Consider the following 55,683-nt stretch of genomic DNA (forward strand, 5'->3'; position numbering starts at 1 on the left):
GCGAGGTGCCGAGTGGTGGGGCAAGAGCCTTTTTGGTTACTTTTGGGGCTCTTTTCCAAAAGTGACCCGCTGTAAAAGCGGAACCCATAGCAGCCGTTACCGCAGAAACGGATATGTACTCGATCTGATCCAACATCCTGGTCGGCCCAGAGGCCGCCATCGGGGGCAAGCCCCCTCCCACAGGGGGCCGCATTTCAATTTACAGTTTGGCGAGGTCCGGGAGGTCGCCGGTCAGGCCCAAGGCCTGGCGTACAAACAGTGCCTTGGCTTCGGGCATCTGGTCGACCAGTTTCAAGCCGGCATTGCGCAACCAGCGCAATGGCAGTTGATCCGCCTGAAACAGACGCTCGAAGCCCTCCATCGCGGCCATCAGCGCCAGGTTATGCGGCATGCGCCGACGCTCGTAGCGGCTCAACACCTTTACATCCGCCAGACGTTCGCCACGTTCGCTGCCCGCCAGCAGCACTTCGGCCAGCACCGCAGCATCGAGAAAGCCCAGGTTCACGCCCTGCCCGGCCAATGGATGGATGACATGGGCCGCGTCGCCAATCAACGCCAGGCCCTCGGCCACATAGCGCTTGGCGTGACGCTGACGCAACGGTACGCAGACGCGCGGGTCGGCGCTGATCACATTGCCGAGACGCCCCTCAAAGGCCCGCTCCAGCTCACGGCAGAAGCGCTCATCGTCCAGGGCCATCAGGCGCTCGGACTCCGCCGGCGTGGTCGACCAGACAATCGAGCACCAATCCTCCTGCCCATCACGCACCAGCGGCAAGAATGCCAGCGGGCCCGTGTCGGTGAAGCGTTGCCACGCCGTGCGCTGGTGCGGCTGGCTGCCGCGCACGCTGGTCACGATGGCGTTGTGCAGGTAGTCCCACTCACGGGTGGGGGTGCCGGTCAGGCGGCGCACTGCGGAGTTGGCGCCGTCGGCGGCGACCACCAGCGGCGCGCGCAGCTTGCGCCCATCGGCCAGGGTCAGCAGCCACTCATCGCCGGAACGGCGCATCTGCTCCAGGCGCGCGTTGGCCAGCAGCCCCAGGTCACAATCATGCAGGCGGTCCAGCAAGGCATCCTGGATCACGCGGTTCTCGACAATATGCCCCAGCACCTCGGCATGCACGCTGGCCGCCGAAAAGTGGATCTGCCCGGTGCCGCTGCCGTCCCACACTTGCATCTCGCCATAGGGGCTGGCGCGGCGCTCGACGATGCCGTCCCACACGCCAAGCCGCTCGAGAATGCGCTGGCTGGCGGCGGACAGTGCACTGACCCGCGGTTCAAACGCCGCCGCCGGTTCGAACGGCTTGACGCTCAGCGGGCTGCCGTCAAGCAGCAATACCTGCAGGCCACTGCCCTGCAACGCCAGCGCCAGGGCGCTTCCGACCATTCCGGCCCCGACAATCAGCACATCTGCGCGCATGTCCATAGTCAAGCCTGTCTCGCTGGCGGCTTGCGCCGCACGTAAAGGGTTTTGTCGACCCGCGCCACCAGGGTGCCGGAGCCGTCATGAATCTGGACCTTGAGGCGAGGCAAATATTTCTCGCCATCGGCGGTCTGTCGACGCACCTCATCGAGCAAGGCGTCGTCGATGGAAAACTCGGCATACACCGGGCCTTTGCCCGGCGAGATGAAGTCGATGCTGGCGGCCTTGTCCCACACAATGTAATCGCGGCCCAGGTTCTCCATCAGCATCAGCATGTAGAACGGGTCGACCATCGAATACAGGCTGCCGCCGAACTGAGTGCCCACATAGTTGCGGTTATACCAGCCCAGGCCCATGCGCACCTTGACGTGACGAAAGTCGGCGCTCATCCGCTGCACGCTGATCCCGGCGCCCAGGTACGGCGGATAGAGCGTCATCACCCAGCGCAGCAGCCGGGCCTTGCCCAGGCGCTGGATCAGCCACTTACGCATCGGAGCGCGTGCCCAGGCCCATGGCCTGACGGGCGAACCAGCGCTTGGCCGGCGGCAGCAGATCCAGGCCGAGCAGGCCCATGTTGCGCCCCAACGCAACCAACGGTTGCCCGCTGCCGAACAGGCGCGTGACCTGGTCGGAGAAACCCACGGTCAGTTGCTGGTCCAGGCGCTGGCGCTCGCGGTAGCGCTGCAGTGTCGCCAGGTCGCCCGGCACGGCAGGCCCGGCCAGCAAGGCTTCGGCGAGGGCGTTGGCATCGCGCAACGACAGGTTGAAGCCCTGCCCGGCGATCGGGTGCAGGCTGTGCGCTGCATTGCCGAGGACTACCAGGTGCGAGCGGACCTGTTCTTGCGCTTCCACCAGGGTCAGCGGGTACAGATGCCGTGCGCCTACCTGCTTCAGGGTGCCCAGGCGATAGCCGAACACGCCCTGCAATTCACTCAGGAAACTGCGCTCGTCCAGATTGGCCAGACGCTGGGCGTCCATGCCCATGCGGGTCCAGACCAGCGCGCAGCGGTTGTCGGGCAGCGGCAGCAAGGCCATCGGCCCTTCATCGGTAAAGCGCTCGAACGCTTCGCCGTTGTGGGCTTCGCTCGGGGTGATGTTGGCGATCAGCGCGCTCTGGTTATACGGGCGCGTCTTCACGCCGATGCCCAGTTGTTCGCGCAGGCCCGAGCGGCCGCCGTCGGCCAGTACCGCGAGGTCGCACTCCAGCACCGTTTCGTCGTTGAGGGTCAGGCGGTAGCCATCAGGCAGCGGCTCCATGCGCGTGACTTCCGCCGGGCAGCGCCAACTGACCACGTCCTTATCCAGGCCTTGCCACAGGCATTGGCCCAGCCAGGCGTTTTCCACCACGTAACCCAGGGCCGGCACGCCCTCCTCCATGGCTGACAGACGCGCGGTGGAGAAACGTCCACGGTCGGACACATGGATTTGCTTGATCGGCTCGGCGCGACGGGAGATGTCCTGCCACAGGCCCAGGCGCTGATAGATCTGCCGGGCACCAAAGGACAGCGCCGAAGAACGCGCATCGTAGCTCGGCTGATAACTGTCACCCGGCGCAAAGGGTTCGATCAGTGCGATTTTCCACCCTCGCGCCTTGGCCCCGGCCTGCAACGCCAGCGCCAGGCTGGCGCCCACCAGGCCACCGCCGATGATCGCCAGGTTGACCCGGCTCATCGGGCAGCCGCCATCAGCGCTTCGATCTCGGCCACCGTCTTGGGCACCGCACCGGTCAGAATTTCACAGCCTTGCTTGGTCACTATCACGTCGTCCTCGATGCGTACGCCAATGCCACGCCACTTCTTCGCTACGTTCTGGTTGTCCGGTGAAATATAGATCCCCGGTTCCACGGTCAAGGCCATGCCGACTTCCAGCACACGCCATTCACCGCCCACTTTGTACTCGCCCACATCATGCACATCCATGCCCAGCCAATGGCCGGCGCGGTGCATGTAAAAGGCGCGGTAGGCTTCGCTGGCGATCAGTTCGTCAACGTCGCCTTGCAACAACCCCAGCTTGACCAGCCCGGCCGTGATGACCTGCACGGTCGCCTCATGCGCCTGGTTCCAATGCTTGTTCGGCGCGATCTGCGCGAAGGCGGCTTCCTGGGAGGCCAGCACAATCTCGTAGATCGCCTTTTGCTCGGGCGAAAACCTGCCGTTGACCGGCCAGGTGCGGGTGATGTCACTGGCGTAGCAGTCGATCTCGCAACCGGCGTCGATCAATACCAGGTCACCGTCCTTGAGCAGCGCGTCATTCTGCTGGTAATGCAGGATGCAGCTGTTACGCCCGGCGGCCACAATGGAGCCATAAGCCGGCATTTTCGCGCCGCCCTTGCGAAACTCGTAATCCAGCTCGGCCTCCAGGCTGAACTCATGCAGGCCGGCACGGCTGGCTTGCATCGCGCGCACATGGGCGGCGCAGGAAATCCGCGCCGCCTCGCGCATCACCTTCACTTCCGCCGCCGATTTATACAGGCGCATGTCGTGCAGCAAGTGATCCAGGGCAACGAATTCGTTTGGCGGCTGGGCGCCCAGGTGCGCTTTGGAGCGGATCACGTTGATCCACTCCATCACATGCCGGTCGAATTCGGCATTGCTGCCCATGGCCGAGTACACCCGGTCGCGGCCTTCAATCAGGCCGGGCAGGATGTCATCGATATCGGTGATGGGAAACGCGTCGTCGGCGCCAAAATCGCGGATCGCGCCTTCAGTACCCGCGCGCAGGCCGTCCCACAATTCGCGTTCGGCGTTGCGCTCGCGACAGAACAGCACGTACTCGCCATGCTGGCGACCAGGCATCAGCACGATCACCGCCTGCGGTTCAGGGAAGCCGCTCAGGTATTGGAAGTCGCTGTCCTGGCGGTAGACATGCTCCACATCACGGTTACGGATCGCCACGGCGGCGGCCGGCAGGATCGCGATGCTGTTGGGTTCCATCTGCGCCATGAGCGCCTTGCGGCGACGGGTGTATTCCGCTTTGGGGATATGGATCATGGGCAGATGGGCTTCCTTTTAATGCAGGGACGGCTTGGGGGCTGCCGGCTCAGCGGACTTCCTGGTCTCGGTGAACAGCAGCAACGGTGCGACGCGCAGGTATTCCATGACCTCCATGTAGTCACCCTCGCCGTCTTCGGATTCTTCCAGGGCGTCCTGCACCTGGGAGATGGCCGCCAGGTCCTGCAACACTTCCTTGGCGTCGGTGCTCAGTTCCAGGCCGCCGGCGTTCACGCCGAAACCGTGGAGGAAACCCTGGCACCATTGACCCAGGGCAGCGGCACGCTCGGCGAGCGGTGCGTCGTCGGTCGGCAGCAGCAGGACCACGGTGACGTCATCACCGGTCAGTTCGCCCTTGACCATCTCTTGCAGGCCGATCAGCGCGTTACGCACGTTCTCGGTCGGTTCGGTTTCCAGCAGCTCGGCCACATCGGCCAGCCAGTTGTCGGCATCGAAGCCCACGCCGGTGCAGCTGCGGCCCAACAGCACGCCGTGCAGTTCGGCAGGCGAGCAAGGATGACCGCTGGTGCTCAGCAGTTTTGAAAAAGCGTCGTACGGGGAGTTCTGAATGGGCATGGTGAGCTAGGCGCCAGACGGCGCAATGTCTAGAATGGAGCGCTGTATCCTAGCACCGGCAGACGCACCAAGACTATCGAGGGCGTCAGATCGTTTATCCTGAAGTTGCCATTCATCAGACAAAATCCAGTGGAACCCAATGGAAGACACCGACCTGCAAGCGCTGATGGCCAGACTCGAACTGCTAATTGATCGGGTCGAGCAACTTAAGAGTCAAAACGGACTCCTATTAGCTCAGGAAAAGACCTGGCGCGAGGAACGCGCTCACCTCATTGAAAAAAACGAAATCGCCCGGCGTAAGGTCGAATCGATGATTTCGCGCCTGAAGGCCCTGGAGCAAGACTCATGAGTTCAAGCAATAGCGTTACCGTGCAGATCCTCGACAAAGAGTATTCGATCATCTGCCCCCAGGAAGAGCGCAGCAACCTGGTGAGCGCTGCCCGCTACCTGGACGGCAAGATGCGTGAAATCCGCAGCAGCGGCAAAGTGATCGGCGCCGACCGCATCGCCGTGATGGCTGCACTGAACATTACCCACGACCTGCTGCACAAGCAGGAGCGGCCTGACGTGCAGGCCAGCGGCTCGACCCGCGAGCAAGTGCGTGACCTGCTCGAACGCGTCGACCTGGTGCTTTCCACCGATTCGGACGCACCCAAGGGCTGATTGCCGAGTCTGTTTAAGGTATACTCGCCTCACTCCCTGGCGTGTTTGCCAGTCGGCGATGTCCCGGAGCCGATTCGCACTACCCTGGAAGTTGCACGTTGGGCTGGTGTGCATGTCCGCTAGACGGAAAGCCTTAAAGCCTACTGCTTCTTCCACCTTGAACTTTCGGGTTCAAGGGCTTAGTCGACAGCGGCTCTGCCGGGGAGCCTGAATTCCCAAACTCAATGCCAGTCCCCGGACTGGCATTGTTTTATGAGCCAAAAAGCCATGACCGAACCTGCGCCGCTTTCCCGTCCGCACCTTCGACGCATGTTGCGCAACGCCCGCCGCGCCCTCACGCCCCGCGAGCAGCGCGAGGCCGCCCTTGGCCTGTATCGGCAACTGGCACAGCACCCGCTGTTTCGCCGGGCCAAACATATTTCCCTGTATCTACCGACGGACGGTGAAATCGATCCGCGCTTGCTGCTGCGCGCTGCCCAGCGCCGGGGCAAGGCGACCTACCTGCCGGTACTGAGTGCGTGGCCGCGTACCAAAATGGTGTTCCAGCGCGTGCGGCCCGGGGATAAGTTGCGGCCCAACCGCTTTCGCATTCTCGAACCTCGGGCCGTCGCCCAACGCCAACGCAAGGTGTGGGCGCTCGACCTGGTGCTGCTGCCGCTGGTGGGGTTCGATAATGAGGGTGGGCGCTTGGGCATGGGCGGCGGATTCTATGACCGCAGCCTGGCTTACCTCGCCAGGCGCAACACATGGCGCAAGCCGACGCTGTTGGGGTTGGCCCATGAATGTCAGCAGGTCGATCGCTTGGCGCAGGCGAGTTGGGACGTGCCGCTGGCGGGCACTGTCACCGATAAGCACTGGTATGTCGCAGAAACGTCGCTGGAGCCAGCGACGCTTTAAAGTCGTGTTAACGCTTGAATTGCTGCTGCACAGGCGAGAGTTCAACCGGTGCATCGGTCTTGTTCGACCACAGGCTCTGGGCATAACCGGTGGTCACGACACCCAGACCAAACAAAATAACCAATATCCATAGTAAATCCGGTTTACGTTGCATCGATTGCCCCCCTTCAGGCATCTCGTACACGATGACAACAACGTTCCAAAGTAGTCCGTTGCAGCTGCGCCAAGCTTGAAGCCCGGCATTCTGCGGTAACGTGAACCAACACGCAAACCTTGGCGCCAACCGACTGTCGGTTTGTCATGCAATTGCCCGACAACTTGCCCAATACCTGTTTCAGGAGCCCAAAATGGCCTATTGGCTGATGAAATCCGAACCTGACGAGCTGTCCATCGTAGACCTGGAAAAGCTCGGCAAAGCCCGCTGGGACGGGGTGCGCAATTACCAGGCGCGTAACTTCCTGCGCACCATGGCGGCCGGCGATGAGTTTCTCTTCTACCACTCCAGTTGCCCGGAGCCGGGCATCGCCGGCATCGGCAAAATCATCCAGGCCGCCTACCCCGACCCGACCGCACTGGAGCCAGACAGCCACTATTTCGACGCCAAGGCCAGTGCGGAGAAAAACCCTTGGAGCGCAATTGACGTTGCGCATGTGCAGACCTTTCCCAAAGTACTGGGCCTTGGCTACCTGAAACAGCAGGCCGCGTTGGCAGAGATGCCTTTGGTGCACAAAGGCAGTCGGCTTTCGGTGATGGCCGTGACGACTGACCAGATGACTACGATCATCAAGCTTGCCTGCAGCGGGAGTCCTGGCTTTAACGCAGACAGTTAAAATCTGTCGCTATAAAAAACATTTGAACATTAGAAAAACATATAAAAACCTGTCATTTCTGACAGTAGCAAACGCTTCAATTTCAAAGTTTACTGGCGCTTTCAACATTGACTACGCAAAGCGACCTGGGCAGCTTTACATGCTCATAAAACTATTGGAGAGTCACCGTGACAGAACTACTCATTGACGGCATCCTCGTAACAACCCTTGATACTGCCCCCCCACCAACCAGCACACCGATTAAATTGGCGTATTCAGCAGAGGTTCCTGAATGGGGATACCTCGGCGCCATACAGTTCGAATATTCTCTTAGTACGCCTCAGACGGTTTTAATAAGAACCCTACAATACTATCTCCGAAGCTCGTCACTGCCGGAGCGTACGGTATTTACCGTCCGAGCGCCTGACCACGCAACATTATCTATAAACCCAACAGCGTTGAACCAGTGGACAAGATGGGACTCAAGCTTGATAACGCCCCGGCTCAGCAACATGTTCTGCGAACTGGAGTTCTTATTCCAGGCGATGCCGACTGGCAGCACTCAAGTAAAAAAAAGAACCGCAGCATTGCCTTTCAATTAACACACATACTTGCCTGCGACTGAGAAACCAGTCGCAGGCTTCGTTTATCTGCCCTTATTGAATAATCAAGTTATTGAACAACAAATCCTCGACCATCGGCTTACCCGTTTCATCGTTCATTACTTGCTGCGTCTGTTTCAACGCTTCCTGGCGCAGTTTCTCCTTGCCCTCAACAGTGCTCATTGCCTCATTAGTCTGCTGGGTAAACAGCGCCACCAGTTGGTTGCGAATCAACGCATCGTTGGCTTTAACCGCCGCGGCGGCTTCGGTGCCGGTCACGCGCAGGGCGATGTCGGCCTTGAATACCTTGAGTTTTGCCGTGCCATCCAGGCCGTAGTTGCCCACAAACGGCGGGGAAAGGCTGATATAGCTGACCTTCGGCGCCTCGCCCTCTTTGGCTTCTTCGGCCTGGGCGGCCATCGGCAAGGTCAGGGCCAGCATCAACAGGATCCACGCTTTCACAGTTCATTCCTCGAATTCGGTTGCCGGGTAGCATAACGCTAGCAAGGCTGAGTACAAGCTTATGGGGGCTTATCAGGCGCGGGCATGCTCGTTGACCCACGGGCGTACCCTCCTACACTTATCGGCCACGACGCCAAAAGGAATAGTCCGATGAAAGCTGTGCTGTGCAAAGCCTTCGGCCCCGCCGAAACCCTGGTGCTGGAAGAAATCGCCAGCCCCGCGATCAAGAAGAACGAAATCCTGCTGGACGTGCACGCCGCCGGGGTGAATTTCCCGGACACCCTGATCATCGAGGGCAAATACCAGTTCAAGCCGCCCTTCCCGTTTTCGCCGGGTGGCGAAGCGGCAGGTGTGGTGAGTGAGGTCGGCGAAAAGGTCAGCCACCTGAAGGTCGGTGATCGCGTGATGGCCCTGACCGGCTGGGGCAGTTTTGCCGAGCAGGTGGCGGTGCCGGGCTATAACGTGCTGCCGATCCCGCCCAGCATGGATTTCAACACCGCCGCAGCCTTCAGCATGACCTACGGCACCTCGATGCACGCGCTCAAACAGCGAGCCAACCTGCAACCCGGCGAAACCCTGCTGGTGCTCGGCGCTTCCGGTGGTGTGGGCCTGGCCGCCGTGGAAATCGGCAAGGCCATGGGCGCGCGGGTGATCGCCGCCGCCAGCAGCGCCGACAAACTCGCGGTGGCCAAGGCGGCCGGCGCCGATGAGTTGATCAATTACAGCGAAGCCAGCCTCAAGGATGAGGTCAAGCGCCTCACCGATGGTAACGGCGCCGATGTGATCTACGACCCGGTGGGCGGCGATCTGTTTGACCAGGCGATCCGCTCGATCGCCTGGAACGGCCGTTTGTTGGTGGTGGGTTTTGCCAGCGGGCGCATCCCCGAATTGCCGGTGAACCTGGCGCTGCTCAAGGGCGCGGCGGTGGTGGGCGTATTCTGGGGCTCGTTCGCCCAGCGTCAGCCGCAGGACAATGCGGCCAATTTTCAGCAACTGTTCACCTGGTATGGCGAGGGCAGGTTGAAGCCGTTGGTGTCGCAGGTGTACCCGCTGGAACAGGCGGCCCAGGCGATCAATGATCTGGGGCAGCGCAAGGCTGTGGGTAAGGTTGTCGTCCAAACCCGTTGACGGAAGTGGAGCGCGGTCAGTGTGGGAGGGGCTTGCCCCCGATAGCAGTGGGTCAGCCAGGAATGACTAACCTGATACACCGCCATCGGGGGCAAGCCCCCTCCCACACTTGATCCTCAACGACCCACGCTTACCTATTAGCGACATGTTCATAAAAGAACATGCCATTGCTCCCATTTCCTGTGTTTGCAGATAAGAGGCGATGCTATTTTCGGTAACGAAACTGTAACATTCGCATCCGCAGTCAAAACAAGAAATTTGGAGCTCTTGAATGTTTGCTTTCTTTCGACCTGCCGCACACCAGGCGCCCCTGCCTGAAGAAAAAATAGACAGTACCTACCGACGTCTGCGCTGGCAGATCTTCGCCGGTATTTTCTTCGGTTACGCCGGCTATTACCTGCTACGAAAAAACTTCTCCCTGGCCATGCCCTACCTGATCGAGGACGGCTACACCCGCGGTGAGCTGGGCCTGGCGATGTCGGCCATCGCGATTGCCTACGGCCTGTCCAAGTTCCTCATGGGCCTGGTGTCCGACCGCTCCAACCCGCGTTACTTCCTGCCCTTCGGCCTGCTGGTGTCAGCGGGGGTGATGTTCATTTTCGGTTTCGCGCCCTGGGCGACGTCCAGCGTGACCATGATGTTCATTTTGCTGTTCATCAACGGTTGGGCCCAAGGCATGGGCTGGCCGCCAAGTGGGCGGACCATGGTGCACTGGTGGTCGCAGAAAGAACGCGGCGGCGTAGTCTCGGTGTGGAACGTGGCGCACAACGTCGGCGGCGGCCTGATAGGTCCGCTGTTCCTGCTGGGCATGGCCTGGTTCAATGACTGGCATGCGGCGTTCTACGTGCCGGCCACGGTGGCGCTGGCTGTGGCGGCGTTTGCCTTCATCACCATGCGCGACACCCCGCAATCGGTTGGCCTGCCGCCGATCGAGCAGTACAAGAACGACTACCCGGAAGGCTACGACGCCAGCCACGAAGACGAATTCAGCGCAAAGGAAATTTTCGTCAAATACGTGCTGCGCAACAAAATGCTGTGGTACATCGCGTTCGCCAACGTGTTCGTCTACCTGCTGCGCTACGGCGTACTGGACTGGGCACCGACCTACCTGAAAGAAGCCAAGCATTTCACGGTCGACAAGTCGTCGTGGGCGTATTTCTTTTACGAGTGGGCAGGTATCCCAGGCACGCTGCTGTGCGGCTGGATGTCGGACAAGATCTTCCGTGGCAATCGCGGCCTGACCGGCATCGTGTTCATGGCGCTGGTGACCGTGGCGACCCTGGTTTACTGGCTCAACCCGCCGGGTAACCCGATGGTCGACATGATCGCGCTGGTCTCCATCGGCTTTTTGATCTACGGCCCGGTGATGCTGATTGGCCTGCAGGCGCTGGAACTGGCACCGAAGAAAGCCGCCGGCACCGCTGCGGGCTTCACTGGCCTGTTCGGCTACCTGGGTGGTTCGGTGGCGGCGAGCGCGGCAATGGGCTACACCGTGGACCACTTCGGTTGGGACGGTGGTTTCGTGCTGCTGATTGGCGCGTGCGTATTGGCGATCGCCTTCCTGATCCCGACGCTGTGGCACACCAACAGCGTCAGCTCGGCGCGCTAGCTACCCGAGCAATCCTTTGCACAACGCTTGAGCCGCGCCTCCAGGTTTTTATCTGGCATGGCGTGGCTACGCAGGGCGTTCACGGTCTGCTCGACATAATCGCGAGTGGTGCCGTAACGCCCGCAAGCGCTTTGCAGCACGTGATTGAGTACGATATCGGGCAAGTTGCCGGCGTAGCTGGGCAAATGCCGCTCCAGCACAAATCCCAACGCCTGTACCTGACTGCCATCTTCCAAGCGGCAACTGAGCCAGTGCGGCTTGTAGGAGGGGTAAGGCATTTCGCGCTGCCACAGTGCATACAGCGAAGCCTCCAACTGATCTTCCGGCAAGCGGTAGGCAAACCCGCTGCACGAACCGCCCCGATCCAGTCCGAAGACCAGGCCCGGCAGCTCCGGCGTCCCCCGGTGCTCGTGGGACCACAGGTACAGGCCACGGTGATAACCGTGAACCCGCGCGCGCACCCGTTCGCTCGACGAACATTCAGGACGCCAGATCAGCGAACCATAGGCAAACAGCCAGACCGGCCCACCCTTGTGCCGGGCCATGGTGGCCTGCATCGAGCTCATTAATTGTTCGTGAGTGAGTTGCGGCCCAAGATCGAGCCGCGGAGGGTAAGCCAACTGCAAAAGATCGGTTTCAATGGCGGTCATGGCGAAAAGCGTTGCGCCTCCTGTGTGCTACCAGTTGTAAGCGACTTTACCGTAATAAAACGCGCCGCTGTAACCGTACGGCGAAAAAGTGCTGTAGGCCAGGTTGCCGCCGCTGCTGGCGTAGGCATTGACCTTCTCGGGGTATTTATCGGTGACGTTGTCGCCGCCCAGGGTGAAGGTCCAGTTCTTCAACTTGTAGTCCGCCGACAAATCCAGCACCCAGGCTGCCTTGAAGGTCTGGTCGTTGACCTTGTCCGCCTGGTAGCTGGTGAACTCACCATAGCGCACCAGGTTGCTGTGCAGCGCCCAATTGCCGAAGGTGAAGTCGTTGCCCAGGCTCAGCTTGTGCTGGGGTGTGGTGTCGCCGAGCAAGCCGATGCGCTCGCGACGGTCCACCCGCACCAGGTTGGCGCCCAGGCTGTCGAGGACGGCCGGGTTGGCCTTCACGTCGGTGACTTTGGTGTGGTTGTAGTTGTAACCCACAGTGCTGTTCCAGCGGATGCCGTTATCGAACTGATAGCGATAGTTGGCCACCAGGTCGACACCGTCGGTGCTGGTGTCGGTGGCGTTGGTGAAATAGCGCGCCGTGGTGTAATTGATATTGCCGACGCCGTTGGCTTGCAGGTAGGCCACCGTCGCCGGATTGAGCGTGAGGTTGGACGACAGGCTGATACGGTCACGTATGTCGATGCGATACACATCCAGCGTCACCGTCAGGTCGTCGGCAGGCTCCAGTACCAGGCCAAGGCTGTAGTTACGCGACTTTTCAGCCTTGAGGTCTTCGGCACCGAGCAGGCGCGCCACTTGGCTGTTGGCCGGGAACGTGCCGGCCTCCTGAAGGGTGCTGCCGATCAACTGCGAAGAGGTGTAGGCGAAGTTCTGCTGGGCCAGGGACGGCGCGCGAAAGCCATTGGAAATGCTGCCGCGCAACGCCACTTGCGGGGTGAAGTCGTAACGCGCCGACAACGAACCGCTGACGTTGGAGCCAAAATCGCTGTAGTCCTCATGGCGCACCGCGGCCGAGGCGCTGAGTTGTTCGGTGAAGTTGGTTTCCAGGTCCAGGTATTGCGCCCAGCTATGCCGGGTACTGGTGCCGGCATCCGCATCGCGGAAGCCGCCGAGGCCCGAGCTGCCGGTCTGGTAGTAGGACGCGGGCTCCCCAGCTTCGATTTCATAGCCCTGGTGCAGGTATTCCCCACCCAGCGCCACGGAAACCGGGTACGGCAGCAAGCTCAGGTCAAACTCACGGGACAGGTCCAGGCTGACTTGCTTCTGCTCGTTGCTCAGGGTGCCGTTGTTGAATTTGCGCGGCGTAGCCAGGCCCAGAGAGGTGTTGATGGTTTCGGTGCCGAGCTCGTACTGATTCTTGCCGTAGTTGGCCGACAGGTCGTAATGCCAATCGTAGGCGAGCAGCCCGCGCAGACCCGCCACCAGTGAGGTGTCTTCCAGGTTGCCTTTGATCAGTGGCAGGTAGCCGTTGGGGTTGAGTGCCGGGATATTGTTGGAAGCGTTGCTCGCGCGGTAGAACGCTGCCGTCTCGCCACGGCGCTTGCTGTAGCCACCGAAGCTGTAGAACTCGGCGGCATCATTGAAGGAATATTCCGAGTTGAACTGGAATTTGCCTTCATTGGTGGCAGGCTCGCCTTGACGGAACACTCGCTGGCCGTAGGTGGTGGAACCGATGCTGCCTGGGCGGTAATCCTTGCCGGCGCGGTTGGTGTAATCGTTGTCGGCACCTTCGGCTGACAGATTGATAAAACCGTTTTCGCCCAATGCCAGGCCCGTATTGCCGCTGACATTACGCTGGATGCCGTCACCCTTTTTGTACCCGCCGAACCGGGTCGAGATCGAACCGCCCTGGTCGTCGTGCTTGAGGATCACGTTGATCACGCCGGCGATCGCGTCAGAGCCGTAACGTGCCGAAGCACCATCGCGCAGCACTTCGATGTGGTCCACCGCCGACAGCGGGATTGCATTCAGGTCCGCCGGTGCCGAACCGCGACCGACCGCACCGCCGAGGTTGACGAAAGCACTGGTATGCCGGCGCTTGCCATTGACCAGCACCAACACCTGGTCCGGCGACAAGCCGCGCAACTGCGCCGGGCGCACCAGCTCAGCGCCATCCACCAGGCTTGGCCGTGGAAAGTTGATCGATGGGATCAGTCGCGCCAGCACCGCGCCCAGCTCGTCAGAGCCGGTACTGCGCAGGGTTTCGCCGGAGATCACATCGATTGGCGACAGCGACGCACTGGCGGTGCGCTCCTGGGCGCGGGTGCCGGTCACGATGACCGTATCGAGTTTGGGCGCATCGACGACGGACGTTTCACCCGCCAGAACTGGATTGAATCCCACGACGGTCAGCAAATTGGCCGACAAAATCGCCGTGTATAACGCGTGTTTCCTGTAGCTCCCCATACCGCTCCCTATGAATCAATAAATAGAACTTCAACGCTCTGAGTTCGTACGATCGATCCGGCTGGCGGGCGGTAGCGGTCAGTGATTGGTGACTGTGGATTAAGTCGGTAGTCCGTTGGCATATAGCCTAAAGATATTCATCGAAGAAAATAAATACCTTAAAAGAATAAGCGAAGGTATAAGCACCCTTCCCCGCTCATCAGCCACCGCGACGGCAATCCGAACGCTTTCAGCCCAGGTTCAGCCTGAGCAGCGGGCAATCCGCCAAAATGCCGCACACATCACGACTCACTTAGCCGCTCATCCAATCGACTATCGGGGCCGCCCATGCACAAAATCCGCTTGCCTGGCCTGCTGTTCCTGGCCCAGGCCACCACTGCACTGGCAGCTGAAACCCCAGCGGCAAACGACGACAAAGGCTTCTGGTACGCGCAGACCAGCGTCTACACCCGGCATTTCGCGCCCGACCCCGAGCACAACAACCAGCAAAACCTGCTGGGACTGGAGCGCAACGAAGCGTCGGGCCTGGTCTATGGCGCGGCGACCTTTCGCAACTCGTTCAGGCAACGCGCCTACTACGCGTACGCCGGCAAGCGCTATGACATGGCCGAATACCCGGTGTACCTGAAGGTCACGGGCGGGGCGATCCAGGGTTATCGCGGCAAGTACCGTGACAAGATCCCCCTGAACCGTTATGGCGTGGCGCCCGTCATCATTCCGTCCGTGGGCACGCATCACGGGCCGATGGCGGCAGAACTGGTGTTGCTGGGGTTCAATGCAGCGATGGTGACGACTGGACTAAGATTCTGAACGGGCGCAAATCAATGTGGGAGGGTGCAAGCCCTGTCTGTAGGAGCGAGCTTGCTCGCGAAAAACGTCAACGATAACGCGTGCTTTCTGAATGAACGCGGTGCCTGTGAGTTTTCGCGAGCAAGCTCGCTCCTACAGAGGGCGGCATTAGGGCAAGCCCCCTCCCACCTTTCGATCACTTCAGGGACGCGGGGCGTAGGCAAATACGTCAGCGCGCATCTGGTGCGCATCCATACCGGCGTCGACCAACGCATCCAGCGTGCCGTAGATCATCGCCGGTGATCCGCTGGCGTACACGTGCACGGCCTTGAGGTCGGCAATGTCTTCGCACACGGCCTCGTGCAGCAATCCGCAGCGTCCTTCCCAACCGCACAGGTCACTGACGACTTTGTGCAGGAACAGGTTGGGCAGTTGCTGCCACTGATCCCAGTGCTCGATCGCGTAGAAATCCTCCGGGCGACGCACGCCCCAATACAGGTGCACAGGGTGCTTGAAGCCGGACGCCCGGCAATGCTCGATCAGGCTGTGCATCTGGGCCATGCCGGTGCCGGCGGCGATCAGCACCAGCGGCCCGTCCGGCAACTGGGCCAGGTGGGTGTCACCGAAAGGCAGTTCAATACGCGCCATGCGGTTGCGCCGTAGCTGGTCCAACAGGTTGCGTGCGCTGTCCTCACGGGCCAGCACGTGCAGTTCCAGCTCGCGGCCGCAGTGAGGTGCCGACGCCAGGGAAAACGCCGACTTCTCGCCGTTCTCGCGCTCGATCATCAGGTATTGCCCGGCGTGGTAACGCACCGCCTTGCCAGCCGGCGCGCGCAGGCGCACGCGCCACACATCGCCGCCGACGTCCACGCATTCGCTCAACTGGCACGACAATTTGCGCAACGGCAACTCCCCCGGCGCCAGCACGCCATCCCACAACACAATGCAATCCTCCAGCGGCTCGGCGATGCAGGTGTAGAACTCACCATGATCGCGCACTTCGCCGCTCTGCTGCACACGGCCCTCCACCAACAGCGCCGCACACACGTGGCATACGCCGTTGCGACACGCCTGCGGGCATTCGTAGCCCAGGCGGCGCGCGCCGTCGAGGATGCGTTCGCCAGGGTTCAGCTCCAGTACCGCACCGGAAGGTTGCAGGGTTACACGCATCAATCTATTCCCAAGTCTTTCCAGATGGCATCGACGCGAGCCGTCACGGCGTCATCCTTGACGATTACCCGGCCCCACTCGCGGGTGGTTTCACCCGGCCATTTGTGGGTGGCATCCAGGCCCATTTTCGAACCCAGGCCCGACACCGGCGAAGCGAAGTCGAGGTAATCGATCGGCGTATTGTCGATCATTACCGTGTCGCGCTTGGGGTCCATGCGCGTGGTAATGGCCCAGATCACGTCGTTCCAGTCGCGGGCATTGATATCGTCGTCGGTGACGATAACGAACTTGGTGTACATGAACTGTCGTAAAAACGACCACACACCCAGCATTACCCGCTTGGCATGGCCTGGGTACGACTTCTTCATGGTGACGATGGCCATGCGGTACGAGCAACCTTCCGGCGGCAGGTAGAAGTCGGTGATTTCCGGGAATTGCTTTTGCAGGATCGGCACGAACACTTCGTTCAGCGCCACGCCGAGAATGGCCGGCTCATCCGGCGGGCGGCCGGTGTAGGTACTGTGATAGATCGGCTTGATCCGATGGGTGATGCGCTCAACGGTGAACACCGGAAAACTGTCGACTTCGTTGTAATAACCGGTGTGGTCGCCGTAAGGCCCTTCATCGGCCATTTCGCCCGGATGAATCACACCTTCCAGGATGACTTCGGCGGTGGCCGGCACTTGCAGGTCGTTGCCGCGGCACTTCACCAGTTCGGTGCGGTTACCGCGCAGCAGGCCGGCGAAGGCGTATTCGGACAGGCTGTCCGGCACCGGCGTCACAGCGCCCAGGATGGTGGCCGGGTCGGCGCCCAGTGCCACGGACACCGGGAATGGCTGACCCGGGTGTTTTTCGCACCATTCGCGAAAATCCAGGGCGCCGCCACGGTGGCTCAGCCAACGCATGATCACCTTGTTGCGGCCGATCACTTGCTGGCGGTAGATGCCGAGGTTCTGGCGGTCCTTGTTCGGACCTTTGGTGACGGTCAGGCCCCAAGTGATCAGCGGGCCGACGTCGCCGGGCCAGCAGGTCTGCACGGGGAGCATGGCCAGGTCGACGTCATCGCCTTCGATGACCACTTCCTGGCATACCGCGTCCTTGACCACCTTGGGCGCCATGGCAATGATCTTGCGGAAGATCGGCAGCTTCGACCAGGCGTCCTTCAAGCCTTTGGGCGGCTCGGGCTCCTTGAGGAAGGCCAGCAGCTTGCCGATCTCGCGCAGCTCGCTGACCGACTCCGCCCCCATGCCGAAGGCGACGCGCTCGGGGGTGCCGAACAGGTTGCCGAGCACCGGGATGTCGTAGCCGGTCGGGTTCTCGAACAACAGCGCCGGGCCCTTGTTACGCAAGGTACGGTCGCAAATCTCAGTCATTTCCAGTACCGGTGAAATCGGCATCTGGATACGTTTCAACTCTCCGCGCTGCTCAAGTTGCTGCACGAAATCCCGAAGATCCTTGAATTTCATTAACCATGCCACTCGTAAAATAGGCGTACATCCTACCTGCTCTCGAGGCGGCTGGCAGCTTAATTGGCCGTCAGCCCCCGCGACTGCAACGAACTGAACAGCGGCTCCAGAAAGGCCTCGATATGCCGCGCGCCCACTTCAGACAGGTGGTTATCGTCGGTGTACAGCGCGCGCCCGTTGAGTTCGACCCGGCACAAGCCATCGGTGCCGCACAGCAAGGGCGCCGGGTCCAGCACCGCTACGCCGCTGTCGGCGGCCGCCAGCTCGTCGAACAACTGGCTGATGAACGCCTGGCGCTTTGTATGCTTGGCTACGTCGAGACCTTCGCCGTTAAACGGTCGGTGCATCATTGCCAGGCGACTGAGACGGTAAGGCACGATGATTTCCTGCAGCGGCACCTCCTTGACCAGCCAGACCTTGTGCCCCGCGGCGCGCAGCGCCTGGATGCGCTCGCGCATCCCCTGGGCAAAGCGCTGCTCAGCCACAGCCTGCACGTACTCGCCGGTGCTGGGGTCTTTGAGCGCATGTTCTTTGTCACCCGACATTTGCCCGTACACATACAGGCTCCAGCGCGCCGCCAACACCACATCGCTGATTTTCTTCTCGGCCATCGCCTTCTCGACGCGATGGTTGAAATGCGCACAGCGGGCAATATTCTCAAGGCCATCCAAGGGGATACAGCCGGCAAAGCTGGCTTCAATCACGCTGATATCATGGCGATCAGCGCCCTCTTTGAGCGCCGGAATCAGCGCGGTGGCGTGACTGTCGCCCCACACCAGCGCCGAGACCGACTGACTTTTCGGACCGAAATGGCAGAACAACCGCTCATCGGGCGTGTCCTTGTCAGCCATGCACGCCATCAGCTCCGGGCTCCACTTCTTCGCCTTCGCGAAAATCAACGCGTGCTCAGACAAGCGCGACGGCACACCGTCGAATTCGCGGATCGCCAAGCCAGTGAAACCAAGCCCCAGAATACCGGCCACGGCTGAGGCAAGAATCGCCTTACGCGAGGCCAGCAAGCGTTTTTCCCGGAACGGGGTTTCCACAAAGCGCCAGGACAGATAGCCCAGCACCAACGAGAGCAGCATCAAGCCGGCCAGTTCCAGGGCGCTCAAGCCATCCACCGCGGCATAGTTGGCGTACACGAACACCGGCCAGTGCCACAGGTACCAGGAATAGGAAATCAGCCCGATACCGACCATCACCCGCGTACTCAGCAGGCGCCCCACCCAGGTGTATTGCTGCCCGTTGGCCCAGATCAACCCGACCACACCCAGCACCGGCAAGAGCGCGGCCGGGCCGGGGAACGGGGTTTTCGCGTCGTAACCGAATACGGCGATCAGGATCAGTGCCATGGAGGCCAGGCTGACCCCTTGGGCCAGGGCGGGCGAAGCGCGCCATTGATATTTGGGCAACACCGCCAGCATCGCCCCGGCCAGTAATTCCCAGGCGCGCAGGTGCAGCAGGAAGAAGGCTTTTTGCGGCTCATGCTCAACCGCCCAGACGCTCATGCCAAACGAGCCCAGCAACACTGCGAACAGCGCCAGGCGCCAGTGTTTCAGGCGACTTGAGAGCAACGTGAGCAGCAGCGGGAAGAAAATGTAGAACTGCTCTTCTACCGCCAGTGACCAGGTGTGCAGCAGGGGCTTGATGTCAGAAGACGCATCAAAGTAGCCATGCTGGCGCGAGAACAACAGGTTGGAGGTAAAGGTCACCTGATAGTGCGCGGACCGCCCCAACTCTTCGTAGTCCTTGGGCGCCAGCAGAAACCAACCCACAACGAGTGTGGCCGCAATCATGACGAACAGCGCCGGCAGGATGCGCCGTGCGCGCCGGGCCCAGAAGTCGACGAAACTGAAGCGCCCGGCCTGACGCTCACGCCAGATAATGGAGGTGATCAGAAAGCCGGAAATGACGAAGAATACATCGACGCCAACGAAACCGCCGGTGAGGCCAGGAACGCCGAAGTGAAACAACACGACTGCGAGGACAGCGATGGCACGCAGGCCGTCAATGTCCCTGCGGTAAGCAAGAGTGGTCATAAGAATTGTGGTCAGTCTGTGACGAAAGGAGTGAGCGTAGTCGCGGGTACAATTTTTGTTACTTAACGGACACTTATGCCATAAAAACCGATGAATCTCGACGCAAAAAAAAATGGCGCCCCGTCGGGACGCCATTTTTCGGACCTGAAACGCCGTATTACTTGCGTTTCATCGACAGGAAGAACTCGTCGTTGGTCTTGGTGGTTTTCAGCTTGTCGATCAGGAACTCGATAGCGGCCACTTCGTCCATCGGGTGCAGCAGCTTGCGCAGGATCCACATGCGCTGCAGTTCGTCGTCGGCGGTCAGCAACTCTTCGCGGCGCGTACCGGAACGGTTGATGTTGATGGCCGGGAACACACGCTTTTCAGCGATACGACGGTCCAGGGGCAGTTCCATGTTGCCGGTACCCTTGAACTCTTCGTAGATCACTTCGTCCATCTTCGAGCCGGTTTCAACCAGCGCGGTGGCGATAATGGTCAGCGAGCCGCCTTCTTCGATGTTTCGCGCGGCGCCGAAGAAACGCTTTGGCTTCTCCAGGGCGTGGGCATCGACACCACCGGTCAGCACCTTGCCGGAACTCGGGATCACGGTGTTGTAGGCACGGGCCAGACGGGTGATGGAGTCGAGCAGGATCACCACGTCTTTCTTGTGTTCGACCAGGCGCTTGGCCTTCTCGATCACCATTTCGGCAACCTGCACGTGGCGGGTTGGCGGTTCATCGAACGTCGAGGCAACCACTTCGCCACGCACGGTGCGCTGCATTTCGGTCACTTCTTCCGGACGCTCATCGATCAACAGCACGATCAGGTGAACTTCAGGATTGTTGCGCGCGATGTTCGCTGCAATGTTTTGCAGCATGATCGTCTTACCGGCTTTCGGCGGTGCGACGATCAGGCCACGCTGGCCCTTGCCGATCGGCGCGCACAGGTCGATCACACGACCGGTCAAGTCTTCGGTGGAACCGTTGCCGGCCTCCATCTTCATGCGCACGGTCGGGAACAGCGGGGTCAGGTTCTCGAAGAGAATCTTGTTTTTCGCGTTCTCGGGACGATCGAAGTTGATCGTGTCGACCTTGAGCAGGGCGAAATAACGCTCGCCTTCCTTTGGTGGTCGGATCTTGCCAACGATGGTGTCGCCGGTGCGCAAGTTGAAGCGACGGATCTGGCTCGGCGAGACGTAGATATCGTCAGGGCCGGCGAGATAGGAAGCGTCTGCAGAGCGGAGGAAGCCGAAGCCGTCCTGGAGAATCTCCAGCACGCCATCACCGGAGATTTCCTCGCCGCTTTTCGCGTGCTTCTTGAGCAGGGAGAAAATCACGTCCTGCTTGCGCGAACGGGCCATATTTTCTATGCCCATTTCTTCGGCCAGTTGGAGCAGGTCGGTAATCGGCTTTTGCTTGAGTTCAGTCAGATTCATATAGGAATGACGTAATCATTTATGGAGGGGGGAAATTAAGCTTTTGGCTTAATGAGGCCGCGCCGCAGAGAAGGCGACAGGATCGCGTACTAATCGAAAAGGAATGCGTCGGCGACGGCTTGCAGGGGGCAGTGGAGAAACCAGTGCGGGGCCGAATGTAACACCTGAATTTCGGAGCGTCTAGCCCTGTTCTACGAAAAAGCCCCGAGATTTTCGGGGCTTTTTCTGGCGACGCTTAGATGTTGGCGTCGAGGAAAGCTTGCAGCTGGGACTTCGACAGCGCGCCCACTTTAGTGGCTTCGACGTTGCCGTTCTTGAACAGCATCAGCGTTGGAATACCACGCACGCCGTGCTTGGCCGGGGTTTCCTGGTTTTCATCGATGTTCAGCTTGGCAATGGTCAGCTTGCCTTCGTAAGTGGTTGCAATGTCGTCCAGGACCGGAGCGATCATTTTGCAAGGGCCGCACCATTCAGCCCAGTAGTCAACCAGCACCGGGCCTTGAGCCTTGAGTACTTGTTCCTCAAAGGTCGCGTCGGTGACGTGCTTGATAAGATCGTTGCTCATGGATGTCTCCGGATTGTAAGCAAAAAAAACGTTGCCCATCATAGCCGCCCTTCCCCCGTTCAGGAAGCCGCCTCTGATTGAGTGTTGCTATGGCCGAGCATGACTTTGAGTATCGCCTGCTCACGGCAAGCCAGGTGTGACGAAGGCAATGCCCGTGCGCAACGCCGCATTACGTACATGTTCCTGCATGGTTTTCTGCGCTGCCGCGCTGGTGCGCCGGGCCAGGGCGCGCAGAATCTTGCGATGTTCCTGCCAGGTTTCCATGGCGCGTTCCGGCCGGATGAACGGTAGTTTCTGGCTTTCCAGGAAGACCTCGGCGCTGGCGCTCAGAATACTCACCATCGCCTGGTTGCCGCTGGCCAGCAGGATGCGCCGGTGGAACTCGAAGTCCAGCCGGGCGGCGGTTTCAAAGTCACCGGCTTTGAGCACCCTGCGCATTGCTTCGACATTGTCCTGGAGGCTGTCGAGTTCGTCGGTGGTCAATGTGACCGCCGCCAAACCGGCTGCGAACCCTTCAAGGGCGTAACGCAGCTGGAAGATATCCAGCGGCGTGGCCTGCGCCGCAAACGGCCAGGCGAGTTCGGACGGCGGCGCCGGCGCCTGCACGAACACGCCCTTGCCCGGCTGCACACTGACCACCCCCAGGGCACTCAAGGACGATAACGCCTCCCGCAACGACGCCCGGCTCACGCCCAGACGCACCGCTAAATCGCGTTGAGAAGGTAATGCATCGCCCGGCCCGAAGCCCTGCTCCTTGATCAGTTTGCGGATGGCCTGCAGGGCCGCCTCCGGTACGGCTTGGGCGATGGAATTCATGGAAAACTCAAGGTTGCAGTCAACTGAGTGGCTAGTTGTAAAGCTATTCACGTCTGTCGGCAAGCCACGCCCCAAAGGGGCTCGCGCGCTTTTTACGGCGCTCGAAAAGGGTGCGAAAAGCGCAACCACTGTTCAGACCAGTAAGACCATCACACCTCAACGGCAGCGTGCCTTGCAGCCTCTTCCAGGGGGGCTGGCATGGGCTGTGCACTGGGCAAACTCAGAAAATTCCTTCGCCCTTCTCGGAGAGTTGCCATGACCAAGCGCTACAGCGCCCTGCTCACTGCCCTGTTTGCCAGCCTGATGCTGAGCCAGGCACCCGCCCAGGCCAACGGTCTGGACGATATCGTCGCCCGTGGCACCCTCAAGGTGGCTGTGCCGCAGGACTTCCCGCCATTCGGTTCGGTGGGCCCCGACATGAAACCCCGCGGCCTGGACATCGACACCGCCAAGCTGCTGGCCGACCAACTCAAGGTCAAGCTGGAGTTGACCCCGGTCAACAGCACCAACCGCATCCCATTCCTCACCACCGGCAAGGTGGACCTGGTGATCTCCAGCCTGGGCAAGAACCCCGAGCGCGAAAAAGTCATCGACTTCTCCAAGGCCTACGCACCGTTCTACCTCGCCGTATTTGGCCCGCCCGACGCCGCGGTCAGCAGCACCGACGACCTCAAGGGCAAGACCATCAGCGTAACCCGTGGCGCCATCGAGGACATCGAGCTGACGGCTGTCGCGCCCAAAGAGGCGACCATCAAGCGCTTTGAAGACAACAACTCGACCATCGCCGCCTATCTCGCCGGCCAGGTCGACCTGATCGCCAGCGGCAACGTGGTGATGGTGGCGATCAGTGAGCGCAACCCCAAGCGCGTACCGGCGCTGAAAGTGAAGCTCAAGGACTCGCCGGTGTACGTGGGCGTGAACAAGAACGAGCCGGCGTTGCTGGAGAAGGTCAACCAGATCCTGGTCGCGGCCAAGGCCGACGGCAGCCTGGAAAAAAACGCGCTGCAATGGCTCAAAGAACCCTTGCCTGCCGACCTCTAAGCCGGAGTTGATCCATGGCGTATCAATTTGACTTTGTACCGGTGCTGGCCAACACCGACCTGCTGTTGCGCGGCGCGCTGTTCACCCTTGAGCTGACGGCCATCGGCGCCATCCTCGGCGTAGCCCTGGGCACGCTCGGCGCCGTAGTGCGGGCGTGGAAGGTCCAGCCGTTCGCCTGGTTTTTCGGGGTGTATGTCGAGTTGATCCGCAACACGCCGTTCCTGGTGCAGTTGTTCTTCATATTTTTCGGCCTGCCCTCCCTGGGGCTGAAGATCACGGAGTGGCAAGCCGCCGTGCTGGCGATGGTGATCAACCTGGGCGCCTATTCCACCGAGATCATCCGCGCCGGCATCCAGGCTGTCCCGAAAGGACAACTGGAAGCCGCCGCCGCGCTGGCGATGACGCGTTTCGAAGCGTTCCGTCATGTGGTGCTGCTGCCGGCACTGGGCAAGGTGTGGCCGGCCTTGAGCAGCCAGATCATCATCGTGATGCTCGGCTCGGCGGTGTGTTCGCAGATCGCCACCGAAGAGCTGAGCTTTGCCGCCAACTTCATTCAGTCGCGCAATTTCCGCGCCTTTGAAACCTATGCCCTGACCACCCTGGTGTACCTGTGCATGGCGTTGATGATTCGCCAACTGCTCAACTGGATCGGCCGCCGTTATGTGATGAGGAACAGCCGATGAGCGATTTTTCCTTCTGGGACATCGTGCGCAACCTGCTCACCGGCCTGCAATGGACGCTGTTGCTGTCGCTGGTGGCGTTCATCGGCGGGGGCCTGATCGGGTTGCTGGTGCTGATCCTGCGCATCAGCAAAAAGGCATTCGCACGCAATGTTGCGCGCACCTATATCGAGCTGTTCCAGGGCACGCCGCTGCTGATGCAGCTGTTTCTGGTGTTCTTCGGCGTTGCCCTGCTCGGTGTGGATATCTCGCCGTGGCTGGCGGCAGCCATCGCCCTGACGCTGTTTACCAGCGCCTACCTCGCCGAGATCTGGCGCGGCTGCGTTGAGTCCATTGCCCATGGGCAGTGGGAGGCGTCGGCCAGCCTGGCGCTCAACCCCCTTGAACAACTGCGCTACGTGATCCTGCCCCAGGCCCTGCGTATTGCCGTGGCGCCGACCGTAGGGTTTTCGGTGCAGGTGGTCAAAGGCACCGCCGTGACCTCCATCATCGGTTTTACCGAGCTGACCAAGACCGGCGGCATGCTCGCCAACGCCACCTTCGAACCCTTCATGGTCTACGGCCTCGTGGCCCTCGGTTACTTCCTGCTCTGCTACCCCTTGTCCCTCAGTGCGCGCTACCTGGAAAGGAGACTGCATGCCTCTGCTTAGAATTTCTGCCCTGCACAAATATTACGGCGATCACCACGTGCTCAAGGGCATTGACCTGACCGTTGAAGAAGGCCAGGTGGTGGCGATCATCGGCCGCAGTGGCTCGGGTAAATCCACCTTGCTGCGTACCCTCAATGGCCTGGAGTCGATCAACGACGGCGTGATCGAAGTCGATGGCGAATACCTCGACGCCGCCCGCGCCGACCTGCGCAGCCTGCGGCAGAAGGTCGGTATGGTGTTCCAGCAGTTCAACTTGTTCCCGCATCTGACGGTAGGCGAGAACGTCATGCTCGCGCCGCAAGTGGTGCAAAAAGTACCCAAAGCCAAGGCAGCGCAGTTGGCCAAACAGATGCTGGAACGCGTTGGCCTGGGGGAGAAGTTCGATGCCTTCCCCGACCGTCTGTCTGGCGGCCAGCAGCAACGTGTGGCGATTGCCCGCGCGCTGGCCATGTCGCCCAAGGTGCTGTTATGCGACGAAATCACCTCGGCCCTGGACCCGGAACTGGTCAATGAAGTGCTCAGCGTGGTGCGCCAATTGGCCAGGGACGGCATGACGCTGATCATGGTGACCCACGAAATGCGCTTTGCCCGCGAAGTCGGTGACAAGCTGGTGTTCATGCACCAGGGCAAGGTGCATGAAGTGGGCGACCCCAAGCAACTCTTCGCCCACCCGCAAACCGCCGAACTGGCCAACTTCATTGGTTCTACGGAACAGCCGCACTGACCAGTTCGAATTGACCACGGCCCTCCAATCGCCTCTCCCGGCGCATTGAGAGGGCATCGGCGGGCAGATGAACCTCAATCTCTACCTGGGCCGTCAGTCGACGGCCCGTCATTGGCACACCGGCAGCGCTGGCAACCACTGTGCGGCCGGGCAAGAGCCGCCCGCCGGCCGTTGCATCGGTCTGCCACGTCACCGGTATGCCGTCGACGTGAGCCTGCATCAGGTTCAGGACGAAACGCCCTTGCCGGCCAAACTGAAAACCCTGGGCATCGGCGGGAACGCCATTAAAGCGCAGCGCCATTGCCGTCGGGTTGGCGCAAAGCACGCTCAGGTGCAGCGTACGCTGCGTATCCAGCCTCGCTGTCACGCTGCCCGACGACGCTTGCGAGGGCCGAATTTCGCCGTAGTCAACCCGTGGCTCGCTCAAGATCATCTGGCAGTCTTGCGCACGCGCCTGGTTTACCGACAAGGCGACCAACAGCAGGCACAAACCTGCGGCACGCGGGCCGTTTATCCGTTCAGCGAACATGGCATACCACCGGTGCAGTGTCGTAGAGTTGGTCATCATCAGGCTCTTGCTCCAGGTTGACGTGCAGCAGGCAGGATTGCGAATCCGGCAGTGAAACTTTCAGGGTTTGTGGGCCATCGATATTGCTGAGGAAAATCATGCCGTCAGCCACCACGTTGGTGACAAAGCTGTTGTCCTGGCCGAACACTGCGGCCCCTTGAGGCAAGGGCCGGCCCTGTTCGTCCCGGGCCTCAAGCAACAGGCGCCGGACTTTCACCACATCAAAGTCGAGCCTGTTGACTGAACCCCGACCGGCGGCGAGTACCTTGGTCCCGTTCTTCAAGTCGACCCGCTTGGGCAGCGACTGGGTCACTACTTGCAGATGGTTTTCGCTGTAGGCCTGCAGTCCGGGGATCACCGCCTGGCCGGTGAAATCGGTCCATACCGGCCCTTGGGGCGTCGAGACCTTGGCCACGCCGATATCGCCCACCGAGACAATGCCAAAGGTGTCCTGCACGGCATATGGCGAGAAGGTCACCCCGTGCTCGTGGGCCACAATGCCGCCTTGCAACTGACCGGTATAGTTGGTGTTCGACGGATCACGGCTGGCGCCCACGCTCAAGCGGGTATACAGCGGTAAGACGTCCAAACGGCCGTGCACGCTTTGTTCTCGTTCTTTCACATCCCGATCAACACCGACCTCGTAACTCACATAATCGTTGACTCGCTCGTTGAGGGCGGTGCCGGCATCCAGCCGATCACCTCGACGACTGACGTAAGAACTCACACTCCGATCAGCCCCGAGGGGCATCGTGACTTGCAGCCTGATAGACGTGCCCTCGTCCAGCCGTTCGTCGCGGCGGCCGCCCCTCACCGGGTCCAGGCGCCGAGGCTCGGTCGCTCCGACCTGAGCGTCGGCGATCAGGGCTACACCCACGCCGTAGAACGTGTTGTTCCACGAGGCAGAGAGGTGGTCGCTGGATCGCCCGTCAAATTGCGAGTTACGGGTAAAACCGAGGGAGAAACCACCCAGGGCCGGGTCAGCCCAGCTTAAACCTGCCGTGTACTGGCGCTTGAAACGTGCATCGAGGTCGTACCCCCGCGACGCCTGGCCGGCGTCCAGTACCTCGCGGTAACCGCGGCTCTGTGCCGAGGCGCTCAGGTTGATATCAAGGTTGGCGAATAACGGTGTACCCAAAGACAGCGTGCTACGCGCGCCGGCCACCTTGTCTTGGGCATCACGGGACAGGTTATGGCGCACGCCCACGTTCATCTGCTGGAAAAACACACTGCTCAGGGAGCCCCCCGCCGACTGATACTCCTCGGTACTCAGCAGACCGAAACCCAGCGACGAGCGCTGGCCCAGCCCCCAGGTACCGCTGCCCATGGCGACCACAGGGGACTCCTGCCCGTCGATGGAGGTGTCCCGCACCTTACCGAGGGAAAAGTAATAGCCCGGCGTGATCGGAGTTCCACCCCGAAAGGACGCGGCGGGCACCACGAAACTGCGCCTTGCCCCTCGCAGGTCAATCACGCTCACATCCAAGTCGCTGGTGCTGTTCAGCAACGGTAAACCGGTCAGCCTGAACGGACCTTCCGGCACCAGGGTGGAGTGGATCAATGCGCCCGACTGACGAACTTCGACCCGTGACTGGCTTTGAGCCAGCCCTTCAACCACGACGTTGTTGTCGCCAGCACCGGTGCGTTGCTGGCCGTCTGGAAAGAACTGCAAGCCCGTCAGTTGCACACCGCCAAAGATCGGGTTGTTGCTGGAAAGCTGCCCCACCTGGAAGGTCGACTGCAACGCCGCGATATCACGCTGGGCATAGGCATTGACCTGTTCGGTGTGCGTCTTGCCGTTGTCGGAAACATAAAACTGACGACTGCGAACAATCCAATTGCCCAGGTTGAATCCCGCCTCGGTATAGGCCGATACGAAGCGACTTGTTGGCCCACCGCGCGATTGGGTATCGAAACCCAATACGTCGTAGTTGAAGATGGCTGCCGCACCACCCTCGGAAAAATTCCCGACCTCCCACTCGGGCTCACGCAGGGACTGGGTCGGCACCACCAGGCTGACCTCGTCGCTGCTGGGGCGCAGCCGCACCGTGGTCGTCGGGTATTCCCCAACAAAATCGTGGCAGGCCTGGTCAGGGGTGATGCCCTCGCGCAAGAGCCTGGGCGGGGTAACCAGACCGGCCTTTGCCAACAACGCGGGGGTGAAGCACAGCTGCCCCTGGTAATCGAAACGGGCGTCAACCAGCCCCAGCGGCGTGCCATTGACTCGCAGCCCGACCACATGCACACCCTCGCGAAAGCGCGCTGCGCTGCGAAAGTATTCAGACACCTTCGGATCAATTCCAAGGGAGTTCAACGCGGCCAGGTCAAAACCCTCCCCCAGCCCAACCGCTGCGCTGGTACCTGGCAGACTCCACAGCGTCGCGAGCCCCAGCAGGACCCTCGCGCGCGCCTGGGAGGAACCGCTGCCCGACACGCGTTTGGCGGAACGACCTGATTGCCTGATTTTTTTCATAGGCCAGTCAATCCGCTCCTGCCGTAACGGGTGCGCGGTAGCTGTCCACCGTAAACCCATAGACCGTGGCCGGTTGAATGCCCACGGCCGCCACCCCCGCCACTGAGCCTGCCGACGCGAGCGTCAGTACTTCGCCCGGCAGGATGTAGGTTCGCGGCAACGTTGCCACGCCTGCCTGCGGATGCAGTTGGACTTCCATCCCAAGGCGCACGACGTAAGCGCTGTTGTTGTGGACCCTCAACTGACCCCCTTCACGCGTCCATGTCAGCAGTTGCCAGGGCGCGTCATGCCTGGGCAAGCCCTTGGGGTGCAGGATCAATGGAAGGCTCTGGCGCAAGGTGATACCAATGGTCGCACCGCCGGGTGCACGGGCTTCGGGGATACCTTCAAAGGAAACTCGCTTCAGGCGCTGGGTCTTGAGCGGCTTCTTCGTGGTACTGATGAAGCGGACAAGCTGGGTGTCGCCCGCTTCGACACGAGTAATCGGGGGCGTTACGATCAACAAGGGTTCAAGGTCTTCAGGTACGTTTTGTATGACCGAATGAAGCAAGGCAGGGCCGGGGTCCGTATTTTTAATGTTCAGCGTCGCCTCACCCTCTTCTTCATTCAGAATGACAACGGTTGTCTCGGGCTGCATTCCGTCCGCTACCGCCATACCACACAAAAAGAGGCACAAGCTTATATAGCGCAGCAACGACATCACGATCATTGTAAGAGCCCTCACCGGATTTTCCCCACAGCCATAAAGTCAAACATTAACTAAGGCGCACGTTAAAACAGCCGACACTTAACAAAGGGAGATAAGCACCCTGAGTCAATGTCGGCCGTTAATGACGTACTTAGATGTAATCCACTGAAATATTGGTGCGACCATCCAGCGTGATATCGCGGTTAATGTCCAAATCCTGCGTGCGGTTGATAACGGCTTTCACTTCAAGCGTGCCCGTAAGGGTGGTGATGGATGCAGGTACCGCAGCGGAGCCGCTACGCCAAGAATACTGGGCAGGCGATTGGGCGACTTTGCCATCACTGTTCTGCCAGGCCCCCGTATCTGCGCTGCGCGTGATCGGGCTCAGAGTCCCGCCGGACGATCTAAGGTCCTTGAGGGTAACGGAGTACCCACCGGTACGCTTGCCACCTTCCATGCCCAGGCCGTAGTTCTGCGCCTCGGTGAAACCGGCACCGAGAATGTTTGGCACCTTGCTGGCAGCTTGCAGGTCAGTCAGCATCACACGAAATTGTGCGCCTTTTTGGCCGCAGTTGAGGTTCATGCTGACCGTTTTCGCTGCAAGAGGAGTGGGCTGCACGCCGGACAAGCTTGAGGCGGGAATGTTCCCGTAATCCACGACGCCGCCAGCGCCGAGACTGACGTTGCAAGCCACCGGCTTGATAGTCCCTCGTACAATCAGTTGAGCGACACTCGTTGCATGAGCCCCGATACTCGCGATCAGGCAAAGCGTACCCACTGTCACACCAAGCATTTTTTTCATAATTAACCTGTCATCTGTAATGAGTCGGTGCATTTACAATGGCCGAACATTCCGTCCATACATAAATACCACCACGGCGAAGTTGCCGAGTGACAGTCTGCCGTTTTGGGATCGAGTTCATGAATCAGAGAACCCGCCAATAACTGTGGGAGCAGTAAAAATAAAAAGTGGGCCAGCCCTAATCTTCGAGTAGGCCTAAACTCAAACCCGACAAGCCAATAACTTTTAACGTGTAAGTAAAGTCACACACAGTACGATTACAGCAAGAAGTTAATTATTCCTACAAAGGTTGGAAGCCCATGCCTTGTGAACTTGGAAAGCAATCTTACTTAACCTGCAAGAATCCCTCACAGACGCCCGTAGGAGAATTACCGAAGCAGTACGCGTTGGCACCAAAGGTCGATCGTGGCACGATGGCTGGGTTATCGACCGAGACCCTCTTACCATGCCGCAATCCCAAGCCAAGAATCTGTCCCTGATCGCTGCCATCGACCTGGGCTCCAACAGCTTTCACATGGTCGTGGCCAAGGCCCAGAACGGTGAAATCCGCATCCTTGAGCGGCTCGGCGAAAAAGTGCAACTGGCTGCCGGGATCAACGACGAACGTCAGCTCAATGAAGAATCCATGCAGCGTGGGCTCGACTGCCTCAAGCGCTTTGCGCAACTGATCAACGGCATGCCCCCTGGCGCTGTACGAATAGTGGGCACCAACGCCTTGCGCGAAGCCCGTAACCGCAACGAATTCATCCATCGCGCCGAGGAAATCCTCGGGCATCCGGTAGAGGTTATTTCCGGCCGCGAAGAAGCGCGCCTGATTTACCTCGGGGTTTCCCACACGCTGGCCGACACCCCGGGCAAACGCCTGGTCGCGGACATTGGCGGCGGCAGCACCGAATTCATCATCGGCCAGCGTTTCGAACCCCTGCTGCGCGAAAGCCTGCAGATGGGCTGCGTCAGCTACACGCAGCGTTATTTCAAGGACGGCAAGATCACCCCGGCGCGCTATGCCCAGGCCTACACGGCAGCGCGGCTGGAGATCATGAGTATCGAACACGCCCTGCACCGCCTGAGCTGGGATGAAGCCATCGGTTCCTCGGGCACCATCCGTGCCATCGGCCTGGCGCTCAAGGCCGGCGGCCATGGCACTGGCGAGGTGAATGCCGAAGGCCTGGCGTGGCTCAAGCGCAAGCTGTTCAAGCTGGGGGATGCCGAGAAGATCGACTTCGACGGCATCAAGCCTGACCGCCGCGCGATCTTCCCAGCCGGCCTGGCGATTCTTGAAGCGATCTTCGACGCCCTCGAACTGCAACGCATGGATCACTGTGACGGCGCCCTGCGCGAAGGTGTGCTCTATGACCTGCTCGGCCGCCATCACCATGAAGATGTGCGTGAGCGCACCCTCAGTTCGTTGATGGAGCGTTACCACGTAGACCTGGAGCAAGCGGCTCGCGTAGAGCGCAAAGCCCTGCATGCCTTCGACCAGGTGGCCGACGACTGGGACCTGCAAAACGGTGTATGGCGCGAACTGCTGGGCTGGGCCGCGAAAGTGCACGAAGTGGGCCTGGACATTGCCCACTACCACTATCACAAGCATGGCGCCTACCTGATCGAGCATTCGGACCTGGCCGGGTTCTCACGGGAAGATCAGCAGATGCTCGCGCTGCTGGTGCGCGGTCACCGTCGCAATATTCCCAAGGACAAGTTTGCCGAGTTCGGCAAGGACGGCATCAAGCTGATTCGCCTGTGCGCGCTGCTGCGCTTCGCAATCCTGTTCCACCACATCCGTGGCACCCAGGAAATGCCCCAGGTAAAACTGCGCGCCGACGGCGACAGCCTGGAAGTGATGTTCCCCAAAGGCTGGCTGGATGAAAACCAATTGACCCAGGCGGACTTCGCCCAGGAAGCGGAGTGGCTGACGCGGGTGGGGTTCAGCCTGAACCTGCGCTAACCCGATCTAAACAGCACCGCAACACAAATGTGGGAGGGGGCAAGCCCCCTCCCACATTTTTCAGACCGTGCTGGGTCTCAGCTCACCGTCAGGATCGGGCTGCCCAGCTTCTCCAGCAGCGTCGCCTGCGCACTGCGCGGGTTCTGGTTGCCGGTCGGTGTGTTGCGTACATACCGCCCATCCGACTGCAGGCTCCAGCTGTGGGTGTTGTCGGTCAGGTAGCTTTCCAGCTCCTTCTTGACCCGCATGATCAGCTTCTTGCCCTCCACCGGGAAGCAGGTCTCCACACGCTTGTCGAGGTTGCGTTCCATCCAGTCGGCACTGGAGAGGAACATCTGTTCCTCACCACCATTCAGGAAGTAGAACACCCGCGTGTGTTCCAGGAAGCGACCGATGATCGAGCGCACATGGATGTTATGCGAGACGCCGACAATGCCCGGGCGCAGGCAGCACATGCCACGTACCACCAGGTCGATGCGCACGCCCGACTGGCTGGCCTTGTACAGCGCGCGGATGATCTTCGGATCGGTCAGCGAGTTGAATTTGGCGATGATGTGCGCCGGCTTGCCGTCGAGGGCAAACTGCGTCTCGCGGGCAATCATGTCGAGCATGCCCTTCTTCAGGGTGAACGGCGCGTGCAGCAGCTTCTTCATGCGCAAGGTCTTGCCCATGCCGATGAGCTGGCTGAACAGCTTGCCGACGTCTTCGCACAGGGCGTCGTCGGAGGTCAGCAGGCTGTAGTCGGTGTAGAGCTTGGCGTTGCCGGCGTGGTAGTTGCCGGTGCCCAAGTGAGCATAACGCACGATTTCACCGGCTTCGCGACGCAGGATCAGCATCATCTTGGCGTGGGTCTTGAAGCCGACAACGCCGTAGATCACCACCGCACCGGCTGCTTGCAGACGGCTGGCCAATTGCAGGTTGGACTCCTCATCAAAGCGCGCTCGCAGCTCGATCACCGCGGTGACTTCCTTGCCGTTACGCGCAGCGTCGACCAGTGCATCGACGATTTCCGAGTTGGCACCCGAGCGATACAGCGTCTGGCGCACGGCCAGGACGTGGGGGTCCTTGGCGGCCTGGCGCAGCAGGTCGACCACCGGGGTGAACGACTCGAAGGGGTGCAGCAGCAGGATGTCCTGCTTGCTCACCACGCTGAAGATGTTCTCGCTGTTCTGCAGCAGTTTCGGGATCTGCGGCGTAAACGGCTTGTATTGCAGCTCCGGGTGGCTGTCCAGGCCGGTGATGCTGAACAGGCGCGTCAGGTTGACCGGGCCATTGACCTGGTACAGCTCGGATTCGGCCAGGTTGAATTGCTTGAGCAGGTAGTCCGACAGGTGTTTGGGGCAGGTATCGGCCACTTCCAGGCGCACCGCATCGCCGTAGCGCCGCGAAAACAGCTCGCCGCGCAGGGCACGCGCCAGGTCTTCGACGTCTTCGGAGTCCAGCGCCAGGTCGGCGTTACGGGTCAGGCGGAACTGGTAGCAGCCCTTGACCTTCATGCCCTGAAACAGGTCATCGGCGTGCGCATGGATCATCGACGACAGGAATACATAGTTATCCCCAGCGCCCCCAACCTCTTCGGGTACCTTGATGATCCGTGGCAACAGACGTGGCGCCGGGATGATCGCAAGGCCCGAGTCGCGGCCGAAGGCGTCGATGCCTTCCAGCTCGACGATGAAGTTGAGGCTCTTGTTCACCAGCAACGGGAACGGGTGCGTCGGGTCGAGGCCGATCGGGGTGATGATCGGCGAGATCTCGTCACGGAAGTAACGGCGCACCCAGGTCTTGATCTTGGTGGTCCAGTGGCGGCGACGGATGAAGCGAACCTGATGTTTTTCCAGTTCCGGCAGCAGGATGTCGTTGAGAATCGCGTATTGGCGGTCCACATGGCCGTGCACCAGTTCACTGATGCGCGCCAGGGCCTGGTGCGGTTGCAGGCCATCGGCCCCGGCTTGTTCACGGGCGAAGGTAATCTGCTTCTTGAGGCCGGCGACGCGGATTTCGAAGAATTCGTCCAGGTTGCTCGAGAAGATCAGCAGGAATTTCAGCCGTTCCAGCAACGGATAGGACTCATCCAGCGCCTGTTCCAGCACGCGGATGTTGAATTGCAGTTGTGACAGCTCGCGGTGGATGTACAGGCTGCTGTCATCCAGGTTGGTGACCACGGCAACCGGCGCCGGCGCCGGCGCTTCGGCAACCACCGCAGGCGGGGCTGGCTCCAGCTCCGGCGGGGTCTCGGCGACTTGTTCAACCACCGGATGAGCGTCTTTTACGGCAACTACTGTAAGTCCTTCGGTATTCATGAGTGTTCCTGTGAGGGCTATTGTTGCTCTCTAAGCAATTGGGCAGCGCGGGCGGCGAAGTAGGTCAGAATGCCATCAGCGCCGGCACGTTTAAAGGCTGTCAGGGATTCGAGGATCACCCCTTCACTCAACCAACCATTCTGGATTGCGGCCATGTGCATGGCGTATTCACCGCTGACCTGATAGACAAAGGTCGGCACTTTGAATTCCTCTTTGACCCGGTAAAGGATGTCCAGGTAAGGCATCCCGGGCTTGACCATGACCATGTCGGCGCCTTCGGCCAGATCGGCCGCCACTTCGTGCAGGGCTTCGTGGCTGTTGGCCGGGTCCATCTGGTACGAAGCCTTGTCGGCCTTGCCCAGGTTCAGGGCCGAACCCACCGCATCGCGGAAGGGGCCGTAATAGGCGCTGGCGTACTTGGCCGAGTAGGCCATGATCCGCACGTTGACATGACCGGCCAACTCAAGCGCTTCGCGAATCGCCTGGATCCGACCGTCCATCATGTCCGACGGCGCCACCACCTGGGCACCTGCCGCCGCGTGGGACAAGGCCTGCTTGACCAGCGCATCGACGGTAATGTCGTTCTCGACGTAGCCTGACGGATCAAGGATGCCATCCTGCCCATGGGTGGTGAACGGATCGAGGGCCACGTCGGTGATCACCCCAAGCTGCGGGAAACGCTCGCGCAGGGCGCGGGTGGCGCGCTGGGCGATCCCCTGCGGGTTCCAGGCTTCGGCAGCGTCAAGTGACTTGAGCTCAGCGGGCGTCACCGGGAACAGCGCCAGCGCCGGAATGCCCAGTTCCACCCAATGCGCGGCTTCTTCAAGCAGCAGATCAATACTCAAGCGCTCCACCCCCGGCATCGAAGCCACCGCTTCCCGGCGATTTTCACCGTCCAGCACGAATACCGGCAGGATCAGATCATTCGTCGTCAGTACATTTTCACGTACCAGACGGCGTGAAAAATCATCACGGCGGTTGCGGCGCAGACGAGTGGCGGGGAATAGCCGATTGGCGGGGGTAAAGCTCACGACAGACTCCTGAGCCCGCGTTTACGGGCGAGCGGTGCAGTTATAAGCGGCCATTATGACGAACGAATGACAGTTGTGCTTATCGATGCGACCTGTAGTCGCATTCGGCACTGACATCGGAATTGTTCACTTCGTGACACATCTCGATACTTTCATGAATCTTCGTGAAGGCGTAGGCTGCGCGTTCATTTCGCCAGCACCCTAGACCATGCTTCAACAATTTCTGCATGACTTCGGCTACTTTGCCCTCTTCCTCGGCACGTTCTTCGAAGGCGAGACCATCCTTGTACTCGCAGGCTTCCTGGCGTTTCGTGGCTACATGGATATCAACCTGGTGGTGGTCGTTGCCTTCTTCGGCAGCTATGCCGGCGACCAGCTTTGGTACTACATGGGGCGCAAGCACGGCCGCAAGTTGCTGGCGCGCAAACCGCGCTGGCAATTGATGGGCGACAAGGCGCTGGAGCATATCCGCAAGCATCCTGATATCTGGGTACTGAGCTTTCGTTTTGTCTACGGTTTACGCACGGTGATGCCAGTGGCGATTGGCCTCTCCGGCTACCCGCCCCTGCGCTATCTGATCCTTAACGGTATTGGCGCAGCGATATGGGCGGCGGCGCTGGGGGCCGCAGCCTATCATTTCGGCGCAGTGCTCGAAGGCATGCTCGGCAGCGTCAAGAAATACGAGCTATGGGTGCTGGGCGCGTTGCTGGTGCTGGGTGTTGGCCTATGGCTGCAACGCCGCTTCAAGAATGCCCGTATCGCCCGCGAGGCATGCGCCGAGGCCAAGGCCCGGCAAGCAGCCGAAACCGCCCCGAGCGAAACACCTAAGACGCCAGACGCGTAAGCCGGCCTCTGCAGCAGTAGAGGCCGATCACGCTGAGCACACTGTAGCTTGCCAGGCCCAGCCAGCCCAGGTTGCCGGCGGGCCACAGCCCGACCCACGGCGCCAGCCCGACCAACGGCACATTCAGCCCCAGGCGCACCCACTCGGCCTTCAGCGCCCACGGGCGATTCTCCAGCGCGACCCCCAACGTGAACAGCCCCAACGCCATCGCTCCCCAGCCCAGGACCAGCGCCGCGGTGGGCAGACGTTCGCCGACATTCATCAGGTAGCTGCCAAAGCCCACGTAAACTGCGAATTGCAGCGCAATGTAGACCTGTTGGCGCCTGTCCAGCGGCACGTCGAATTTGCGGAACCGGGCCAAGTCCGGCTTGGCCACCGGATAACTGGCTTTCACGTCGGCGGGGCGCCAGCCGGTGCGCATGAACCAGATGCGCAGTTTGTCCCAGCGGCTTTCAGTACGCCGGGCATCGCTCCACAACTGCGCATAAAACTGCAGGTTCGCCCACAGCGGGTTCCAACTGGCCAGGGGCGTAGTCACACCGAAGATCACGGGCTCGTTGTCATCTTCCTCCTGGAACGTGCCGAACAGCCGATCCCAAAAAATGAACACCCCGCCGTAGTTGCGATCCATGTAGAGAGCGTTCTGTGCGTGGTGGGCACGGTGATTGGACGGGGTGACGAAGAACCATTCGAACCAGCCGAGCTTGGGAACGTGACGTGTATGCACCCAGAATTGATACAGCAGGTTGAGCGAAGCCACGCTGATGAACACCACCAGCGGCACACCGAGCACGGCCAGGGGCAGGTAGAAGATCCAGCTCAGCAGGAAGCCGGTGCTGGTCTGGCGCAGCGCGGTGGTGAGGTTGTAGTCCTCGCTCTGGTGATGCACGGAGTGCGCAGCCCACAGGATGTTGCGCTCATGGCCCATGCGATGCAGCCAGTAATAGCAGAAGTCGTAGAACACGAAGGCCACTACCCAGGTCCCTACGCTTTGGGCCGATAAATCGATCAGAGCCAGGTGCTTGAGGGCGAACGCATAGGTGAGCAAACCCACGCCCTTGGTCAATAGCCCGGTGGTGGTAGACAGCACCCCGGTGCTGAGGCTGTTGATAGCGTCGGCCACTCGATAGTTGCGCGCACCGCGCCAGCGGTCGGCCAGCAGCTCAACCACAATCAACGCAATGAAAAACGGTACCGCATAAGGCACGAAGTCCATGGGCTAGTCCGGTCTTTTTTTGTTACAGCAAGATTAGGTGCAGTGGCGTGAGTTCCCATTGGCAACAGGTTACAAATTAGTAGACATTTAACGCCATGAATCAGGAGAAATGCCCATGAGCAAAAAGATTGCAGTGATCCTTTCCGGCTGTGGCGTGTACGACGGTGCAGAGATCCAGGAAAGCGTGATCACCCTGCTGCGCCTGGACCAGCGCGGCGCTCACGTTGAATGTTTTGCGCCGGATATTGCGCAGTTGCATGTGATCAACCACCTCACCGGCGAAGAAATGCCCGAATCGCGTAATGTATTGGTGGAGTCAGCGCGCATCGCCCGAGGCGCGGTCAAGGATATCCGTGAGGCTAACGCTGCTGACTTCGATGCGCTGATCGTGCCGGGTGGGTTTGGCGCGGCGAAGAACCTGTCGAATTTCGCCGTGCAAGGCGCCAGCTGCAGCGTCAACCCACAGGTCCTGGAATTGGCCGAAGCCTTTGCCGAAGCCGGCAAGCCTGTGGGGTTGATCTGCATTTCCCCTGCCCTGGCCGCGAAAATCTACGGCCCCGGCGTGACCTGCACCATCGGCAACGATGCCGACACCGCAGCCGCCCTGGACAAAATGGGCGCCACTCATCAGGAATGCACGGTGGAAGATATCGTCGAGGACACCGCGCGCAAATTGGTCAGTACGCCGGCATATATGCTGGGCAAGAACATCAGTGAGGTGGCGTCAGGCATCAACAAGCTGGTGGACCGGGTGTTGGAGCTGACCCACGAGAACGACTGACACCCTCTTTCTGTAGGAGCGAGCTTGCTCGCGAAGAACCTGGGAGCGCCGCGTCATCCAGAGCATCCGCGTTATCGTTGACGTTCCTCGCGAGCTTGCTCGCTTCTACAGAGGCTTCATCAAACGGGTAAGCAGGCGGTCCAGCGTATTGGCAAACGCCTGCTTGTCTTTCTCGCCATGGGGCGGTGGCCCGCCGCCCATCTGCCCTTGCTCGCGCAAGTCGGTGAACAGGTTGCGTACCGCCAGCCGCTCGCTCATGTTCGCCGGGCTGAACTCTTTGCCGCGCGGGTCGAGGGCGGTGACGCCCTTCTTGACCAGGCGGTCGGCCAAGGGCACATCGCTGCAGATCACCAGTTCGCCGGGCATGGCGTGCTCCACCAGATAGTCATCCGCCGCGTCGGGGCCGCTGGGCACCACGATCAGCTTCACACAGGCAAAGCTCGGTTTGATCTGGCTCTGACCGGCCACCAGCACCACGTCGAAGTGGCGCTTGAGGGCGAATTTCACCACCTGATCCTTGGCCGCCCGTGGGCAAGCGTCCGCGTCGATCCAGACCCGCATACCTACGCCGCCGCCCTTTGCTTTTCAGCCAGGCGGCTGCGGCCGTACAGCACCACGATCGCCAGGATCGCCACGGCCTGCGCACTCAACGAATACGCATCGGCGTGAATGCCCAGCCAGTCAAAGTCAAAAAACGCCACCGGTCGAGTACCGAAGATGCCGGCCTCTTGCAGCGCCTTGACGCCATGCCCGGCAAACACAACCGACAGCGCGCACAACAGCGCGGCGTTGATGCCAAAGAACAACGCCAGCGGCAGCTTCGCCGAACCGCGCAGAATCACCCAGGCCAGGCCCACCAGCAGTACCAGGGCGGTGGCGCCACCCGCCAGCACCGCGTCGTGCCCGGCCGGGCCGGCTTGCAGCCACAGGGTTTCGTAGAACAGGATCACTTCGAACAGTTCGCGGTACACCGAGAAGAATGCCAGCAGCGCAAAACCGAAGCGCCCACCGCCGCCCACCAGGCTGCTCTTGATGTAGTCCTGCCAGGCTGCGGCATGGCGCCGGTCGTGCATCCACACGCCCAGCCACAGCACCATCACGCTGGCAAACAGCGCCGTGCAGCCCTCCAGCAATTCACGCTGGGCGCCGCTGACATCAATCACATACGCCGCCAGCGCCCAGGTGGCCAAGCCGGCCAACAGCGCCAGGCCCCAGCCGACGTTGACGCTGCGCACCGCCGATTGCTGGCCGGTGTTACGCAGGAAGGCCAGGATCGCGGCCAGCACCAGGATCGCCTCCAGGCCTTCGCGCAGCAGGATCAGCAAGCCCGAGATGTAGCTCAACGACCAACTCAGGCCGTCGCCGCCGAGCAAGCCGGCCGACTCGCCGAGCTTGCCCTTGGCCACGTCCAGGCGCTGTTGCACCTGCTCGATCGGCAGGCCGTCCTGCAATGACTGCCGATAGGCCATCAGCGCCTTCTCGGTGTCCTTGCGCACATTGGCGTCGACGTTATCCAGTGAGCTTTCCACCAGCTCGAAGCCTTCCAGATAAGCGGCTACCGACAGGTCATAGGCTTGCTCGTGGTCACCGTTACGGAATGCAGCCAGGCTTTTGTCCAAGGTGGCGGACGTGTAATCAAGCAACTGCGCCGGGCCACGCTTGACCTGCGGCGGTTGCGCGCGCTGGGCGCGGAAGGTCGCCGCCGCCGCTGGGCCGTCTGCCGCCAGCACTTCGTTGGGCGTCTGGCGCGCCAGGTCGGCGAGGTTGAAGGGCTGTTCGCTCTTGGCCGCAGCCGGGGCCGCCGTGAAACCTGCGATGTACGTGGCGAGGTCCCAACGCTGACGGTCATCCAACTGGTCGGAAAAGGACGGCATGTCGGTGCCTTCGACACCCAGGCCGAGAGTGTTGTAGATCGCATACAGGCTCAGGCGATCCAGGCGCGTGGCATCGCGCAGGTTGGCCGGCGGCGGGGTCATGCCCATGCCGGCCGGGCCATCACCGGCGCCGGCAGTACCGTGGCACACCGAGCAATGCTGGGCATACAGCGGTGCACCGCGCGTGGGATCGGGGGTGATCGCCGGCGCCTGGCTGACTTCATACGCCACCGCCAGCTTGGCGCCCAACTGACGGGCCTGATGGGCGACAGTTGCGCCATCTGCATGGGCAGTGACCGCCGCCAGCAACTCATCGACGCCTGTTATCAACTCGGCGCGTTCGGGTTTTTCCGGCAGATCTGCCACTAGGCCCAGCAGCACGCCAAGAAACTCCACCTGCTCGCGGTATTCCGAGTCGTCCACCACCTTGCCCGCCTCTACCGTCGGCGGGTAGTCGGCGCCGATGTAATCGAGCAAATGCAGAGCCTGTGGTGCGCCTTCGGTGGTCGCGGCCAACAGATTGAAGCTGCACGACATCAGCGCCGGCAACAACAGCCATGCGAGAAAGCGAAAAGGGGCAGTCATGAATGAATCTCAGGTGGAAATACGAAGTAACACTATTGTTGAGCTTTAACCGATTTGACTCAAGGTGTTATTTCGTCACGCTACAAACCAATGTGGGAGGGAGCTTGCCTCCGATAGCGGTGGGTCAGCCGATATACTCATCAACTGATCCGCCGCCATCGGGAGCAAGCCCCCTCCCACATTTTGATCCGGTTTCTTCAGTCAGGCCGTGGCGCGATGCAGGCTGGCGAGGAAACCGGCGGCGCCAACGAATAGCCCGGCGAACGTGCGGTTTACACGCTTCTGCTGTTTGGGCGAGCGCAGCAGGCGCAGGACCTTCGAGGCCAGACCCGTATAACCGGCCATCACGATCATGTCGACGCTGATCATGGTCGCGCCAATGATCAGGTACTGAATCGCCAACGGCGCCTGTGGATTCACGAACTGCGGCAACACCGCGAGCATGAACACCAACGCCTTGGGGTTGCTGGCGTTAACCAGGAAACCGCGGAACATCATCGCCATCGGCTTGCCGATCGGGCGTATCGCCGCGTCATCGGTCATGTCCATCGGCAACGCGCGCCATTGCTTGATGGCCAAGTAAATCAGGTACGCCACCCCAAACCATTTGATCGCATAGAACGCGGTCGACGACGCCGCCAGAATCGCACCCAGGCCGCCCGCCACCACGGCAATTTGCATCGCCAGGCCCAGCTGCAGACCGATGGCGTTCCAGTAACCGCGTACAAAACCGTATTGCAGGCCGCTGGACATCGAGGCGATGGCGCCTGCGCCGGGGGAAAGGGAGATGATCCAACTGGCCAGGAAAAAAGCCAGCCACGTGTCGAGTGCCATAGCACACCTCGAAAGGGAGTTTGCGGTTGTGCCATAAGCTAACGCCGACGACCAACGGCTGGCTATAAATTTTTACAAGGTGTGATTCTAGCGGTCGCCAGGGAACACATGCGTACCAGGCCAACGCCGCACCGAGCGCTGGAAGAACAAGCTGTTGGGCACTTGCACCATCGCGCTGTCGGTGCCGGCCTCCTGCACCTCGACCAGCGTGGTATAGAGCAGATTGATCGCCACCACGCGCCCCTTCACGCCGGGCTTGTCGACGGTGTCCACCAATTCGACGATATCGCCGAGGCGGAACGGCCCCACGGTGAAGATCAAAATGGCGCACAACAAATTGGACAGCACGGACCACATGGCGAAGAACGCCACCGCCGCCACGGCCACAAAGCCTGACAGCGCCGTCCACAGCACCGTGGCAGATACGCCCAGGCGGCCCAACACGAAGATCAGCGCGCTGCCCATGATCAGCCAGCGCAGGCCACCGCGCAGCGGCATCAGCAACTGCGGCGGGAACGGATAGCGCTCACCCAGGCGGGTCAGGCCTTTGGCGACAAAACGCTGGGCAAGGTAGCCGGCCAGCAGGATCAGCAGGATTTGCACGCCGATCCACACAGGTTCGATCCATTGCGCCGGCAAGGGCAGTTGCAACGCGTCCATCAGGACAGCGCCTCGAGCTGCGCTTGCAGGGTTTCAAGCAGTTCGAGGGCTTCCATCCAGGACTCCTCCAATTGCCCTTCGCGCACCTTGAGCCTGGCCTGTTCGGCGAGCAAGTCACGCAGTTCATCCTTGCGCGCGGCCTCATACACGGCGCTGTCGCCCAGGCTGGTTTCGATACTGGCCAGGCGCTCAAGCACCTTGCCCAGCTCGGCCTCCAGCTTGTCGGCTTCGCGCTTGTGCGGGGCCAACTGCTGACGCAGTGCCGCGGCGGCCTGGCGCTGGGCTTTCTTGTCGGTCTTGTCCGGGTTGACCGGGGTGTTGCTGACCGGCGCATTGCGCAGACGATAGTCAGTCAGCCAGCGGGCATAGTCGTCCAGGTCGCCATCAAACTCTTCAACCTTGCCATCGGCCACCAGCAGGAAGTTGTCGGTGGTGCTCTTGAGCAGATGGCGGTCGTGAGACACCACCAATACTGCACCACTGAACTCCTGCAGGGCCATGGTCAGCGCCAGGCGCATTTCCAGGTCCAGGTGGTTGGTCGGTTCGTCGAGCAGCAACAGGTTCGGGCGGTCCCATGCAATCAGGGCCAGGGCCAGTCGGGCTTTTTCACCACCGGAGAAGTTCAGCACCGGCTCGTCGATACGCGCACCACGGAAGTCGAAGCCTCCGAGGAAGTCGCGCAGGGTTTGCTCGCGTTCGGTTGGCGCCAGGCGCTGCAGGTGCAACAACGGGCTGGCCTTGGCATCAAGCGAGTCCAATTGATGCTGGGCGAAGTAACCCACCACCGTGTTCTCGCCACGGGTCAGGTGACCGGCCAAAGGCTCAAGCTCGCCCGACAGATTCTTGATCAGCGTCGACTTGCCCGCACCGTTTGGCCCCAGCAAACCGATCCGCGCGCCGGGTATGAGCTGCAGCTTGACCTTCTCCAGGACGGTCTTGTCGCCATAACCCAGGCGCGCATCCGACAGATCGAGCAGGGGGCTGGAGATTTTCGCCGACTCACGGAACACGAAGTCGAACGGCGAATCGACGTGGGCCGCCGACAGCTCTTCCATGCGCTCCAGGGCCTTGATCCGGCTCTGGGCCTGGCGGGCCTTGGTGGCCTGGGCCTTGAACCGGGCGATGTAGCTTTCCATGTGCGCGCGCTGCGCCTGCTGCTTCTCGAAAGCTTGTTGCTGCTGGGCCAGCCGCTCGGCACGGGCGCGCTCGAAGGCGGTATAGCCGCCACGGTAGAGCGTGATTTTCTTCTGTTCGACATGGGCGATATTGTCGACCACGGCGTCAAGGAAATCCCGGTCGTGGGAAATCAGCAACAAGGTGCCCTGGTAGTTCTTGAGGAAGTCTTCCAGCCACAGGATCGCATCGAGGTCCAAGTGGTTGGTCGGCTCGTCGAGCAGCAACAGGTCCGAGGGGCACATCAGCGCCTGGGCCAGGTTCAGGCGCATGCGCCAGCCGCCGGAGAAGTCGGCGACCGGGCGATCCATCTGTTCGTTGGTAAACCCCAGGCCGGCAAGCATCTTGCGGGCGCGGGCGTCGGCGGTGTAGCCGTCGGCGCTGTCCAGCTCCGAATGCAGGCGGGCCTGGGCGGCGCCGTCCTGGGCTGTTTCCGCCGCAGCGAGGTCGTGTTGTACCTGGCGCAGGCGCAGGTCGCCATCGAGCACGTAGTCGATCGCAATGCGGTCCAGGGTGTCGATCTCCTGGCGCATATGGGCGATGCGCCAGTCGGCGGGCAGCAGGCAGTCCCCGGAATCCGGGGTCAGCTCACCCAGCAACAGGGCAAACAACGTGGATTTTCCGGCGCCATTGGCACCGATCAGGCCGGCTTTGTGACCGGCGTGCAGGGTCAGCTCGGCATCTTCAAGAAGACGTTGCGGGCCACGCTGTAATGTTAGGCTTTGAAGTCGGATCATAATGGCGGCGGAGTCTACCAGCTTCGTTGACCGCTGGCTTGGGTGTGAATATGTGCGCTGACCTGTGGAGCTTTGCCCTCTCGACTTATGCCCGCCCCGGTGTGGAGGCTGCTTGCCTGCGGTTGCAGGAGCAGGGAGCGGATGTGTGCCTGCTGCTGTGTGGTGCGTGGCTGGAGCAACGGGGTGTGGCGCGGCTGCCCGAGCGCGTTGCGGCACTGCAACAGCTTGCGCGGCCGTGGCGGATGCGCGTTGTCGAACCCTTGCGAGAGGTGCGTGTGCAATGGCGGGCGATGGCACAGCAGGATGCGCAATTGGCTGAACTACGAGAGCAGGTCAAGGCCCTGGAGATGGAGGCCGAGCGAACCTTGCTGATGCGCCTTGAAGCGCTGGCGCAGACATGGCCGACCAACGAGGTGACAGGTGGATATGAATGGCTTGAAGGCCTGGCGACCGAAGCCGCCAACCTTGACCACAACGCGCTGCAGCAGCTGCGCGTCGTGGTCACCCGCGCTTAGGAAGCGCTGGTTGGGGTGACGCTTGGCGCTGCCGGTGCAGCAGTGCTGCTGCCCGATGCGGTTGGAGCGGAGGACGCTGCCGGAGTGGCGGCAGGTGCTGCGGGAGTTGCTGGCTTTGCAGATGCTGGCTTTGCCGCAGCGGGTTTGGCGGCAGCAGGTTTTGCAGCTGGCTTGACGACTGGTTTTGCGGCAGCAGGTTTTGCAACTGGCTTGGCGGCTGGTTTTGCAGCGGCCGTTTTAGCAGCTGGCTTGGCGGCGGGTTTTGCAGCAGTCGTTTTAGCGGCTGGCTTGGCGGCGGGTTTTGCTGCAGTCGTTTTAGCGGCTGGCTTGGCGGCGGGTTTCGCAGCAGCGGTTTTAGCGGCTGGCTTGGCGGCTGGTTTTGCTGCAGCGATTTTAGCGGCGGGCTTGGCGGCTGGTTTTGCTGTAGCGGTTTTAGCGGCGGGCTTAGCGGCTGGTTTTGCTGCAGCGGTTTTAGCGGCTGGCTTGGCGGCGGGTTTTGCTGCAGCGGTTTTAGCGGCTGGCTTGGCGGCTGGTTTTGCAGCAGCAGTTTTAGCGGCGGGCTTGGCGGCAGTTTTAGCCGGCGCCTTCGCTGCAGCAGCCTTGCTCGCTGGCTTCTTGGCCGCGCTGGCTGCGACAGCTTTTGCCGGAGTACGAGCACCCAGCGCCTTGCCGACAGCTTCCTTCACACGACCAATTCCCTGGGCCAGTTTCAGGCTTTCCTGGGCGTCTTTTTTGAGTTGGGAAATGTAGCTGCGGGTTTCGGCTTGGCGGTCCTTGAGGGCGTCCAGCAGGTCCTCAAGTTCTTTAACAGCGTCTTTGGCCTTGGCTTGTGCCTTGGCCTTGCCGGCAGTGGCGGCGTCTTGCAGTTTGGTGCGGGATTTGTGCAGCTTTTCTTGCGCTTTACCGCGTTGTTTTTCCAGTTTGGCGAGCAGTTTTTCTGCATCGGCCAAGGCCTGGGAACAAGCGCTTTCCAGATGTTCGAGCAGGCTGCCCGACAATTGTTGGAGTAAGTGCAACGGGGTGTTTACAGGCTTCTGTTTGGCCGACATGGTTTACCTCCTGGCTGACGTGGGTGCGGCTCATACTAGCCCTCTGCTCTTACCGCCGCTAGGGCATGTTGACAGTATCGTTTGCGTTGCGTTGCAACGTACGAAAATTCTTATCGATATAACAGAAAAGTGCGCCACTGCTCAGCCACTTACGCTGGCATAATCCGTCGCATTTCAGGCGGGAGAACACCCATGTCGCGTTACCTTTTCTTAGTGCTTGGCCTGGCGATTTTCAGCGCCAATGCGAACGAGCAAGCGCCGCCAAAGACCGCTGACCAAGACCCGCATGACCTCGCCTACAGCCTGGGTGCCAGCCTCGGTGAACGTTTGCGCCAGGAGGTCCCCGACTTGCAGATCCAGGCCTTGGTCGATGGACTCAAACAAGCCTACCAGGGCAAACCATTGGCACTGGACAACGCACGCATCGAACAGATTCTTGCACAGCATGAAGCACAGAACGCCACCGACAACCCAGCGCCGCAGAGCGAAAAAGCACTCGCCGCCGAACAGCAATTTTTGTCCAGGGAAAAAGCTGCAAAGGGAGTGCGTGAACTGGCAGACGGCATCCTGCTCACGGAGTTGACGCCGGGCACCGGCACCAAGCCGTTGGCAACTGATGAGGTGCAGGTGAAATATGTGGGTCGGCTACCCGATGGAAGCGTGTTCGACCAGAGCGCACAACCACAATGGTTTCGCCTGGACAGCGTGATCAGTGGCTGGAGCAGTGCCTTGCAGCAGATGCCGACAGGAGCGAAATGGCGCCTGGTAATACCGTCGGCCCAAGCCTACGGCGCAGACGGCGCAGGCGAATTGATTGCGCCCTACACACCCCTTGTCTTCGAAATCGAGTTACTCGGGACCCGCCACTAACGCATAAAAAAACGGTGCGTCGAGCGCACCGTTTTTATCTCATTGCCCCGATCAGACCTGAGTAGCAGGCTCTTCTTTGTGGGCGTTGTGCAGTACTTCGATCAGGCAATCTTCAAGCTCGAAACGCTCATGCAACAGACCACCCAGCTCTTTGAATTTTTCCGCGACACACTTGCCTTCATCGCACAGATCGTTAAAAGCCAGCAGCTTTTCGGTAATCACATCAATGCGCGGGTAAATCGTCTCGGCGAACTCAAGACCACGCGTGTCCTCGAAGGCTTCCGCCTCCTTGGTGAGTTGAGTGTAAATACTCAGGTGACCGGCAGAAACGTAATCGACCAATACAACGCAGAAATCCTGCAACGGCTCACGCTTCTCGGCCAGCGCTCCAGGCTCGGCCCCCAACTCATCAAAAGCCAGAACCAATTTGCGACGCGCATCCAACCATTTGTCGATCAGCGTGTGCACGCCACCCCAGCGTTCGCGAGCATTCTTGCAACGTTCCAACATGATGATCTCTCTTCCCTATAGGGGACGCTGCTACCCCGTGCCCGCGCAATGCTTCAGGGTTGAAGCGGCAATCGAACGAGGTCGCGTCTGACAAGCGGTTTCGGTAACGCGTGCGGGCCAGATTATGCCCGCATCACTATGGCTTCAAGGTACGCAGGAGAGAAAGTTCATACAAGTGTTTAATCCCGTCCTACCATATGAACCGAATTTTCCTCGCTTTGCGATACGTGACGCCGGCCAGGCAACAACCGGGAAAGCAGTGTGCTCCACAGAATCAGCATCGCCAGGAAAAACAGCAGGCTCCACTCCGGAAGGCTGAGGTCAAATAGCGTCCAATTGATTTCGACGCAGTCGACAGTGCCCTTGAAGACTGCCTGGACAGCCTGCCAGAACGACAGGTGTTCAATCATGTAATCCAGGGTTGGCCAGCAGTTGGGCATCTGATCTGACGGAGTGTTCTGCAGCAGCACTTGGCGCCCGGCGGTGACGGCGCCGAATAACGCACTGGCCATGCTTGCCAGCCCATACAGGCACACGCCGGTGCGGCCAGGGTTATGCAGGGCGGCGATCAGGTTGACCAGTACAAAGACGGCGAGAAACAGCCGTTGTACCTGGCACAAAAAGCAGGGCTGTAACAGCGCACCATATTCCAGATAGAAAGACACGCCCAACGTCAGCGCACCGGCCATGAACGCCAGGAGAAACAAGGAGCGTAAAGGGGCCAAAGACATTGTTTATCCGCACCGCAAGAGATAGGTCGCTACGGTAGAGGAAAGGCCCGACCCCTTTCAATACGCCCTGGAGCGGACAATTCCGCGAAGAGACAAGGAGATTCCGTCAACACGTGGGGGAAATCGCCCTACAACACGTAAGAATTGATTACAGGCCCACTTAAGCCGAGTAATTACAAAGGGTTAAAGGGTTGGCTGACAGATAGGTCTGAGCCAACCCGTGAACACTTTCCTACTTCAAGCTTGCGCCGGTGCTGGCAACGGTGACGCCAGCAGACGATTGTCGAGTAACCCCAAGCCTTCCTGGAACAGCCGGTTGCTGCGCTCGGTATCACCCAATTGGGCCAGCAAACGGGCCAATTCGGCGCAGGCTTCGGGATTGCGCTGCACCTGCAGGCTGCTTTCCAGATAATCCCGTGCCTTTCCCCACAGGCTGTTCTGCAGGCAGAGACGGCCCAGCGTCAGCAACAGGCTGGCATCGCCAGGATGATCCTTCAGCCAGCCTTCGGCAAACTTCAACTGACGGGCCGGGTCGCTGCCGCGCAGCAGGCCATAGAGCCGAATAAGATGGCTGTCATAACGGCGCTTGATCGCACTGCGCAGCGCTTCCTCGGCCCTGGCATCGGCGCCCAGTCGACGCAGTTGGTCAGCATAAGCCAACACCAGCTGAGGCTCCTGGCGCTGGGCTGAAGTCAATTGCTCCCATGCGCGGTCAAGGGACTGCAAGCCGGCTTCGCCCTGCTCTTCACGTTGGGCGGCCAGGCTGAGGTTTTCTCCCCAGGCCCGGCGCTCCAATTCAGCCAGCTCGGCGGCCGGCAACACTTTGTCCTTACGCAGTTCAGGCAACAGGCGAATCACCGACGACCAATCGCCACGCTGCTGGTGCAATCGCTGCAACTGCCGCAAGACCTGGGCGTTGTGAGGGTGACGCTCGTGCATCGCCTGCAGGGTGGTCAGGGCACCTTCTGTATCGCCACGATCCATCTGAAGTTGCGCATGGCTCAAGGCAACGGCCAGCTCCGCCTGGGGCTGGCGAGCCAGGGCGCGCTCCAGCAACGCATCCGATGCTTCGTAGCGTCCCAGCTCGTTGGCCGCACGTGCGGCACCCAGGTAATACAGCAGTGGCTGGCGCTCCGCTTCGGCAGCACGGTGCAGGTGGCGTTCGGCACTGGCCCAACGGCCTTCGGCAAGGTCCATCTGGCCTTGCTCGATTGCAATCTGCACACGGCGGCTGCGATTGCGCCGCGACCACGGGTTGACCACACCGCCGGAAACGCTGACCAGCCCCAACAGCACTCGGATCAGGTAGATCGCCAGGCCTATGGCGAACACCGCCACCAATGTGGCCCACAAGCTCGACTCGTAATGCAGCAAATGGGGATAGGTAATCAGCACGTAGCCGGTGTGCTTGGAAATGCCCACGGCCAGCGCCAGGGCGATCGCAATTGCCAGCACCAGGATCACATAGAAACGCTTCATCGGTTCTACTCCTGGGTCGCAGGCTTGGCAGCCGAAGCCTTGGCTTCGTCGGCGGACAAATGTCGGCGCTCAAGGTACGCCTGCACGGCCGCCAGGCTCGCGGCCAAGTCAGGTGTTACCACCGAAACGGCCTTGGGCTCAAGCTCGGCGATACGCGCCAGCATCGCCTTGCTCTGCGGATTGTCCTGGTTGAAGTTATCCTGCAACACGCTGCGCGCTTGACCCAGCGAACGGCTATACACCGCTGACTCGCCGTTGAGCGCTGCCCACTGTGCTTGCTCCAGCGCCAGGCTCAAGGCCAGACGCACCTGATTCAACCCCTGGCCCGCCAGCAGCGGACGAATGTTGTCATCCGGGTTGAAGTCGATACGGAAATAACGGGATATCTGTTCCCACCATTGGCTCAACTGGTTACCCGTATCGCTGGTGGGACGGCCCTGGGAATCGGGTTGCGTGAGTTGATACTCCGGAGCGACAGCCGCCAATTGCACCACCTGGTCGCGCAAAGCCGCCAACTGCAGGTACAACCCCGTGCGGTCCGGCTGTTCGGTGCTGCGCAGCGCCGCGAGGCTCTTGGCCAACTGCTCACGCGCGGCGAACGCGCCTGGGTCACTCTGCTCACGAAGAATTTCGTCGGCGCCCTGGACCAGCGACTGGGCGCTGTTGATGTCCTGCAAAGCCGACAGACGCAAGCTGGCCAGACGAATCAGATGCTCGGCCTCAGCCAGGCGCCAATCCTTGCGGCTGGCGCCCAGTACGGTTTCCAAACGCTGGTTCAGGCGCTGCTGATCACCCTGCAACTGGGCGACCAGGCGTCGACGCTCTTCCAGCTCATCCGCGCCGGGCAGCTGCGCCAGGCGGGCAGCCAATTGTTGCTGGCCCTGCTTGAGACTCTGGGATTGGTCATCGAGGGTCTGCACCTGACCCAGTTGCTGCTGGCTGTTGGCTTGCAGGGCACGGACCTGCCAGATCCCCCAGCCGCCGGCGGCAACACCCGCAGCGCCAAGCAGCAACGCGACGACTGCCAGGCCATTGCCACGGCGTGGTACGGTGACCGGTGTCCCGAGCGGCGCATCGAGCGCGGGCTGAGCTTCATCTTTAGGCAAGGCTGTTTCGCTCACGTATCCGTCCTTTGCGTATCAGAGAGTGGGAACGGGATTGCTCCCTAACGCCACTAACAAAGCCGCGGCACTCGCGCCGCGACAATCCACAACTTTTTCTGCGCCAGCGGCCCGCGCCATCTCGTAGACGCGCGGACTAGGCACGAACAACGGCAGCTTCGCCACCTCAGGCCATTCGGAGCCGGCCAGGGCCTGCAAGTGTAGAAAACCTTGCCCACTGCTGACCACCAGGCCGTTCAAGCGTTCCAACTGGATGCGTTGCGTCAGTGCGCCCGCGTCGTAGGCCGGAAGAAAACGGCGGTACAACTCCAGGTAGTCGACACTGACACCTCGCTCGCGCAAGCGCTGCGCGAGCAATTCCCGGCCGCCCTCGCCGCGCAGGATCAACACCCTGGCACCGGGGCATGCGATAGCCTCGCGCAATGCCGGCAATTGAAGCAAGGCCTCGCTGTCGTCACCCGTTGGCGGATAGTGCACGTCCAAACCATGATCGGCCAGTATCTGTGCCGTGGCGGCACCCACACTGAACCACGGCAGTCGCGGCCAGGGCGCGGTCAATTGTTGCAAGGCAAGACGCGCCGCCGGTTTGCTCACCACGATCACTGCGCAATAGCGCTGCAGCGCCCCAAAGACAGCCTGTTGTTGCGGCGTGACCGGTAAGGCTTTGATTTCCAGCAACGGCAGTTCGCTGCTGAATACGCCCGCATCGGCCAATGTCGCCGCCAGGCCTGCCGATTCTTCGGCAGGCCGTGTCAGCAGCAATCGCCACGGGGTCACTGCGGGCCGGCCTCGCCGTAGACTTTTTGCAGGATGGCGCCAGCGCCCTTGTCCAACAGTTCCTCGGCGACCTGAATGCCCAGGGCCGTGGCGTCGCGTTGTGGACCGCGCACCTCGGCGGTCAGCAACGTTCCGCCCTCCGGGTCGCCTACCAGGCCTCGCAACCACAGGTTTTCACCTTCGAGCACGGCATAGCAGGCGATCGGTACCTGGCAGCCACCATTGAGGTGTTTGTTCAAGGCGCGCTCGGCCGTGACGCGAACCTCGGTGTCTGCATGATCAAGCGGCTTGAGCAGTGCGTGAATTTCGCTGTCGACGGTACGGCATTCAATGCCGACTGCGCCCTGCCCGCCGGCCGGCAAGCTGTCTTCGACGCTGATTGCGCGGGTGATGCGGTCTTCGAAGCCCAGGCGGATCAGGCCGGCGGCGGCGAGGATGATCGCGTCATACTCGCCCGCATCCAGCTTGGCCAGGCGCGTGTTGACGTTGCCACGCAGGAAGCGGACCTGCAGGTCGGGTCGACGGGTCAGCAATTGGGCCTGGCGCCGCAGGCTCGAGGTGCCCACGATACTGCCCAGGGGCAATTCATCCAGGGATGCGTAAGTGTTGGAAACAAAGGCGTCGCGTGGGTCTTCCCGCTCGCAGATGCAAAAAAGGCCCAACCCTTCAGGGAAGTCCATGGGCACGTCTTTCATCGAATGCACAGCGATGTCTGCTTCATTTTCCAGCAGCGCGGTTTCCAATTCCTTGACGAACAGACCCTTGCCGCCAATTTTCGACAGCGGCGAGTCCAGCAGCTTGTCGCCGCGACTGACCATGGGCACCAGGGTCACCCTGAGGCCAGGGTGAGCCTGTTCAAGACGTGCTTTGACGTACTCGGCCTGCCATAAGGCCAGGGCGCTTTTACGGGTGGCGATGCGGATTTCGCGAGAAGACATGGATCAATCCGTACTGAATAGATACGGCAGATAATAACAGCTCAGGCAAATGCGCTTTGATTTGAATCAGCAAGTGCGGGGCCTCCCTGGCCGCGTCGCACCGGGATAGGGACTGCAGAGCTCGCCACCACGCCTGGGCTAGAGCTGCTGCATCATCTTGCGCACGCCAGCAACATGGCGCCGACTGACGATCAGGGCATCGCCGTTGAGGCCCTTCAGAAATAGCTGGAAATGGCCAAGGGGCGTGCGTTGCAAGCGCTCGATTCGCTCGCGCGCCACCAGCGCATTACGATGGATGCGCACAAAGCGGTCGCCGAATTCGTCTTCGAGGGCCTTGAGCGGCTCATCAAGCAACACTTCGCCCGCTTCGTGACGCAAGGTCACGTATTTATGGTCGGCGATAAAATAGACCACCTGAGCGAGGGGTATCAGCTCGATACCCTTGCGGGTCCGTGCGCTGATATGGCTGCGGGGGCCATTGCCACTCTGAGCGGCAGGCTGGGTCAGGGCTGCGAGCTGAGCGCGGCTGGGACGCTCGGCCTTCTTCAACGCCTTGAGCAACGCGTCGCCAGCCACCGGCTTGACCAGAAAACTGACACCGCTGTCTTCCAGCGTCTGTGCCGAAAATTCTTCCTGTGCCGCGCACAGCACCACCGCCGGTGGCGATTCGCGCTCGCTCAGGCGGGCGGCGACTTGCAGGCCATCGAGGAGCGGCATGCGGATATCGAGCAACACCACATCCGGCTTGAGGCTGTCGATCAGCGTCAACGCCTCTTCGCCGCTGGTGGCGCTCGGTTCAAGGACTGTATAACCCTCGATCTCACTGACCAGACGGCTCAGTCGCTCGCGGGCTTGGGGTTCGTCATCAACGATCAGGACATTCATATTGCGCTGGATTCCTGCGTGAGTCTCGCACAAGGGTAGCGTAGACAGGTGCGGTGACTTACGTCACAGCGATCCACGCTAAGACTGGCGCAAGCGGCAAAAAGTGCCCTTGGAGTGGCACCCAAATTTACCCGGACCTGTTCAATAGCGCCCAAGACCTGCCAACTTCGCGCATTGTCATAGGGTTTGCTGATACACAATCCGAATACCCCCGTATTTAATGGATAGTCTGGGCTCTGACCGCATTACCCGACTTTGGTGCATTCACACACTCTCAGTCCAACTGTAGACGCTCGCTGGAACGATATTGCTCAATCGTCAAATATCGTTTCAATAAGGTCCTGCTCCCAGTCTCGTCCTGGATGCGATCGGCGGCAAGGCACTTAGCCATCCTTTGTACAAATAAAATTGCCGTCCACCCGCACCATCGCGTCCGCGGACAACCCTGTTATTATCGGCGGCACACCTTCACGCCTCTTTTAAGCAGATCACGAGCGAATTCATGAGCACCGACAAGACCAACCAGTCCTGGGGCGGCCGCTTCAGTGAACCCGTCGACGCCTTCGTCGCGCGCTTCACCGCCTCCGTCAACTTCGACCAGCGCCTGTACCGCCACGACATCATGGGCTCCATCGCCCACGCCACCATGCTGGCCAAGGTCGGCGTGCTGACCGATGCCGAGCGCGACAGCATCATCGAAGGCCTGACCACCATCCGGGGCGAGATCGAAGCCGGCACGTTCGACTGGCGCGTCGACCTGGAAGACGTGCACATGAACATCGAGGCACGGCTGACCGATCGCATCGGTGTGACCGGCAAGAAGCTGCACACCGGGCGCAGCCGTAACGACCAGGTGGCCACCGATATCCGCCTGTGGCTACGCGATGAAATCGATTTGATCCTGGCTGAAATCACCCGCCTGCAAAAAGGTTTGCTGGAACAGGCCGAGCGCGAATCGGCCACCATCATGCCCGGCTTCACGCACCTGCAGACCGCTCAGCCCGTGACCTTCGGCCACCACCTGCTGGCCTGGTTCGAAATGCTCAGCCGCGATTACGAGCGCCTCGTGGATTGCCGCAAGCGGGCCAATCGCATGCCACTCGGCAGCGCCGCACTGGCCGGCACCACCTACCCGATCGACCGCGAGTACACCGCGCAATTGCTGGGCTTCGACGCCGTCGGCGGCAACTCCCTGGACGGCGTGTCGGACCGTGATTTCGCCATCGAATTCTGCGCCGCCGCCAGCATCGCGATGATGCACCTGTCGCGCTTTTCCGAAGAGCTGGTGCTGTGGACCAGCGCGCAATTCCAGTTCATCGACCTGCCGGACCGCTTCTGCACCGGCAGCTCGATCATGCCGCAAAAGAAAAACCCCGACGTCCCCGAACTGGTACGTGGCAAGAGCGGCCGCGTATTCGGCGCGCTGATGGGCCTGCTGACCCTGATGAAAGGCCAGCCGCTGGCCTATAACAAGGACAATCAGGAAGACAAGGAACCGCTGTTCGACGCCGCCGACACGCTGCGCGACTCACTGCGTGCGTTTGCCGACATGATTCCGGCGATCAAGCCCAAGCACGCGATCATGCGCGAAGCGGCCTTGCGGGGTTTTTCCACCGCAACCGACCTGGCCGACTACCTGGTGCGTCGTGGCCTGCCCTTCCGCGACTGCCACGAAATCGTTGGCCATGCCGTGAAATACGGCGTGGACACCGGCAAGGACCTGGCGGAAATGAGCCTGGAAGAACTGCGCCAGTTCAGCGACCAGATCGAGCAGGATGTGTTTGCCGTGCTGACCCTGGAAGGCTCGGTGAATGCCCGTAACCACATCGGCGGCACCGCGCCGGCGCAGGTGAAAGCAGCCGTCGCGCGTGGCCAGGAGCTACTCGCCAGCCGCTAAAAAATGTGGGAGGGGGCAAGCCCCCTCCCACATTTGATTATTTCTTGGCCGCAATCATTGCCATGAACGCCGGCATCGCCGCCTGCCTGTCCGCCTCGACCTTTTGCGCATTGGGCATCTCGTTCAAACGCCCCAGCAACGCCTTCGCCTGTGGCAACTGCGCCAGCAGGTCCAGCCCGAACAGTTTTTCGCCTACCCCACAGGCCAGATTCAAGCTGTACATGAAATACAGATCGGCAATCGTGAAGTGCTCTCCCGCCACATAGGGCGCGAACTTACCGTGGCGGCCTAACGTACCGACCCCCAGCAACAATTCAGCTCGGGACTTGTCCTTGATCGCCTCCGGTACCGTCATGCCAAAAAAGGCTTCGGCGAAGCACGCCCGCGCAGGCAATTCGATGTACAGCTCGATTTCACGGCACAACGCCAGCACCTGGGCACGCTGGAACGGGTCGGCTGGCAGCAGCGCAGGCCCTTCCTGGGTCTGCTCGAGGTATTCGAGGATCACGCTGGTTTCGTTGATGAAGCCTTGCTCGACACCCAGCACGGGTACTTTGCCTCGCGGGCTCACCGCCAGGGCTTCAGGCGTTTGTCCTGCATAAAAAGGCACCTCTTCGAAAGGCAGCCCTTTCTCCATCAGCGCCAGCTTGACCATGTTGTAGTAGTTACTGACCGAAAATCCATAAAGCTTGAGCATCGCAAAGCCTCCAGGCCGGGTGCGGGGTTGGCTGCAAGCGTTATAGACGCTGAGGCCTGGCCTGGCCAGCAGCATCACCGGCCTGAATGGCGTTAGACTGGCGCCCTTACCTTGAGGAG

53 protein-coding genes and 1 other RNA gene are annotated in these 55,683 nt (G+C 60.8%); 18 read left to right on the forward strand and 36 right to left on the reverse strand.

Annotated features, from left to right (window positions below; genetic code table 11):
• Positions 1-199: 199 nt before the first annotated feature.
• Genes CIB54_RS18885 through CIB54_RS18905 form a run of 5 tightly spaced genes read right to left on the reverse strand, consistent with a single transcriptional unit; the run spans position 200 to position 4,986 of the window.
• Complete coding sequence (locus CIB54_RS18885; protein ID WP_191949980.1) at positions 200-1,417, reverse strand: 2-octaprenyl-3-methyl-6-methoxy-1,4-benzoquinol hydroxylase; 1,218 nt, start codon at positions 1,415-1,417, stop codon at positions 200-202.
• Between the two features lie 8 nt (positions 1,418-1,425).
• A complete protein-coding gene (locus tag CIB54_RS18890; protein ID WP_101220658.1) occupies positions 1,426-1,911 on the reverse strand; it encodes a DUF4442 domain-containing protein in 486 nt (161 codons plus the stop codon).
• On the reverse strand, positions 1,904-3,091 hold the full coding sequence (gene ubiH / locus CIB54_RS18895) for a 2-octaprenyl-6-methoxyphenyl hydroxylase (RefSeq protein ID WP_101220659.1): 1,188 nt from the start codon (positions 3,089-3,091) through the stop codon (positions 1,904-1,906). The genes CIB54_RS18890 and ubiH overlap by 8 nt, the downstream gene beginning before the upstream one ends.
• Entirely contained in the window at positions 3,088-4,410 is a 1,323-nt protein-coding gene (gene pepP, locus CIB54_RS18900) for a Xaa-Pro aminopeptidase (RefSeq protein ID WP_065950439.1), read from the reverse strand. The genes ubiH and pepP overlap by 4 nt, the downstream gene beginning before the upstream one ends.
• An 18-nt stretch (positions 4,411-4,428) precedes the next feature.
• A complete protein-coding gene (locus tag CIB54_RS18905) occupies positions 4,429-4,986 on the reverse strand; it encodes a YecA/YgfB family protein (protein WP_057723388.1) in 558 nt (185 codons plus the stop codon).
• A 139-nt stretch (positions 4,987-5,125) separates the two neighbouring features.
• On the opposite strand from CIB54_RS18905, the gene CIB54_RS18910 reads away from it, so the two are divergent.
• The 4 genes from CIB54_RS18910 (at position 5,126) to CIB54_RS18925 (ending at position 6,546) form a co-directional block, all read left to right on the forward strand.
• A complete protein-coding gene (locus tag CIB54_RS18910) occupies positions 5,126-5,335 on the forward strand; it encodes a TIGR02449 family protein (protein WP_003177365.1) in 210 nt (69 codons plus the stop codon).
• Positions 5,332-5,649, forward strand: a complete 318-nt coding sequence (locus tag CIB54_RS18915) for a cell division protein ZapA (protein WP_005792389.1) — start codon at positions 5,332-5,334, stop codon at positions 5,647-5,649. The genes CIB54_RS18910 and CIB54_RS18915 overlap by 4 nt, the downstream gene beginning before the upstream one ends.
• A gap of 30 nt (positions 5,650-5,679) precedes the next feature.
• A non-coding RNA gene (gene ssrS, locus CIB54_RS18920) (6S RNA) lies at positions 5,680-5,858 on the forward strand.
• A 58-nt stretch (positions 5,859-5,916) separates the two neighbouring features.
• The gene (locus CIB54_RS18925) at positions 5,917-6,546 is read left to right on the forward strand and encodes a 5-formyltetrahydrofolate cyclo-ligase (RefSeq protein WP_065950469.1); all 630 of its coding nucleotides are present in this window, start codon (positions 5,917-5,919) and stop codon (positions 6,544-6,546) included.
• Positions 6,547-6,553: 7 nt separating this feature from the next.
• Here the strand turns inward: CIB54_RS18925 and CIB54_RS27480 are convergent, their stop codons facing one another.
• A complete protein-coding gene (locus tag CIB54_RS27480) occupies positions 6,554-6,700 on the reverse strand; it encodes a hypothetical protein (protein WP_015886446.1) in 147 nt (48 codons plus the stop codon).
• Between the two features lie 193 nt (positions 6,701-6,893).
• On the opposite strand from CIB54_RS27480, the gene CIB54_RS18930 reads away from it, so the two are divergent.
• Entirely contained in the window at positions 6,894-7,376 is a 483-nt protein-coding gene (locus tag CIB54_RS18930) for an EVE domain-containing protein (RefSeq protein WP_101220660.1), read from the forward strand.
• 635 nt (positions 7,377-8,011) lie between these two features.
• Here the strand turns inward: CIB54_RS18930 and CIB54_RS18935 are convergent.
• Positions 8,012-8,419 (reverse strand): flagellar basal body-associated protein FliL, encoded by a 408-nt coding sequence (locus CIB54_RS18935; protein ID WP_065950441.1) that lies wholly within the window; start codon positions 8,417-8,419, stop codon positions 8,012-8,014.
• A 150-nt stretch (positions 8,420-8,569) separates the two neighbouring features.
• On the opposite strand from CIB54_RS18935, the gene CIB54_RS18940 reads away from it, so the two are divergent.
• Together CIB54_RS18940 and glpT are read left to right on the forward strand one after the other, a co-directional pair.
• Entirely contained in the window at positions 8,570-9,547 is a 978-nt protein-coding gene (locus tag CIB54_RS18940) for an NADPH:quinone oxidoreductase family protein (RefSeq protein ID WP_101220661.1), read from the forward strand.
• Between the two features lie 271 nt (positions 9,548-9,818).
• Positions 9,819-11,156 carry a glycerol-3-phosphate transporter gene (glpT, locus tag CIB54_RS18945; protein WP_065950443.1) on the forward strand — a complete coding sequence of 446 codons (1,338 nt, stop codon included), beginning with the start codon at positions 9,819-9,821 and terminating at the stop codon, positions 11,154-11,156.
• Here glpT and CIB54_RS18950 read toward each other — a convergent pair.
• The gene (locus CIB54_RS18950; protein WP_057723381.1) at positions 11,153-11,806 is read right to left on the reverse strand and encodes a gamma-glutamylcyclotransferase; all 654 of its coding nucleotides are present in this window, start codon (positions 11,804-11,806) and stop codon (positions 11,153-11,155) included. The two genes, glpT and CIB54_RS18950, sit on opposite strands and share 4 nt — an antisense overlap.
• A gap of 27 nt (positions 11,807-11,833) precedes the next feature.
• The gene (locus tag CIB54_RS18955) at positions 11,834-14,221 is read right to left on the reverse strand and encodes a TonB-dependent receptor plug domain-containing protein (RefSeq protein WP_101220662.1); all 2,388 of its coding nucleotides are present in this window, start codon (positions 14,219-14,221) and stop codon (positions 11,834-11,836) included.
• Positions 14,222-14,548: 327 nt separating this feature from the next.
• Here CIB54_RS18955 and CIB54_RS18960 point away from each other — a divergent pair, with 327 nt between their 5' ends.
• Positions 14,549-15,031 carry a sn-glycerol-3-phosphate transporter gene (locus CIB54_RS18960; RefSeq protein WP_101220663.1) on the forward strand — a complete coding sequence of 161 codons (483 nt, stop codon included), beginning with the start codon at positions 14,549-14,551 and terminating at the stop codon, positions 15,029-15,031.
• A gap of 180 nt (positions 15,032-15,211) precedes the next feature.
• Here the strand turns inward: CIB54_RS18960 and CIB54_RS18965 are convergent, their stop codons facing one another.
• The 6 genes from CIB54_RS18965 to CIB54_RS18990 form a co-directional block, all read right to left on the reverse strand.
• A complete protein-coding gene (locus tag CIB54_RS18965) occupies positions 15,212-16,180 on the reverse strand; it encodes a CDP-6-deoxy-delta-3,4-glucoseen reductase (RefSeq protein WP_101220664.1) in 969 nt (322 codons plus the stop codon).
• Positions 16,180-17,646, reverse strand: a complete 1,467-nt coding sequence (ubiD, locus tag CIB54_RS18970) for a 4-hydroxy-3-polyprenylbenzoate decarboxylase (protein WP_101220665.1) — start codon at positions 17,644-17,646, stop codon at positions 16,180-16,182. The genes CIB54_RS18965 and ubiD overlap by 1 nt, the downstream gene beginning before the upstream one ends.
• Positions 17,647-17,705: 59 nt before the next feature.
• Positions 17,706-19,688 carry an acyltransferase family protein gene (locus tag CIB54_RS18975; protein ID WP_101220666.1) on the reverse strand — a complete coding sequence of 661 codons (1,983 nt, stop codon included), beginning with the start codon at positions 19,686-19,688 and terminating at the stop codon, positions 17,706-17,708.
• 157 nt (positions 19,689-19,845) lie between these two features.
• Positions 19,846-21,105, reverse strand: coding sequence for a transcription termination factor Rho (gene rho, locus CIB54_RS18980; RefSeq protein WP_003176825.1), 1,260 nt, complete (start codon positions 21,103-21,105; stop codon positions 19,846-19,848).
• A gap of 235 nt (positions 21,106-21,340) precedes the next feature.
• Entirely contained in the window at positions 21,341-21,670 is a 330-nt protein-coding gene (gene trxA, locus CIB54_RS18985) for a thioredoxin TrxA (protein WP_065950449.1), read from the reverse strand.
• A gap of 120 nt (positions 21,671-21,790) precedes the next feature.
• Complete coding sequence (locus CIB54_RS18990) at positions 21,791-22,486, reverse strand: FadR/GntR family transcriptional regulator (RefSeq protein ID WP_065950450.1); 696 nt, start codon at positions 22,484-22,486, stop codon at positions 21,791-21,793.
• A 255-nt stretch (positions 22,487-22,741) separates the two neighbouring features.
• On the opposite strand from CIB54_RS18990, the gene CIB54_RS18995 reads away from it, so the two are divergent.
• The 4 genes from CIB54_RS18995 to CIB54_RS19010 are packed head-to-tail and all read left to right on the forward strand — an operon-like array spanning position 22,742 to position 25,581.
• Positions 22,742-23,527 carry a transporter substrate-binding domain-containing protein gene (locus CIB54_RS18995; protein ID WP_101220667.1) on the forward strand — a complete coding sequence of 262 codons (786 nt, stop codon included), beginning with the start codon at positions 22,742-22,744 and terminating at the stop codon, positions 23,525-23,527.
• A 14-nt stretch (positions 23,528-23,541) separates the two neighbouring features.
• Positions 23,542-24,210, forward strand: a complete 669-nt coding sequence (locus CIB54_RS19000) for an amino acid ABC transporter permease (RefSeq protein WP_101220668.1) — start codon at positions 23,542-23,544, stop codon at positions 24,208-24,210.
• Complete coding sequence (locus CIB54_RS19005) at positions 24,207-24,857, forward strand: amino acid ABC transporter permease (protein ID WP_065950452.1); 651 nt, start codon at positions 24,207-24,209, stop codon at positions 24,855-24,857. Before CIB54_RS19000 ends, CIB54_RS19005 begins: the two co-directional genes overlap by 4 nt.
• Positions 24,844-25,581 (forward strand): amino acid ABC transporter ATP-binding protein, encoded by a 738-nt coding sequence (locus CIB54_RS19010; protein ID WP_065950453.1) that lies wholly within the window; start codon positions 24,844-24,846, stop codon positions 25,579-25,581. Before CIB54_RS19005 ends, CIB54_RS19010 begins: the two co-directional genes overlap by 14 nt.
• Here the strand turns inward: CIB54_RS19010 and CIB54_RS19015 are convergent.
• From CIB54_RS19015 to CIB54_RS19030, 4 genes are all read right to left on the reverse strand, one after another.
• Positions 25,562-26,146, reverse strand: a complete 585-nt coding sequence (locus CIB54_RS19015; RefSeq protein WP_232790578.1) for a DUF1120 domain-containing protein — start codon at positions 26,144-26,146, stop codon at positions 25,562-25,564. The two genes, CIB54_RS19010 and CIB54_RS19015, sit on opposite strands and share 20 nt — an antisense overlap.
• Positions 26,100-28,622: a fimbria/pilus outer membrane usher protein gene (locus tag CIB54_RS19020; RefSeq protein WP_232790579.1), complete on the reverse strand. Its 2,523-nt coding sequence runs from the start codon at positions 28,620-28,622 to the stop codon at positions 26,100-26,102. The genes CIB54_RS19015 and CIB54_RS19020 overlap by 47 nt, the downstream gene beginning before the upstream one ends.
• Positions 28,623-28,629: 7 nt before the next feature.
• A complete protein-coding gene (locus CIB54_RS19025; protein WP_083217943.1) occupies positions 28,630-29,331 on the reverse strand; it encodes a fimbria/pilus chaperone family protein in 702 nt (233 codons plus the stop codon).
• 130 nt (positions 29,332-29,461) lie between these two features.
• Positions 29,462-30,112 carry a DUF1120 domain-containing protein gene (locus tag CIB54_RS19030; RefSeq protein WP_101220689.1) on the reverse strand — a complete coding sequence of 217 codons (651 nt, stop codon included), beginning with the start codon at positions 30,110-30,112 and terminating at the stop codon, positions 29,462-29,464.
• Positions 30,113-30,557: 445 nt separating this feature from the next.
• Here CIB54_RS19030 and ppx point away from each other — a divergent pair, with 445 nt between their 5' ends.
• Positions 30,558-32,060: an exopolyphosphatase gene (ppx, locus tag CIB54_RS19035; protein ID WP_065950455.1), complete on the forward strand. Its 1,503-nt coding sequence runs from the start codon at positions 30,558-30,560 to the stop codon at positions 32,058-32,060.
• Positions 32,061-32,137: 77 nt separating this feature from the next.
• Here the strand turns inward: ppx and ppk1 are convergent, their stop codons facing one another.
• Together ppk1 and hemB are read right to left on the reverse strand one after the other, a co-directional pair.
• Positions 32,138-34,360: a polyphosphate kinase 1 gene (ppk1, locus tag CIB54_RS19040; protein ID WP_065950456.1), complete on the reverse strand. Its 2,223-nt coding sequence runs from the start codon at positions 34,358-34,360 to the stop codon at positions 32,138-32,140.
• 17 nt (positions 34,361-34,377) lie between these two features.
• On the reverse strand, positions 34,378-35,391 hold the full coding sequence (gene hemB, locus CIB54_RS19045) for a porphobilinogen synthase (protein ID WP_065950457.1): 1,014 nt from the start codon (positions 35,389-35,391) through the stop codon (positions 34,378-34,380).
• Between the two features lie 208 nt (positions 35,392-35,599).
• Here hemB and CIB54_RS19050 point away from each other — a divergent pair, with 208 nt between their 5' ends.
• Entirely contained in the window at positions 35,600-36,235 is a 636-nt protein-coding gene (locus CIB54_RS19050) for a DedA family protein (RefSeq protein WP_065950458.1), read from the forward strand.
• Here the strand turns inward: CIB54_RS19050 and CIB54_RS19055 are convergent.
• Positions 36,216-37,451 carry a sterol desaturase family protein gene (locus tag CIB54_RS19055; RefSeq protein ID WP_101220670.1) on the reverse strand — a complete coding sequence of 412 codons (1,236 nt, stop codon included), beginning with the start codon at positions 37,449-37,451 and terminating at the stop codon, positions 36,216-36,218. The two genes, CIB54_RS19050 and CIB54_RS19055, sit on opposite strands and share 20 nt — an antisense overlap.
• 115 nt (positions 37,452-37,566) lie before the next feature.
• On the opposite strand from CIB54_RS19055, the gene elbB reads away from it, so the two are divergent.
• Complete coding sequence (gene elbB / locus CIB54_RS19060; protein ID WP_065950460.1) at positions 37,567-38,232, forward strand: isoprenoid biosynthesis glyoxalase ElbB; 666 nt, start codon at positions 37,567-37,569, stop codon at positions 38,230-38,232.
• Between the two features lie 105 nt (positions 38,233-38,337).
• Here the strand turns inward: elbB and CIB54_RS19065 are convergent, their stop codons facing one another.
• The 5 genes from CIB54_RS19065 to CIB54_RS19085 all read right to left on the reverse strand — a co-directional run bounded on the left by CIB54_RS19065 (position 38,338) and on the right by CIB54_RS19085 (position 44,095).
• Positions 38,338-38,793, reverse strand: coding sequence for a YaiI/YqxD family protein (locus CIB54_RS19065; protein ID WP_065950461.1), 456 nt, complete (start codon positions 38,791-38,793; stop codon positions 38,338-38,340).
• A 2-nt stretch (positions 38,794-38,795) separates the two neighbouring features.
• A complete protein-coding gene (locus CIB54_RS19070; protein ID WP_101220671.1) occupies positions 38,796-40,691 on the reverse strand; it encodes an FTR1 family protein in 1,896 nt (631 codons plus the stop codon).
• 201 nt (positions 40,692-40,892) lie between these two features.
• Positions 40,893-41,525 (reverse strand): LysE family transporter, encoded by a 633-nt coding sequence (locus CIB54_RS19075; protein WP_065950463.1) that lies wholly within the window; start codon positions 41,523-41,525, stop codon positions 40,893-40,895.
• Between the two features lie 87 nt (positions 41,526-41,612).
• On the reverse strand, positions 41,613-42,185 hold the full coding sequence (locus CIB54_RS19080; protein WP_065950464.1) for a mechanosensitive ion channel family protein: 573 nt from the start codon (positions 42,183-42,185) through the stop codon (positions 41,613-41,615).
• On the reverse strand, positions 42,185-44,095 hold the full coding sequence (locus tag CIB54_RS19085; protein WP_101220672.1) for an ATP-binding cassette domain-containing protein: 1,911 nt from the start codon (positions 44,093-44,095) through the stop codon (positions 42,185-42,187). Before CIB54_RS19085 ends, CIB54_RS19080 begins: the two co-directional genes overlap by 1 nt.
• 50 nt (positions 44,096-44,145) lie before the next feature.
• Between CIB54_RS19085 and CIB54_RS19090 the strand changes: the two genes are divergently transcribed.
• Positions 44,146-44,610: a TIGR02444 family protein gene (locus CIB54_RS19090; protein WP_198557208.1), complete on the forward strand. Its 465-nt coding sequence runs from the start codon at positions 44,146-44,148 to the stop codon at positions 44,608-44,610.
• Here CIB54_RS19090 and CIB54_RS19095 read toward each other — a convergent pair.
• The gene (locus CIB54_RS19095; protein WP_101220674.1) at positions 44,607-45,659 is read right to left on the reverse strand and encodes an AlgP family protein; all 1,053 of its coding nucleotides are present in this window, start codon (positions 45,657-45,659) and stop codon (positions 44,607-44,609) included. The genes CIB54_RS19090 and CIB54_RS19095 overlap by 4 nt on opposite strands.
• Before the next feature lie 192 nt (positions 45,660-45,851).
• On the opposite strand from CIB54_RS19095, the gene CIB54_RS19100 reads away from it, so the two are divergent.
• Positions 45,852-46,529 carry an FKBP-type peptidyl-prolyl cis-trans isomerase gene (locus CIB54_RS19100; RefSeq protein WP_101220675.1) on the forward strand — a complete coding sequence of 226 codons (678 nt, stop codon included), beginning with the start codon at positions 45,852-45,854 and terminating at the stop codon, positions 46,527-46,529.
• A gap of 51 nt (positions 46,530-46,580) precedes the next feature.
• On the opposite strand, the gene CIB54_RS19105 is transcribed toward CIB54_RS19100, so the two are convergent.
• The 7 genes from CIB54_RS19105 to CIB54_RS19130 all read right to left on the reverse strand — a co-directional run bounded on the left by CIB54_RS19105 (position 46,581) and on the right by CIB54_RS19130 (position 52,970).
• Complete coding sequence (locus CIB54_RS19105; protein WP_065950408.1) at positions 46,581-47,039, reverse strand: Rsd/AlgQ family anti-sigma factor; 459 nt, start codon at positions 47,037-47,039, stop codon at positions 46,581-46,583.
• Between the two features lie 179 nt (positions 47,040-47,218).
• Positions 47,219-47,770, reverse strand: a complete 552-nt coding sequence (locus CIB54_RS19110) for a disulfide bond formation protein B (protein WP_065950407.1) — start codon at positions 47,768-47,770, stop codon at positions 47,219-47,221.
• 237 nt (positions 47,771-48,007) lie between these two features.
• On the reverse strand, positions 48,008-49,249 hold the full coding sequence (locus CIB54_RS19115) for a heme biosynthesis protein HemY (protein ID WP_065950406.1): 1,242 nt from the start codon (positions 49,247-49,249) through the stop codon (positions 48,008-48,010).
• Positions 49,250-49,254: 5 nt separating this feature from the next.
• Entirely contained in the window at positions 49,255-50,370 is a 1,116-nt protein-coding gene (locus CIB54_RS27685; RefSeq protein WP_232790580.1) for a uroporphyrinogen-III C-methyltransferase, read from the reverse strand.
• 18 nt (positions 50,371-50,388) lie between these two features.
• On the reverse strand, positions 50,389-51,147 hold the full coding sequence (locus tag CIB54_RS27690; RefSeq protein WP_065950404.1) for a uroporphyrinogen-III synthase: 759 nt from the start codon (positions 51,145-51,147) through the stop codon (positions 50,389-50,391).
• Entirely contained in the window at positions 51,144-52,085 is a 942-nt protein-coding gene (gene hemC / locus CIB54_RS19125) for a hydroxymethylbilane synthase (protein WP_065950403.1), read from the reverse strand. Before hemC ends, CIB54_RS27690 begins: the two co-directional genes overlap by 4 nt.
• 138 nt (positions 52,086-52,223) lie before the next feature.
• A complete protein-coding gene (locus CIB54_RS19130; protein WP_065950402.1) occupies positions 52,224-52,970 on the reverse strand; it encodes a LytR/AlgR family response regulator transcription factor in 747 nt (248 codons plus the stop codon).
• A 502-nt stretch (positions 52,971-53,472) separates the two neighbouring features.
• On the opposite strand from CIB54_RS19130, the gene argH reads away from it, so the two are divergent.
• Positions 53,473-54,867, forward strand: a complete 1,395-nt coding sequence (gene argH / locus CIB54_RS19135) for an argininosuccinate lyase (protein WP_065950401.1) — start codon at positions 53,473-53,475, stop codon at positions 54,865-54,867.
• 37 nt (positions 54,868-54,904) lie between these two features.
• Here the strand turns inward: argH and CIB54_RS19140 are convergent, their stop codons facing one another.
• A complete protein-coding gene (locus tag CIB54_RS19140) occupies positions 54,905-55,564 on the reverse strand; it encodes a glutathione S-transferase family protein (protein ID WP_065950400.1) in 660 nt (219 codons plus the stop codon).
• Between the last annotated feature and the right edge of the window lie 119 nt (positions 55,565-55,683).

Origin of the sequence: Pseudomonas fluorescens (assembly GCF_002837185.1) — a bacterium.
Taxonomy (GTDB): Bacteria; Pseudomonadota; Gammaproteobacteria; order Pseudomonadales; family Pseudomonadaceae; genus Aquipseudomonas; species Aquipseudomonas fluorescens_AM.

What these genes read in the sequence shown, in the direction of transcription:
- CIB54_RS18940 (WP_101220661.1), top strand. Translation starts at nt 8,570, where the DNA reads ATGAAAGCTGTGCTGTGCAAAGCCTTCGGCCCCGCCGAAACCCTGGTG.
- CIB54_RS18905 (WP_057723388.1), bottom strand. Translation starts at nt 4,986, where the DNA reads ATGCCCATTCAGAACTCCCCGTACGACGCTTTTTCAAAACTGCTGAGC.
- CIB54_RS27480 (WP_015886446.1), bottom strand. Translation starts at nt 6,700, where the DNA reads ATGCAACGTAAACCGGATTTACTATGGATATTGGTTATTTTGTTTGGT.
- CIB54_RS18890 (WP_101220658.1), bottom strand. Translation starts at nt 1,911, where the DNA reads ATGCGTAAGTGGCTGATCCAGCGCCTGGGCAAGGCCCGGCTGCTGCGC.
- CIB54_RS18885 (WP_191949980.1), bottom strand. Translation starts at nt 1,417, where the DNA reads ATGCGCGCAGATGTGCTGATTGTCGGGGCCGGAATGGTCGGAAGCGCC.
- argH (WP_065950401.1), top strand. Translation starts at nt 53,473, where the DNA reads ATGAGCACCGACAAGACCAACCAGTCCTGGGGCGGCCGCTTCAGTGAA.
- ubiD (WP_101220665.1), bottom strand. Translation starts at nt 17,646, where the DNA reads ATGAAATTCAAGGATCTTCGGGATTTCGTGCAGCAACTTGAGCAGCGC.
- ubiH (WP_101220659.1), bottom strand. Translation starts at nt 3,091, where the DNA reads ATGAGCCGGGTCAACCTGGCGATCATCGGCGGTGGCCTGGTGGGCGCC.
- CIB54_RS18990 (WP_065950450.1), bottom strand. Translation starts at nt 22,486, where the DNA reads ATGAATTCCATCGCCCAAGCCGTACCGGAGGCGGCCCTGCAGGCCATC.
- CIB54_RS19075 (WP_065950463.1), bottom strand. Translation starts at nt 41,525, where the DNA reads ATGGCACTCGACACGTGGCTGGCTTTTTTCCTGGCCAGTTGGATCATC.
- CIB54_RS19085 (WP_101220672.1), bottom strand. Translation starts at nt 44,095, where the DNA reads ATGATCCGACTTCAAAGCCTAACATTACAGCGTGGCCCGCAACGTCTT.
- rho (WP_003176825.1), bottom strand. Translation starts at nt 21,105, where the DNA reads ATGAATCTGACTGAACTCAAGCAAAAGCCGATTACCGACCTGCTCCAA.
- CIB54_RS18960 (WP_101220663.1), top strand. Translation starts at nt 14,549, where the DNA reads ATGCACAAAATCCGCTTGCCTGGCCTGCTGTTCCTGGCCCAGGCCACC.
- CIB54_RS18955 (WP_101220662.1), bottom strand. Translation starts at nt 14,221, where the DNA reads ATGGGGAGCTACAGGAAACACGCGTTATACACGGCGATTTTGTCGGCC.
- CIB54_RS19055 (WP_101220670.1), bottom strand. Translation starts at nt 37,451, where the DNA reads ATGGACTTCGTGCCTTATGCGGTACCGTTTTTCATTGCGTTGATTGTG.
- CIB54_RS19100 (WP_101220675.1), top strand. Translation starts at nt 45,852, where the DNA reads ATGTCGCGTTACCTTTTCTTAGTGCTTGGCCTGGCGATTTTCAGCGCC.
- CIB54_RS18965 (WP_101220664.1), bottom strand. Translation starts at nt 16,180, where the DNA reads ATGCGTGTAACCCTGCAACCTTCCGGTGCGGTACTGGAGCTGAACCCT.
- hemC (WP_065950403.1), bottom strand. Translation starts at nt 52,085, where the DNA reads ATGTCTTCTCGCGAAATCCGCATCGCCACCCGTAAAAGCGCCCTGGCC.
- glpT (WP_065950443.1), top strand. Translation starts at nt 9,819, where the DNA reads ATGTTTGCTTTCTTTCGACCTGCCGCACACCAGGCGCCCCTGCCTGAA.
- CIB54_RS19090 (WP_198557208.1), top strand. Translation starts at nt 44,146, where the DNA reads ATGTGCGCTGACCTGTGGAGCTTTGCCCTCTCGACTTATGCCCGCCCC.
- CIB54_RS19005 (WP_065950452.1), top strand. Translation starts at nt 24,207, where the DNA reads ATGAGCGATTTTTCCTTCTGGGACATCGTGCGCAACCTGCTCACCGGC.
- CIB54_RS19030 (WP_101220689.1), bottom strand. Translation starts at nt 30,112, where the DNA reads ATGAAAAAAATGCTTGGTGTGACAGTGGGTACGCTTTGCCTGATCGCG.
- CIB54_RS18995 (WP_101220667.1), top strand. Translation starts at nt 22,742, where the DNA reads ATGACCAAGCGCTACAGCGCCCTGCTCACTGCCCTGTTTGCCAGCCTG.
- CIB54_RS18950 (WP_057723381.1), bottom strand. Translation starts at nt 11,806, where the DNA reads ATGACCGCCATTGAAACCGATCTTTTGCAGTTGGCTTACCCTCCGCGG.
- CIB54_RS19050 (WP_065950458.1), top strand. Translation starts at nt 35,600, where the DNA reads ATGCTTCAACAATTTCTGCATGACTTCGGCTACTTTGCCCTCTTCCTC.
- CIB54_RS18910 (WP_003177365.1), top strand. Translation starts at nt 5,126, where the DNA reads ATGGAAGACACCGACCTGCAAGCGCTGATGGCCAGACTCGAACTGCTA.
- CIB54_RS18915 (WP_005792389.1), top strand. Translation starts at nt 5,332, where the DNA reads ATGAGTTCAAGCAATAGCGTTACCGTGCAGATCCTCGACAAAGAGTAT.
- CIB54_RS19115 (WP_065950406.1), bottom strand. Translation starts at nt 49,249, where the DNA reads ATGAAGCGTTTCTATGTGATCCTGGTGCTGGCAATTGCGATCGCCCTG.
- CIB54_RS19015 (WP_232790578.1), bottom strand. Translation starts at nt 26,146, where the DNA reads ATGACCAACTCTACGACACTGCACCGGTGGTATGCCATGTTCGCTGAA.
- ppx (WP_065950455.1), top strand. Translation starts at nt 30,558, where the DNA reads ATGCCGCAATCCCAAGCCAAGAATCTGTCCCTGATCGCTGCCATCGAC.
- CIB54_RS18930 (WP_101220660.1), top strand. Translation starts at nt 6,894, where the DNA reads ATGGCCTATTGGCTGATGAAATCCGAACCTGACGAGCTGTCCATCGTA.
- CIB54_RS19130 (WP_065950402.1), bottom strand. Translation starts at nt 52,970, where the DNA reads ATGAATGTCCTGATCGTTGATGACGAACCCCAAGCCCGCGAGCGACTG.
- CIB54_RS19105 (WP_065950408.1), bottom strand. Translation starts at nt 47,039, where the DNA reads ATGTTGGAACGTTGCAAGAATGCTCGCGAACGCTGGGGTGGCGTGCAC.
- pepP (WP_065950439.1), bottom strand. Translation starts at nt 4,410, where the DNA reads ATGATCCATATCCCCAAAGCGGAATACACCCGTCGCCGCAAGGCGCTC.
- CIB54_RS19010 (WP_065950453.1), top strand. Translation starts at nt 24,844, where the DNA reads ATGCCTCTGCTTAGAATTTCTGCCCTGCACAAATATTACGGCGATCAC.
- CIB54_RS19140 (WP_065950400.1), bottom strand. Translation starts at nt 55,564, where the DNA reads ATGCTCAAGCTTTATGGATTTTCGGTCAGTAACTACTACAACATGGTC.
- CIB54_RS18925 (WP_065950469.1), top strand. Translation starts at nt 5,917, where the DNA reads ATGACCGAACCTGCGCCGCTTTCCCGTCCGCACCTTCGACGCATGTTG.
- CIB54_RS19025 (WP_083217943.1), bottom strand. Translation starts at nt 29,331, where the DNA reads ATGATCGTGATGTCGTTGCTGCGCTATATAAGCTTGTGCCTCTTTTTG.
- CIB54_RS19070 (WP_101220671.1), bottom strand. Translation starts at nt 40,691, where the DNA reads ATGACTGCCCCTTTTCGCTTTCTCGCATGGCTGTTGTTGCCGGCGCTG.
- ppk1 (WP_065950456.1), bottom strand. Translation starts at nt 34,360, where the DNA reads ATGAATACCGAAGGACTTACAGTAGTTGCCGTAAAAGACGCTCATCCG.
- CIB54_RS19020 (WP_232790579.1), bottom strand. Translation starts at nt 28,622, where the DNA reads ATGAAAAAAATCAGGCAATCAGGTCGTTCCGCCAAACGCGTGTCGGGC.
- CIB54_RS18975 (WP_101220666.1), bottom strand. Translation starts at nt 19,688, where the DNA reads ATGACCACTCTTGCTTACCGCAGGGACATTGACGGCCTGCGTGCCATC.
- CIB54_RS19080 (WP_065950464.1), bottom strand. Translation starts at nt 42,185, where the DNA reads ATGGACGCGTTGCAACTGCCCTTGCCGGCGCAATGGATCGAACCTGTG.
- CIB54_RS19065 (WP_065950461.1), bottom strand. Translation starts at nt 38,793, where the DNA reads ATGCGGGTCTGGATCGACGCGGACGCTTGCCCACGGGCGGCCAAGGAT.
- CIB54_RS19000 (WP_101220668.1), top strand. Translation starts at nt 23,542, where the DNA reads ATGGCGTATCAATTTGACTTTGTACCGGTGCTGGCCAACACCGACCTG.
- elbB (WP_065950460.1), top strand. Translation starts at nt 37,567, where the DNA reads ATGAGCAAAAAGATTGCAGTGATCCTTTCCGGCTGTGGCGTGTACGAC.
- CIB54_RS19095 (WP_101220674.1), bottom strand. Translation starts at nt 45,659, where the DNA reads ATGTCGGCCAAACAGAAGCCTGTAAACACCCCGTTGCACTTACTCCAA.
- trxA (WP_065950449.1), bottom strand. Translation starts at nt 21,670, where the DNA reads ATGAGCAACGATCTTATCAAGCACGTCACCGACGCGACCTTTGAGGAA.
- CIB54_RS19110 (WP_065950407.1), bottom strand. Translation starts at nt 47,770, where the DNA reads ATGTCTTTGGCCCCTTTACGCTCCTTGTTTCTCCTGGCGTTCATGGCC.